The organism is Sagittula salina (assembly GCF_017813235.1).
In the GTDB taxonomy this organism is placed as follows: domain Bacteria; phylum Pseudomonadota; class Alphaproteobacteria; order Rhodobacterales; family Rhodobacteraceae; genus Sagittula; species Sagittula salina.
In genome coordinates, this window is record NZ_JAGISH010000004.1 from 271,814 (window position 1) to 328,860 (window position 57,047).

The 57,047-nt window shown below is 65.9% G+C and carries 48 protein-coding genes and 1 tRNA gene (2 of these 49 running past the window's edge); 33 read left to right on the plus strand and 16 right to left on the minus strand.

The window, feature by feature from the left end:
- Positions 1-552 carry the start of a bifunctional phosphopantothenoylcysteine decarboxylase/phosphopantothenate--cysteine ligase CoaBC gene (coaBC, locus tag J5474_RS09525; protein ID WP_209360738.1) on the minus strand. Its footprint begins 654 nt before the window's first position, so 552 of the gene's 1,206 nt are visible here — the first part of the coding sequence; it begins with the start codon at positions 550-552; the stop codon falls past the left edge of the window.
- Positions 553-672: 120 nt separating this feature from the next.
- On the opposite strand from coaBC, the gene J5474_RS09530 reads away from it, so the two are divergent.
- Positions 673-1,200 (plus strand): putative metalloprotease CJM1_0395 family protein, encoded by a 528-nt coding sequence (locus J5474_RS09530; protein WP_209360668.1) that lies wholly within the window; start codon positions 673-675, stop codon positions 1,198-1,200.
- Positions 1,201-1,995: 795 nt separating this feature from the next.
- Entirely contained in the window at positions 1,996-2,634 is a 639-nt protein-coding gene (locus J5474_RS09535; RefSeq protein ID WP_209360669.1) for a zinc ribbon domain-containing protein, read from the plus strand.
- Between the two features lie 35 nt (positions 2,635-2,669).
- Here J5474_RS09535 and J5474_RS09540 read toward each other — a convergent pair whose 3' ends face one another.
- From J5474_RS09540 to argE, 3 genes are all read right to left on the minus strand, one after another.
- Positions 2,670-3,485 (minus strand): ChaN family lipoprotein, encoded by an 816-nt coding sequence (locus J5474_RS09540; RefSeq protein WP_209360670.1) that lies wholly within the window; start codon positions 3,483-3,485, stop codon positions 2,670-2,672.
- Positions 3,482-4,360 carry an RNA polymerase factor sigma-32 gene (locus J5474_RS09545; RefSeq protein WP_209360671.1) on the minus strand — a complete coding sequence of 293 codons (879 nt, stop codon included), beginning with the start codon at positions 4,358-4,360 and terminating at the stop codon, positions 3,482-3,484. Before J5474_RS09545 ends, J5474_RS09540 begins: the two co-directional genes overlap by 4 nt.
- Before the next feature lie 426 nt (positions 4,361-4,786).
- On the minus strand, positions 4,787-5,941 hold the full coding sequence (gene argE / locus J5474_RS09550) for an acetylornithine deacetylase (RefSeq protein WP_209360672.1): 1,155 nt from the start codon (positions 5,939-5,941) through the stop codon (positions 4,787-4,789).
- 262 nt (positions 5,942-6,203) lie between these two features.
- On the opposite strand from argE, the gene J5474_RS09555 reads away from it, so the two are divergent.
- Both J5474_RS09555 and J5474_RS09560 read left to right on the plus strand, forming a co-directional pair.
- A complete protein-coding gene (locus tag J5474_RS09555) occupies positions 6,204-7,574 on the plus strand; it encodes an aspartate aminotransferase family protein (RefSeq protein WP_209360673.1) in 1,371 nt (456 codons plus the stop codon).
- A gap of 331 nt (positions 7,575-7,905) precedes the next feature.
- Positions 7,906-10,179 carry a DEAD/DEAH box helicase gene (locus tag J5474_RS09560; protein WP_209360674.1) on the plus strand — a complete coding sequence of 758 codons (2,274 nt, stop codon included), beginning with the start codon at positions 7,906-7,908 and terminating at the stop codon, positions 10,177-10,179.
- Positions 10,180-10,228: 49 nt separating this feature from the next.
- Here the strand turns inward: J5474_RS09560 and J5474_RS09565 are convergent, their stop codons facing one another.
- Together J5474_RS09565 and J5474_RS09570 are read right to left on the minus strand one after the other, a co-directional pair.
- On the minus strand, positions 10,229-11,539 hold the full coding sequence (locus J5474_RS09565; RefSeq protein WP_209360675.1) for a surface lipoprotein assembly modifier: 1,311 nt from the start codon (positions 11,537-11,539) through the stop codon (positions 10,229-10,231).
- 41 nt (positions 11,540-11,580) lie between these two features.
- Positions 11,581-12,711 (minus strand): HupA family protein, encoded by a 1,131-nt coding sequence (locus tag J5474_RS09570; protein WP_209360676.1) that lies wholly within the window; start codon positions 12,709-12,711, stop codon positions 11,581-11,583.
- Between the two features lie 169 nt (positions 12,712-12,880).
- On the opposite strand from J5474_RS09570, the gene J5474_RS09575 reads away from it, so the two are divergent.
- From J5474_RS09575 to J5474_RS09595, 5 genes are all read left to right on the plus strand, one after another.
- Positions 12,881-14,953 (plus strand): sensor histidine kinase, encoded by a 2,073-nt coding sequence (locus J5474_RS09575; RefSeq protein WP_209360677.1) that lies wholly within the window; start codon positions 12,881-12,883, stop codon positions 14,951-14,953.
- A complete protein-coding gene (locus J5474_RS09580; protein ID WP_209360678.1) occupies positions 14,953-15,594 on the plus strand; it encodes a response regulator transcription factor in 642 nt (213 codons plus the stop codon). The genes J5474_RS09575 and J5474_RS09580 overlap by 1 nt, the downstream gene beginning before the upstream one ends.
- Before the next feature lie 113 nt (positions 15,595-15,707).
- The gene (locus J5474_RS09585) at positions 15,708-16,445 is read left to right on the plus strand and encodes a hypothetical protein (RefSeq protein ID WP_245216365.1); all 738 of its coding nucleotides are present in this window, start codon (positions 15,708-15,710) and stop codon (positions 16,443-16,445) included.
- A 2-nt stretch (positions 16,446-16,447) separates the two neighbouring features.
- The gene (locus J5474_RS09590; protein WP_209360679.1) at positions 16,448-17,488 is read left to right on the plus strand and encodes a hypothetical protein; all 1,041 of its coding nucleotides are present in this window, start codon (positions 16,448-16,450) and stop codon (positions 17,486-17,488) included.
- Positions 17,485-19,197 carry a Dyp-type peroxidase gene (locus J5474_RS09595; protein WP_209360680.1) on the plus strand — a complete coding sequence of 571 codons (1,713 nt, stop codon included), beginning with the start codon at positions 17,485-17,487 and terminating at the stop codon, positions 19,195-19,197. Before J5474_RS09590 ends, J5474_RS09595 begins: the two co-directional genes overlap by 4 nt.
- Positions 19,198-19,623: 426 nt before the next feature.
- Here J5474_RS09595 and panC read toward each other — a convergent pair whose 3' ends face one another.
- The 3 genes from panC to J5474_RS09610 all read right to left on the minus strand — a co-directional run bounded on the left by panC (position 19,624) and on the right by J5474_RS09610 (position 22,804).
- Positions 19,624-20,469: a pantoate--beta-alanine ligase gene (gene panC, locus J5474_RS09600; RefSeq protein ID WP_209360681.1), complete on the minus strand. Its 846-nt coding sequence runs from the start codon at positions 20,467-20,469 to the stop codon at positions 19,624-19,626.
- Positions 20,466-21,293, minus strand: a complete 828-nt coding sequence (gene panB / locus J5474_RS09605) for a 3-methyl-2-oxobutanoate hydroxymethyltransferase (RefSeq protein ID WP_209360682.1) — start codon at positions 21,291-21,293, stop codon at positions 20,466-20,468. Before panB ends, panC begins: the two co-directional genes overlap by 4 nt.
- 206 nt (positions 21,294-21,499) lie before the next feature.
- Positions 21,500-22,804: a hypothetical protein gene (locus tag J5474_RS09610; protein WP_209360683.1), complete on the minus strand. Its 1,305-nt coding sequence runs from the start codon at positions 22,802-22,804 to the stop codon at positions 21,500-21,502.
- A gap of 324 nt (positions 22,805-23,128) precedes the next feature.
- Here J5474_RS09610 and J5474_RS09615 point away from each other — a divergent pair, with 324 nt between their 5' ends.
- Together J5474_RS09615 and J5474_RS09620 are read left to right on the plus strand one after the other, a co-directional pair.
- Complete coding sequence (locus J5474_RS09615; RefSeq protein ID WP_209360684.1) at positions 23,129-24,610, plus strand: ABC transporter substrate-binding protein; 1,482 nt, start codon at positions 23,129-23,131, stop codon at positions 24,608-24,610.
- A gap of 34 nt (positions 24,611-24,644) precedes the next feature.
- Positions 24,645-25,520, plus strand: coding sequence for an alpha/beta fold hydrolase (locus tag J5474_RS09620; RefSeq protein ID WP_209360685.1), 876 nt, complete (start codon positions 24,645-24,647; stop codon positions 25,518-25,520).
- Between the two features lie 17 nt (positions 25,521-25,537).
- On the opposite strand, the gene J5474_RS09625 is transcribed toward J5474_RS09620, so the two are convergent.
- Complete coding sequence (locus tag J5474_RS09625) at positions 25,538-26,449, minus strand: hypothetical protein (RefSeq protein ID WP_209360686.1); 912 nt, start codon at positions 26,447-26,449, stop codon at positions 25,538-25,540.
- 158 nt (positions 26,450-26,607) lie between these two features.
- On the opposite strand from J5474_RS09625, the gene J5474_RS09630 reads away from it, so the two are divergent.
- From J5474_RS09630 to J5474_RS09660, 7 genes are all read left to right on the plus strand, one after another.
- Positions 26,608-27,474, plus strand: a complete 867-nt coding sequence (locus tag J5474_RS09630) for a glycosyltransferase family 32 protein (protein ID WP_209360687.1) — start codon at positions 26,608-26,610, stop codon at positions 27,472-27,474.
- Between the two features lie 44 nt (positions 27,475-27,518).
- Positions 27,519-28,460: an ABC transporter permease gene (locus J5474_RS09635; RefSeq protein ID WP_209360688.1), complete on the plus strand. Its 942-nt coding sequence runs from the start codon at positions 27,519-27,521 to the stop codon at positions 28,458-28,460.
- The gene (locus J5474_RS09640; RefSeq protein ID WP_209360689.1) at positions 28,457-29,272 is read left to right on the plus strand and encodes an ABC transporter permease; all 816 of its coding nucleotides are present in this window, start codon (positions 28,457-28,459) and stop codon (positions 29,270-29,272) included. The genes J5474_RS09635 and J5474_RS09640 overlap by 4 nt, the downstream gene beginning before the upstream one ends.
- Positions 29,272-31,029, plus strand: a complete 1,758-nt coding sequence (locus J5474_RS09645; protein ID WP_209360690.1) for an ABC transporter ATP-binding protein — start codon at positions 29,272-29,274, stop codon at positions 31,027-31,029. The genes J5474_RS09640 and J5474_RS09645 overlap by 1 nt, the downstream gene beginning before the upstream one ends.
- Positions 31,030-31,052: 23 nt before the next feature.
- On the plus strand, positions 31,053-31,778 hold the full coding sequence (locus J5474_RS09650) for an SDR family NAD(P)-dependent oxidoreductase (protein ID WP_209360691.1): 726 nt from the start codon (positions 31,053-31,055) through the stop codon (positions 31,776-31,778).
- Positions 31,779-31,840: 62 nt separating this feature from the next.
- Positions 31,841-32,581 (plus strand): SDR family oxidoreductase, encoded by a 741-nt coding sequence (locus tag J5474_RS09655; protein ID WP_209360692.1) that lies wholly within the window; start codon positions 31,841-31,843, stop codon positions 32,579-32,581.
- Positions 32,582-32,679: 98 nt separating this feature from the next.
- Positions 32,680-33,669: a P1 family peptidase gene (locus tag J5474_RS09660; protein ID WP_209360739.1), complete on the plus strand. Its 990-nt coding sequence runs from the start codon at positions 32,680-32,682 to the stop codon at positions 33,667-33,669.
- Between the two features lie 189 nt (positions 33,670-33,858).
- On the opposite strand, the gene J5474_RS09665 is transcribed toward J5474_RS09660, so the two are convergent.
- On the minus strand, positions 33,859-34,641 hold the full coding sequence (locus tag J5474_RS09665) for an SseB family protein (RefSeq protein ID WP_209360693.1): 783 nt from the start codon (positions 34,639-34,641) through the stop codon (positions 33,859-33,861).
- Positions 34,634-35,230: a uracil-DNA glycosylase family protein gene (locus J5474_RS09670; RefSeq protein ID WP_209360694.1), complete on the minus strand. Its 597-nt coding sequence runs from the start codon at positions 35,228-35,230 to the stop codon at positions 34,634-34,636. Before J5474_RS09670 ends, J5474_RS09665 begins: the two co-directional genes overlap by 8 nt.
- Positions 35,231-35,707: 477 nt before the next feature.
- Between J5474_RS09670 and J5474_RS09675 the strand changes: the two genes are divergently transcribed.
- The 10 genes from J5474_RS09675 (at position 35,708) to J5474_RS09720 (ending at position 50,431) form a co-directional block, all read left to right on the plus strand.
- Complete coding sequence (locus J5474_RS09675) at positions 35,708-36,082, plus strand: ArsR/SmtB family transcription factor (protein WP_209360695.1); 375 nt, start codon at positions 35,708-35,710, stop codon at positions 36,080-36,082.
- The gene (locus tag J5474_RS09680) at positions 36,075-37,163 is read left to right on the plus strand and encodes a permease (protein ID WP_209360696.1); all 1,089 of its coding nucleotides are present in this window, start codon (positions 36,075-36,077) and stop codon (positions 37,161-37,163) included. The genes J5474_RS09675 and J5474_RS09680 overlap by 8 nt, the downstream gene beginning before the upstream one ends.
- Before the next feature lie 105 nt (positions 37,164-37,268).
- Complete coding sequence (locus J5474_RS09685) at positions 37,269-38,552, plus strand: Na+/H+ antiporter NhaA (protein ID WP_209360697.1); 1,284 nt, start codon at positions 37,269-37,271, stop codon at positions 38,550-38,552.
- Positions 38,553-38,754: 202 nt separating this feature from the next.
- Positions 38,755-39,414, plus strand: coding sequence for an ABC transporter ATP-binding protein (locus tag J5474_RS09690; protein WP_209360698.1), 660 nt, complete (start codon positions 38,755-38,757; stop codon positions 39,412-39,414).
- A 412-nt stretch (positions 39,415-39,826) separates the two neighbouring features.
- Positions 39,827-41,500 (plus strand): KpsE/RkpR family capsule polysaccharide export protein, encoded by a 1,674-nt coding sequence (locus J5474_RS09695; RefSeq protein WP_425342876.1) that lies wholly within the window; start codon positions 39,827-39,829, stop codon positions 41,498-41,500.
- Positions 41,501-41,642: 142 nt separating this feature from the next.
- Positions 41,643-41,732, plus strand: a tRNA-Ser gene (locus J5474_RS09700).
- A 348-nt stretch (positions 41,733-42,080) separates the two neighbouring features.
- Positions 42,081-42,269 (plus strand): type II toxin-antitoxin system Phd/YefM family antitoxin, encoded by a 189-nt coding sequence (locus J5474_RS09705; protein WP_209360699.1) that lies wholly within the window; start codon positions 42,081-42,083, stop codon positions 42,267-42,269.
- A 3-nt stretch (positions 42,270-42,272) separates the two neighbouring features.
- Positions 42,273-43,814, plus strand: a complete 1,542-nt coding sequence (locus J5474_RS09710) for a site-specific DNA-methyltransferase (RefSeq protein WP_209360700.1) — start codon at positions 42,273-42,275, stop codon at positions 43,812-43,814.
- A gap of 11 nt (positions 43,815-43,825) precedes the next feature.
- A complete protein-coding gene (locus J5474_RS09715) occupies positions 43,826-46,462 on the plus strand; it encodes a DEAD/DEAH box helicase (protein WP_209360701.1) in 2,637 nt (878 codons plus the stop codon).
- A gap of 156 nt (positions 46,463-46,618) precedes the next feature.
- The gene (locus J5474_RS09720) at positions 46,619-50,431 is read left to right on the plus strand and encodes a hypothetical protein (protein ID WP_209360702.1); all 3,813 of its coding nucleotides are present in this window, start codon (positions 46,619-46,621) and stop codon (positions 50,429-50,431) included.
- A gap of 125 nt (positions 50,432-50,556) precedes the next feature.
- On the opposite strand, the gene J5474_RS09725 is transcribed toward J5474_RS09720, so the two are convergent.
- Genes J5474_RS09725 through J5474_RS09735 form a run of 3 tightly spaced genes read right to left on the minus strand, consistent with a single transcriptional unit; the run spans position 50,557 to position 52,711 of the window.
- The gene (locus J5474_RS09725) at positions 50,557-50,940 is read right to left on the minus strand and encodes a hypothetical protein (protein WP_209360703.1); all 384 of its coding nucleotides are present in this window, start codon (positions 50,938-50,940) and stop codon (positions 50,557-50,559) included.
- Positions 50,937-52,262, minus strand: coding sequence for a recombinase family protein (locus tag J5474_RS09730; protein ID WP_209360704.1), 1,326 nt, complete (start codon positions 52,260-52,262; stop codon positions 50,937-50,939). The genes J5474_RS09725 and J5474_RS09730 overlap by 4 nt, the downstream gene beginning before the upstream one ends.
- Positions 52,259-52,711 carry a DUF2924 domain-containing protein gene (locus tag J5474_RS09735; RefSeq protein ID WP_209360705.1) on the minus strand — a complete coding sequence of 151 codons (453 nt, stop codon included), beginning with the start codon at positions 52,709-52,711 and terminating at the stop codon, positions 52,259-52,261. Before J5474_RS09735 ends, J5474_RS09730 begins: the two co-directional genes overlap by 4 nt.
- A gap of 441 nt (positions 52,712-53,152) precedes the next feature.
- Between J5474_RS09735 and J5474_RS09740 the strand changes: the two genes are divergently transcribed.
- Together J5474_RS09740 and J5474_RS09745 are read left to right on the plus strand one after the other, a co-directional pair.
- Positions 53,153-53,743: a hypothetical protein gene (locus tag J5474_RS09740; RefSeq protein ID WP_209360706.1), complete on the plus strand. Its 591-nt coding sequence runs from the start codon at positions 53,153-53,155 to the stop codon at positions 53,741-53,743.
- Complete coding sequence (locus J5474_RS09745) at positions 53,743-54,813, plus strand: helix-turn-helix domain-containing protein (protein ID WP_209360707.1); 1,071 nt, start codon at positions 53,743-53,745, stop codon at positions 54,811-54,813. Before J5474_RS09740 ends, J5474_RS09745 begins: the two co-directional genes overlap by 1 nt.
- A gap of 41 nt (positions 54,814-54,854) precedes the next feature.
- Here J5474_RS09745 and J5474_RS09750 read toward each other — a convergent pair whose 3' ends face one another.
- Positions 54,855-55,532: a LexA family transcriptional regulator gene (locus J5474_RS09750; protein ID WP_209360708.1), complete on the minus strand. Its 678-nt coding sequence runs from the start codon at positions 55,530-55,532 to the stop codon at positions 54,855-54,857.
- A gap of 116 nt (positions 55,533-55,648) precedes the next feature.
- On the opposite strand from J5474_RS09750, the gene J5474_RS09755 reads away from it, so the two are divergent.
- The 3 genes from J5474_RS09755 to J5474_RS09765 form a co-directional block, all read left to right on the plus strand.
- Positions 55,649-56,332, plus strand: coding sequence for a hypothetical protein (locus J5474_RS09755; RefSeq protein WP_209360709.1), 684 nt, complete (start codon positions 55,649-55,651; stop codon positions 56,330-56,332).
- 202 nt (positions 56,333-56,534) lie between these two features.
- On the plus strand, positions 56,535-56,801 hold the full coding sequence (locus J5474_RS09760; RefSeq protein ID WP_094022092.1) for a helix-turn-helix transcriptional regulator: 267 nt from the start codon (positions 56,535-56,537) through the stop codon (positions 56,799-56,801).
- Positions 56,795-57,047, plus strand: the 5' portion of a protein-coding gene (locus tag J5474_RS09765) for a hypothetical protein (RefSeq protein WP_093359520.1). 101 nt of this gene lie beyond the right edge of the window; 253 of the gene's 354 nt are visible here — the first part of the coding sequence; its start codon is at positions 56,795-56,797; its stop codon lies beyond the right edge, outside the window. The genes J5474_RS09760 and J5474_RS09765 overlap by 7 nt, the downstream gene beginning before the upstream one ends.

Consider the following 57,047-nt stretch of genomic DNA (forward strand, 5'->3'; position numbering starts at 1 on the left):
CAGAGGCCCTCGCGTCAGGGCACGCTCCACCGCCGCGACGATTTCCAGCGGTTCCGCCATGCGCCCCGGCCCATATTCGCCACAGGCCATGTCACCATCGTTTGGCCCCACCACGGCGACACCATCGCCGCCCAGAACGGCGAGGTTGCGCTGCGACGCGGGATGTTCCCACATCCGCACGTTCATCGCGGGGGCGATCATCACCGGTGTGTCGGTGGCCATCAACAGGGTAGAGGCAAGGTCGTCCGCGTGCCCCCCCGCCATCTTTGCCATCAGGTCGGCGGTCGCGGGCGCCACCACCACCAGATCCGCCACGCGGCTGAGCTGGATATGGCCCATCTCCGCCTCTGCCGTCAGGTCGAAAAGGTCGGAATGCACGGCCTCCCCGGCCAGCGCTGCTACGCTCAACGGCGTGACGAACTGCGACGCGGCCCGCGTCATCACCGGGGTCACCGCCGCGCCCCGCTCGCGCAGGCGCCGGATCAGATCCAGGCATTTATAGGCCGCGATACCGCCGCCGATGATCAACAGAACCCGCTTGTCCGCCAAGATCCCCGCGCTCATCCGACCTCTTCCCGTTCCCGTGACGATCCCCGCGCGCCCAAAGGCGCTGTTAACCCGCGCACACTACCCTTTCCCCGCCGCGAAAGGAAAGCCGTGCGCGAGGGCTCAATGCAGATCCATGACAGCGAACAGAAATCCGGCTGGGCCGCGCTGGCGCCGCTCATGGCCGCCTACCATGCGAAAATCGCGGAAGGGCGCAAGGCAGATGCGCAGGCGCTGGCGAAGCAGACGACTGTCGAGGAGGGCAAGGCCCCGGCACGCCCCGAAGCCGAGACCCGCATGATCGCAAAGCTGAAGACCCGCGACCGCGAGGTCCGCGCACATGAGGCCGCACATGCCTCAATTGGTGGGGCGCACGCGGGCAGCGTCAGCTATACCTACCAGACCGGGCCTGACGGAAAACGCTACGCCATCGGTGGCGAGGTGCCCATCGACGTCAGTCCGGTTGCAGGCGATCCGGAGGCGACGATCACCAAGATGCAGCAGATCAAGGCTGCGGCTCTCGCCCCGGCAGAGCCGTCCTCCGCCGACCGCCGCATCGCCGCCACGGCAGAGGCCGCGCGGGCAAAGGCGCAGGCCGACCTCACCGCTCTGCGCACGCAGGAACGCAGCGGCGACGTCGACGAACTGCATTGAACCGCGGGCACCCAATGCTCACATAAAATCTCGCGGAATTGTCCCGCTGACACGTCACCCGCCAAATCTGGTATTTAAGGCTTCCTGATCAGAGGCTGTGGCCAAGATTGCTCGGGCACGCCTCATCGCCCCGTCAAACGCGCGCCCGACAACATCACCTTCGCCGAGATCGAAAGATCGTGGCGGATGAAGCTGCATGCCGTGCGCTCTTCGAGCGCCCGCGGTTCCCGGACGGCCTCCGATGTACCGGATGTGGTGCCACCGCAGTCTCCGGGCAGCGCTATACCCACCGCCACCCTCCACCGCTCGCGCGCCGGACCCTTCACCTGCGACAGCTGCCGCAGGCAGTTCTCAATGACCTCCGGCACAGAGATGCACGGAACGCGGCGTCCTCTCGGCCTGTGGCTACAGGCTATCTGACGCATAGCCGCACCCAGCATTGGCATATCGGCACGCAAGCTCTCCGAGGTGCTCGGGGACACCTACAAGGTCGCCAGGCATCTCGGTCATCGTATTCGCGCAATGATGACCGATCAGAGCGTGGTGCTCTCCGGCATCGTGGAGATGGATGAGATCTGGACCGGGGCCCCACCGCGCAATCAGCACGGCGGGGGTCCGAGCGGTGTGCGGTCCAGGCGCGGCCCGCGCCGGCTTCTCGTGCTCACGATGGTTGGGCGCGGCGGACCAGTCATCTTCCAACCTCAGAGAGGTCGGCCATAAACGATGCATCGTAGCGGAACTGGCATCGGCCAGCCGACCGCTGACGGTTCGCGCTCTCGTCTGTGGAGATGTCGCGTGAAGCGCTTCGCTTTTGTTGGTTATGGCCAACATCCATTCCATGAAGCGCGGCGACCGCCTTCCGCTCAGCGCTTCCTCAAGATCGAGACCGGCCGGGTGCTGAAGCGGCTAATCCGGATGGCGCGCCCCGCACACATCATCATCGAGAAGCTCGACTTCCGGGCCCCGGGGCTTTCCCGGCGGCTGAACCGCATTCTCGCCCGCTCTGGCCGCAAGGTCATCCGGGAGAAGCTCCGCGATATCGAGGAGCGCTACGGCATCGCCTTCGCGGAGGTGAAGCCGGTCTATTCGAGCCAGACATGCTCGGCCTGTGGACATGTGGCCAAGGACGATTGCAAAATCCAATCAGACTTCTCATGCCGCGCCTGCGGACCCGAGATCAACGCCGACTTGAATGCGGCGCGCAACTGGGGAAACGGGCGTTCCGCTTTCGATCGGGCTGCGCACCACACCAAGGCGCAAAGCCTTCGGCTGACGGTTCTCCACAACCTGGAGCGCAACAGGACCCGGGGTCGGGTGACCTCGGCCCAGGTGCTCGGCAGCCCCTACCACAGGGACGTCGATGCAGCCCTGGACACCCCACTGACACGGAACATCCGACCACCATATGTATTGGCCGATGTGTCAGCGGGATAATCACCAAATCTCGCAGGCACCTTGCGCGTAAAATCCTAACGGAATTCCGCGCAGGGGTCTTCGCGCTCCACGCCCGGCGCGTCATCGACCCGGTCGAAAACGCCCTCCGGCGGCGCGCCGTCCTCGCCCTGCCCCAGCGCCCCGATCCGTAGTTCCGGCATCGCCTGCGCCAGCAACGCCGGTGCGCCCCAATCCTTGCGCGCGTGACCGTTGCCGGTGATCACCACCACCGGCCCACCCGTGACCGCCAGCGCCTCGCGCACCACCGCGGCGATCCGCGCATCCCGCAGCCGCTGAATATCGACCATCACGGGCAGCATCTCGTCGGGCAGGGCATCGCAATGCGCCGCCCGCTGCAGCGCCTCGCGCGCTGCCTGCTGATCGGCGGGCAGTGGCCTGTCCAGCCCGAACAGCGCGGCACTGGACCCAAAGACCTCCGCGACGGGCTCGCCCATTACCGCGCGAGCCTCTCCGCGCGGCAAGGCAGCGCCGAAATGCTGCGCATCGGAGGCTGCGAAAATCGGGTAATACATGCCGAAGTCCGGCCAGCCACTGTCTTCCCAATACAGGAATGGTCCCAGAACCGCCTCGCTCGCCAGCATCTCCGGCGTGATGGCCGAAGCGCGCACTCCGGTCAGCATTTCCCAGACGATGCCGTCGGGCTGCACCTGCGCCACGATCTCCGCCTGGCGTGCGTGATGCGCGGGATTGTCGTGCACCTCGCCCAAAAATACCACATCGTAACCAGAAAAGTCGGAAAAACCCCCGTCGGCCTGCGCCGCGGGGGTCGTGCAGAGGCCCGCAACCAGGACCATCGCAAAGGCCACAAGGCCGGAAAAGCATGTTTTCATGCCAGGAAGTGTGCCACTTCTCCGCTCTGTGCTTCAAGCGCCTTGCGCATCTTGCCGAAGGCGGCGGCCTCCAGCTGTCGCACGCGCTCCTTCGACAGGCCCAGCTCGTTACCGAGGCTTTCCAGGGTACGCGGCTCGTCGCGCAGCTTGCGCTCCCGCACGATAAAGCGTTCGCGTTCGTTCAGTCCCGCCATAGCCTGCACCAACCAGTCCCGCAGACATTCGGTGTCATGTGCGTTTTCAACCAGTTCCGCGCTCTGCGCCGAATCATCCTCCAGCGTATCGATCCATTCGCGGCCCTCGTCTTCCACCGACTGCGTCGCGTTCAGCGAAAAGTCGGAGCCGGAGAGCCGCCCCTCCATCATTTCCACGTCGCGCAGCGGAACGCCGATCTCGGTGGCGATCATGTGGCGCAACTGGTGGCCGTCCAGCTTCTGCCCCGCAGCCTGCGCCTCGCGCTCCAGCCGGGCCTGCACGCGTCGCATGTTGAAGAACAGCGCCTTCTGGGAGGACGTCGACCCCGTGCGCACCATGGACCAGTTGCGCATCACGTAATCCTGGATAGAAGCCTTGATCCACCAGACGGCGTAGGTGGAAAAGCGCACCCCGCGATCAGGATCGAACTTGTCGGCGGCCTTCATAAGGCCCAGCCCAGCTTCCTGAATCAGGTCGTTCATCGGGGCGCCATACCGCTTGAACTTCGCCGCCATGGAGATCGCGAGCCGCATGTAGGCCTGGATCAGCCGGTGCAGCGCCTGTTCGTCGCCGTGGTCACGCCAGGCATAGGCGAGGGCCAATTCGGTTTCGGCGTCCAGAAGCTCGGCCTTCATGGCGCGGCGCGAAAGTGTCTGATCGTTGAAGCCGTCAAGAGCCATGGCAGATCCCCGTACATGCTGGTGGCTCCCCCTTGATCGGGGGTTCGCACGTACTACGCATGAGCATGCGAAAAAGTTCACACCCATGGGCGAAAAAGTTCCACCCGACACGCACACAGGCTGTGCATTCGTGCTGGCCCACGCTCCAGCCCCGAGATTATTTCAAGAACAATCAATACCCTGCGCAACAATGCGGTGTCGTGACGAAGTCAATGCCAAAACTCCGCCCACGGTATGGAAACCGACAGGCACGTTTCAGGCATTTCGCAATGCCCCACGCCGCGAGGACTATTTTCCGAACCGCATGCCGCCTCATGTTGGCGACCGCGCTCCAACTCCGCCGACGCTCATCCGGTTGCGGAGCCGCCTTTGCTGCTTCTTGCTGGAAATACTCAAGGCCGCCCGCGCCGGGGGGGCGGGGCGCCGTCAGATCATGTATCGCTGCATCCCCTGCAGCATATCGAGACAGGCGCGCAACTCGGAGCGGGCGAGATATTCGTCCGCCCGGTGGGCCTGTTCGATTGAACCCGGGCCGCAGACCACGCATTGCGTACCGAGCGACTGGAACAGCCCCGCTTCCGTCCCGAAGGAGACAACTTCGCAGCCGTTCGACCCCGTCAACGCGCAGGCCATCTGCGCCATGCGGTTTCCATCCTCCGGCATCAGCCCCGCCACTTCGCCGACGACTTCGCGCAGGACGTGGGCGCCGGGGTGGACCACCTGCATCTCCGCCATGAGTTCTACCGCATAGCGGTCCATTTCGGCCAGCACCTCCAGCGCGTCGCGCGGCTGGACCGGACGCATCTCCCACTCGATCTCCGCCTGGCCGGCGATCACGTTGCGCGCCGCACCCGCGACCATGCGGCCGATGTTGATCGTGGTCCAGGGCGGCGTGAACGGGCTGGCCTCGGGCGCCTGCCCGCGCAGCCGCGCCTCCACCTCCATCAGGCGGGTGACGTAGCGCGTGGCGTAGACGGCGGCGTTCACGCCGCGGTCGGGGGCGGAACCGTGGCCCTCCAGCCCATGGAAATGCGTGGTGTACTCGCAACAACCCTTGTGGCCGTCGATCACCTTCATCAGCGTGGGTTCACCCAGCAGCGCCATGCCCGGCCGCAACCCCTGCCGCGCCAGCGTATCGACCAGCGCGCGCGCTCCGTAACAGCCGACCTCCTCGTCGTAGGTCAACGCCACGTGCACCGGGCGTTTCAGATCCCAGGCGGCGATCTCCGGCGCCATGCCCAGCACGCAGGCGATGAAACCCTTCATGTCGCAGGTGCCGCGCCCATAGAGCCGGTCGTCGCGTTCCGCCATGACGAAGGGATCGGTGGTCCAGCCCGGCTCCTCCGCCGGAACGACGTCGGTGTGCCCCGACAGCACAAGCCCGTCGTCCACCTCCGGGCCGAAGGTCGCCCAGAGGTTCGCCTTCGCCCCGGTCTCGTCCGCCATGATTTCGCAGCGGGCGCCAAAATGCTCCAGCCAGTCTGCAGCGCGGTCGATCAGCAGGCGGTTGCTGTCCGCCGAAACCGTCGGCAGCGCAATGAGCTCACCCAGCAGAGCCTCGGTCCGCGTCATAACACCCATTTCATCCCTCCTGCCCCTGGTGGGCGCACAATTCCCGTGCACAGGCACCAGCCCTCGCAGCCCGCGCGGCCTTTCGTCAATGCCCCCTGCGGCGCCCTCTGGTCCTGCCGCGACAGATCGGCTACAAAACCGGCAATCCCGACAATAAAGGCATTGCGCGCTGCTGCCGGGACCCGCGGAGCCACAGGCCCCCGACAATGCGCGGACCCCCATGGCTCCTATACCCCCGGCGGCGCGCTGCCGCAGTTCAGGAGGCCTTAGAATGCTGACCAACGACATGCTGTCCCAGTGGGACCGCGACACCTTCTTCCATCCCTCGACGCACCTCGCTCAGCATGCCCGCGGCGAAACCCCGTCGCGCGTGATCGCGGGCGGCAAGGGCTGCCATATCCAGGACCGCGACGGGAACCGGATGCTCGATGCCTTTGCCGGTCTTTACTGCGTGAACGTGGGCTATGGCCGCCCCGAGATCGCCGAGGCCATCGCCGAGCAGGCCCGCGAGCTGGCCTATTACCACGCCTATGTGGGCCACGGCACGGAAGCGTCGATCACGCTGGCGAAAATGGTGCTGGATCGCGCGCCCTCGCATATGTCGAAGGTATACTTCGGCCTCTCCGGGTCCGACGCCAACGAGACCAACGTCAAGCTCGTGTGGTACTACAACAACATTCTCGGACGCCCCGAGAAGAAAAAGATCATCTCCCGCTGGCGCGGCTATCACGGGTCGGGCCTGATGACCGGGTCTCTGACGGGGCTTGAACTGTTTCACAAGAAGTTCGACCTGCCGCTGTCTCAGGTCATCCACACGGAGGCACCGTATTACTACCGCCGCCCGGATACCGCGATGTCGGAGGCGCAGTTCGTTGCGCATTGCGCGGCGGAACTGGAGGCGCTGATCGACCGCGAGGGCGCCGACACCATCGCCGCCTTCATCGGGGAACCGGTTCTGGGTACGGGCGGCATCGTGCCGCCACCCGCCGGATACTGGGAGGCGATCCAGGCGGTGCTGGAAAAGCACGACATCCTGCTGATCGCGGACGAGGTGGTGACGGGCTTCGGCCGTCTCGGATCGATGTTCGGCTCCGATCACTACGGGTTGAAACCCGACCTCATCACCATCGCCAAGGGTCTGACATCCGCCTATGCGCCGCTGTCGGGGTCGATCGTATCGGAGAAGATGTGGAAGGTGCTGGAGCAGGGCACCGACGAAAACGGCCCCATCGGCCACGGCTGGACCTATTCGGCACACCCGATCGGGGCCGCCGCCGGGGTGGCGAACCTCAAGCTGATCGACGATCTTGGCCTGATCGACAACGCGGCCACGGTCGGCGCGCATCTGCGGGCCGGGCTGGTCGCCGCGCTGGGGGAGCACGCGCACGTCGGCGATATTCGCGGCGAAGGGATGCTGGCGGCGCTGGAATTCGTCGAGGACCGCGAAGGCCGCGCTTTCTTTGATCCGGCGCGCAAGGCCGGGCCGCAGATCGCGGCGGCGCTGGCGTCGAAGGGCGTTATCGCGCGGGCCATGCCGCAGGGCGATATCCTCGGTTTCGCCCCGCCCTTCTGCCTGACCAGGGCCGAGGCCGAGGAGATCGCGGAAAAGACCGCTGCCGCGGTGCGCGAGGTGCTGGGCTGAGACGGGTTTCGGGTCGGCCTTGCCGGTCCGACCCATGCGGGCCACGCCTGCACTGAGGCGGGGGAAACAAAGGCGGCGCCAATCCCCCGCCGCCCACATTGTGCTGCCGGATTTCAGGCCACCGGGGCAAAAGTGTTTTCAGAGGCACCCCGGACACGCCTGCCGGGCACCCTTTCCCGGGTCCCCCTTCAGCGCAAAGCCGCCCGGTCTGGTGTCCGGCGCAAATGCCCCGCATTCGCGCATGGACAAAGGCACGCGTCTGCTGTAGGTGCGGACCCTTGCCCCCTTTAGCGTGCGCCGCGCACGCCTGCCCCATGGACCCTGCCCCGACATGCTGACCCCCCTTCACGAAGCGCTCACCGAGCGCGGCTACACCACGCTGACCGACGTTCAAGAAGCCGTCGCCGCGCCCGAACTGGCGGAGCGCGACCTGCTGGTTTCCGCCCGCACCGGATCAGGCAAGACGGTGGGCTTCGGCCTTGCCATCGCGCCGACCCTGCTGAAGGACGGTGCTCTGCCGCCGCCCGCCGCCCCTCTCGCGCTGGTGGTCGCCCCGACACGCGAACTTGCGCTTCAGGTGCAGCGCGAACTGTCGTGGCTTTATGAAAAGACCGGCGCCCTCGTCGTGTCCTGCATCGGTGGCATGGACGCCCGCAGCGAACGCCGCGCACTGGAGCGTGGCGCGCATATTGTCGTCGGCACCCCCGGTCGCCTGCGCGACCACATCGAGCGCGGCGCGCTGGATCTTGCAAGCCTCCGCGCCATCGTTCTGGACGAGGCCGACGAGATGCTCGACCTCGGCTTCAGGGAGGATCTGGAGTTCATGCTCTCCGAATCGCCCGCGACCCGCCGCACGCTGCTGTTCTCCGCCACCGTGCCGCCCGCCATCGCGCGGCTTGCCGAAAGCTACCAGCGCGATGCGGAACGCATCACGACGCAGGTCAAGGGCGAACAGCATACCGATATCGAGTATCAGGCCGTGCAATGCACTCCGCAGGATGTAGAGCACGCCATCATCAACCTGCTGCGGTTCCACGACGCGCCCACGGCTATCGTCTTTGCCAACACCCGCGCCACCGTGGCGCGGCTGACCGCACGACTGGCCAACCGCGGTTTTGCAGTGGTGTCCCTGTCGGGTGAACTGAGCCAGGACGAACGCAGCCACGCATTGCAGGCGTTGCGCGACGGTCGGGCGAAGGTCTGCGTGGCCACCGACGTGGCGGCGCGCGGGATCGATCTGCCGAACCTCGACCTCGTTGTGCACGCCGACCTGCCGTCGAACACCGAGACGCTGACCCACCGCTCGGGCCGGACGGGCCGCGCCGGGCGCAAGGGCATCTCGGCGCTGATCGCATCCGACCGCGACGTGAAGAAGGCGCAGCGCCTGCTGGGCTGGGCCAAGGTCAAGGCGACCTGGACCGTCGCCCCCTCGCCTGAGGAGATCGCCGCGAAGGACGAAGAGCGCCTGCTCGCGTCTCCCGCCTGGACGGAGGCGCTGAGCCCCGAGGAGCAGGGCTTTGCCGAACGCCTGATCACCGCCTACGCACCGGAGCAGATCGCGGCGGCCTGCCTGCGGATGTACCTGTCGCGGCTGTCGGCGCCGGAGGATCTGAACGCGCCGGGCACGAAACCCGACCGGGCGGAGCGCGCGCCCTTCGGGCCCTCGAAATGGGTCGCGCTGTCGGCCGGCCGCGATCAGGGGGCGGAGCCGCGCTGGCTCCTGCCGCTGATCCTGCGGGCGGGCAATCTCGACAAGGCGCAGATCGGGCGCATCCGGGTCGAGGACACCGAAAGTTTTGTCGAAGTGGCGGAGGCGGCGCTGCCGTCCCTGCTGGCGGCGGTCGACGGGAATGGCATCCTGGAAAAGGACATCACCCTGCGCGCGGTGGCGGGCGAACCGTCGTTCGCCAGCCGCCCCCGCGACGGGCGTCCCGCCGGCAAGCCCGGGGGAAAACCGGGGGGCAAGCGCTTTGACAAGCGTGACGACCGCCCGCGTCCCGAACGCGCGGAGCGATCCGAACGTCCGGCGCGTCCCGACCGGGATGAAGCCCCGCGCAAGGACGATCGCCCCCGCTCCGAAGGCTTCAGACCGCAGGGCGGCAAGCCCCGGTCGGAGGGTTTCAAATCACACAGGAGCGACAAGCCCCGGTCCGAAGGTTTCAAGTCCCGCGACGGTGGCGGCAAACCGAAATCCGAAGGCTTCAAATCCCATGGCGGCGCGGGCAAGCCGCGCTCCGAAGGCTTCAAGTCGCACGGCACAGGGGACGACAAACCCCGGTCGGACAAACCCCGGCCTGACAAACCCCGGTCCGACAAACCCCGGTCTGACAAACCCCGGTCCGACGCCCCTGCCGACAAACGCCCGCGTGGCGCGATGGACCCGTCGAAGCCGCTGGGCAAACGCGCGGGCTCTGGCGGACCGGGCAAATCCTTTGGCAAGCCGGGAGCGAAACCGGCGGGCAAGCCCTTTGGCAAACCGGGCGGCAAGCCCGGCTTCAAGGGCAAGGCCGGTGATGGCGGCGAAGGCAGCGGTTTCAAGCCGCGGTTCAACGCCAAGGCAAAGGGCGGCGACGCCACCCCGCGCCGCAAGCCCGGCAAGTCCTGAGCACCCCCGACACGACCACGAAAGGCCCCCACCTGGGGCCTTTCCCGTTTCAGAAATCCCGCGTGAAGCGGATATCGAGCGCGTGCTTCGTGGTGTCGTGGAAGGCCGCGTTCGACCGGTTGCGCTTCGACGTCAGCGAAACCTGCGGCGCAAAGCCCATCACCACGAGGTCGCGCTTCGTCAGCGTCAGCCCCAATTGCAAACGCTCGTCCCGGCGTGGATCGGGGATGCCGGGATAGGGTGCGTGGTAGGTGCGACGGGCGGCGATTCCTTCGGCATAGGCGGAAACGCCCTTGGGAAACTCGCGGTAGTAGCCCAGCCCGATCCGCCCCTCGTCAAAGGAAAACCGATCCTGCGCCTTGCGCCCAAAGGAGCCGCCCGCGATGAACCGTACAAAGCTTTCGGGTCCGGTGAAGCGGTCCAGCTGCACCGGAATATCGAGGTAATCGCCATTGTCTCCGGGGGCGGCGTCGAACTGCTCGTAGCGGTATTCCGCCCCGGTGCGTAGCCGCCATGCGGCGCCCAGCCGCTGGTCGGTTTCGACGCCCAGCCCCTGATATCGGTAGGTGCGCTGCCCGTCGACCATGGCGCCGCCCTGAAACACCCGCGCCAGAACGGTTCCGCGCGCGGTCCGCGCCTCTACACCGACCGAACCCTGCCCCGTCAGGTTGCGGCGGGCGATCTCGGGAAAATTTTCCAGCCGCGCCTCCAGCGCGCCTATGGCGGCAAAGCGCGGGCTGACCTGCTGGCGAAACGCCAGCTGCGCGCCCGATGCGTAGCCCAGCCCCGACATGCGCTGCTGGTTCTTCGGAATCACCCCCGTCACCGGCCCCAGCGCCACGCTGGAACGGTTGGTGCCATTGTTGATGTTGCTCGACGGCAGCAGCGAGACATAGCCGCGAAAGCTCAGCGGGCGTTCGGCGTCCAGCGTCCGCAGCAGCGAGGACAACTGTCCGTCCAGCCGGTCATCGACGCCCGAGGCGATCAGGCGTTCGGCCTGCGCCTTTGCCCCGTCGTGCATTCCCAGGCGCCCCAGCGCCCCGGTCAGCTGCACCCTGACGAGGTCCAGATCGGGCCTCTGCGCGAGGATCATACGGTAGAGGCGCACCGCTTCCATGTCGTTGCCCTGCGCCTGCGCGACCAACGCGTCGGTATAGGCCATGCGCACGGCGTGGTCGGGGTGACCGGGCTCATATGCGCGGGCAAGGCGGCGCGCATCGTCGAAAAGCCCGGCGGCGATCAGGCGACGGACAGCAAGCTGAAGGTCGGCGGCGCTGGCGATCTCGACGACCTGCCCGGTGGAGATCCGCGCGGACAGCGCCTGCGCCTGGCCAGTCACCAGGCACAGGGCAGCAGACAACAGGATCCCGATCCAACGAAACCGGGGTCCGGCACACTCGCTCATGGCTGTTTGTCACCGATGAAGACCGCTGTGGTGGCCGCCTGTTCGCCCTGGATGCGTCCCGTGATCAGCGCGGTTCCCGCGGCCGCCTGCTGGTTCGCCCCCATGAAGGAGCCGAAGAAATTCGACTGGGCTCCCGATTCGTAGATCGCGGCGCCGGTGTTGTTGACCAGGCTCGCCGTGCCGCCGTTGAAGTCGCCGCCGGAGATGCTGGCCCCGGAAAGCACGACCGCGGAATTTCCATCGACGAAATCCGCGCCACCGGTGCGGCCGGCCCCGGAGATCCGGCCATTGACCTGCCCGGTGTCGAAATTCGCCGTAAGTTCGACATCGCCACGCACGCGGGCATCGTAATCCTGGTTGGTGGTGGCCGAATTGCTCACCCCACGCACGGTGGACACCAGCGCCCCGCCGGTCCGCCGGTAGGTCGCGGTTCCCGATGCCTGTACCGCACTGGTGGGCGTGAAGGTGCCGCCGTAGAAGACCCCCGTGGTCGACTGCCCGCCGAAGGCGTTCAACGTGCCGACGCCCAGCTCGACGATAAAGAAGTCGTCGTCACCGTCATTGTCGAGGTCGTCGGTGATCAGCGAAAAACTGTCCCCCGCAGTGGAGGCGCTGCCGGGCGCTGCGCCGAACTGCGCGATACCGAAGCCGCTGGTACCGGAGCCATTGGCCACACCGGGCTTGCCGCTGACATTTAGCGACCCGGTGCCCGTCGCACTGACCGGCAGGCCGCCCGCTATGGACGTCAGGGTGACATTTTGCAGATCGACCACGGCGGTCGTCGCCGTGGTGGACTGGTTCGCCCCGGTGTGCAGATAGGCGTAGGTCGCCGTCTCATGAATCGCGGGTGCGCCCGGTACGGGCAGCGCGGATTGCACCACCTTGTCGTTCTGGATCACGACGCCCTTGAGGCTGGCGGTGCCGGTAAAGCCCGCCCCCGCCGTGGTGCCACCGCCGCTGGTGGTGCTGGAGGCGACGGTCGGCGGCGTGCTACCGGAACTGCCGCCCGACGAGACGACTCCCGAAGTACCACCGCCGGACCCGCCGCCCCCGCTGGACAATTGCAATAGATCGCACCCGGCCAGCGCGAGCCCACTCACGATCAGAAGCGTGCTGGAAACTTTCATCTTTTCAATCCCCGATGGTAAAGTAAGCGCCGTTCGCGGTGGCGCGCCGATCAACCCGGCCCTCAAATGCCTACGCCTTTCCGGGGGGATAGCTATCCCCTGTTCAAGGGGGGTCACAGGCGGGGCGGGACATGGTAGATTTCAGTCAATTGATTTTCAGGATCCATCCATGACTCCGCGCCGCGTGTTGTTTCTGTCGGTGGCGATCGCGCTGGCCATGTGCTGGTCGGCCATGTCTGCCCTGCTTGGGCGCCCCTATGCGCCCCTGCCGCCCGGTGCTGTCCCGGTGGCGGTCAGCGCCGATTCACTGCGGCTCGATATCAACGCGCCCATCGATCTTGTGGAGGAACCGGACAAGCTGCCGGACTATCCCGCCTTCAACACGTTCCTCGATCGCCAGCAGGCCCTGTCGGAGGCGCTCGGCCACCCTTCGGCGCGGGTGGCATGGTTGCGAGGCGACGAGGCGGGCGTGGCAGAGGTGCAGCCGCGTGGGCTGACTGACCTGCCACCGGTGTTCCACTTCCAGCTTTTGGTGGGTGTCTTCGGCCTGATGGTCGGCGGCTGGCTCGTGGCGCTCAGGCCGCGCGACCCGGCGGTGCTGCTGTTTGGCGTGACCGGTATCAGCCTCGCGCTCGCCAGTACGACGGCGGCGGTCTATTCCGGGCGCCAGATCGCCCTGCCCGCAGAGACCTTCCGGCTCCTGTCGGGCTTGAACCACATCGGGGCGACGTGGTTCGGGGTGGGGCTGATCGGCATGTTCCTGCTTTACCCGAAACGGCTGGTCCGCCCGGCCTGGATCCTTTTGCCGGCCGTGCTGGTGGCGCTCGGCAACCTCCTGCACCTGAACCAGTTCACGCCGCTGCCGCTGGCCAACCCGATGGTCGCGGTGGAGGCGCTGGTGGCCCTCGCGCTGGCGGTCGCACAGTGGCGCCTGTCGCGCCGGATGCCGCTGGACAGGGCGGGGCTGAAGTACCTGCTGATGGCGACGCTGATCGGGGTGGCGGGCTTTGTCGGGCTGTCGGTGATGCCCACGCTAATGGGCAGTTTCGCACCGGTGAGCCAAGGCTACGCTTTCGGCGCCTTCCTCGCCATGTACGCGGGCATCGCGCTGGGGCTGGCGCGCTACCGGCTGTTCGACCTCGACCGCTATGCCTTCCGGGTGTGGCTCTGGCTCGGGGCGGGGCTGATGATCGTGGCGCTTGACGCGGCGCTCCTGCTGGTGCTGCGCGATCAGCCTCTGAGTTCCTTCGGGCTGGCGCTCCTGCTCGGCAGTTTCCTTTACTTCCCGCTGCGGCAGGCTCTGGTCACGCGCGTGATGTCCTCGCGGCAGGTGACGCTGCAGGGGCAGATGCCCGACATCCTCGCCGCCGCGCTGGAGCGTGACGATGCCCGTCGTGCGCGCGCATGGGACGCGCTGCTGCGGCGGCTCTGGGCGCCGCTGACCATCGCCCCGGGGGACACCGTGGACGGGCCGCGCCTGCTCGACCACGGGATGGCTCTGGCGCTGCCCGACGCCTGCGGCTGCGGCACACGCCGGCTGGGCCATGCCAGCGCCGGGCGGAGGCTGTTCAACGCCGACGATGTGGCGGTGGCGGCGACGCTCTGCGACCTGGTGGCCATGATCCGGCAAAGCTCGGAAGCCTTCGAGCAGGGCGTCACCACCGAGCGCGACCGCATCGCTCGCGACGTTCATGACAATATCGGCGCCCAGCTCCTGAGTGCGCTGCATGCCCGCGAGGCGGAGCGCAAGAACGAACTCCTGCGGGAGGCGCTGACCGACCTGCGTGGCATCATCGACGCCGATTTCACCGGCACATTCGTGCTGGCCGACCTGATGGCCGACCTGCGCGGCGAGACACTGGACCGGCTGGCCAACTCCGGCATTGCGCTGACCTGGCCGCCGATGGCGCTCCCGGAGGAGGAGGTGTCTCTTCAACTTGCCACCACGATCCGCGCCATCGTGCGCGAAGCGGTGAGCAATGCCATCCGTCACTCCGGCTGCCGCATGGTCACGATATCCCCGCGGGCGGATCGCGGTACGCTGCGGCTGACACTGTCGGACGATGGCCGCGCAACGGGCAGCGGGCGGGCAGGCAACGGGCTGGAGAACATGCGCACCCGCGTGCGCGCGTTGAAGGGCACGCTGCTGGTGCGCACCGGGGGCGAGAGCCGGGACGACAGCGGCGTTACCATAGAGGTGGCTCTCCCCTTGATCGAGACTGCTGACGGAAAGGCCGCCTGATGCGCTCAGTCCTGATTCTCGAGGACAACGCGGAGACGCGGCTCTGGATGGAGGAAATCGTGGCGCGGGTCTTCCCGCAGGCCACCGTGGCCACCGCCGCGCTGGTCGCCGACGCCAAGGCGCTGGCCCGCACGCAGGTCTTCGACCTTGCGCTGGTCGATCTCAGCCTGCCCGACGGTGAGGGGCTGGAACTGATCCGCCTGCTTTCGAAGGACAGCCCCGAGACGCAGGCGGTGGTGACGACAATCATGGGTTCGGACGCGGCCGTGGTCTCCGCGCTTTCGGCGGGCGCCGCCGGTTACCTGCTGAAGACCGAGGACGCCGAGGCTGTCGCCCGCCACCTGTCGCAGGTGGCCTACGGCATTCCGGCGCTGTCGCCGGCGATCGCCCGGCGAATCATGAAGCACTTCAGCTACACCGGACCGGTGGCGGACGCCCCCGAAGGGTTGACCCAGCGCGAAACGGAAGCGCTTCGGCTGATCGCGCAGGGCCTGCGCGTCTCGGAAGTGGCAAGCGAGATGGGCATCGCGGAATCCACCGTCTCGACCTACATCAAGTCGATCTATCGCAAACTCGGTATTTCCAACCGAGCGGAGGCGACCTTTGAAGCGACGCGGCTGGGGCTGATGGGCCGGGAGTGACGCCGCCGCCAGAAGACCCAAAGTCCTTGGGCGCCCGACGAAATCAACTATTGCGCGAACCCGGACCCGTGTTAACCTTACGGTAATTTATTTTAGCAGGTGAGGGATTTCCGATGTCGAACATCGCGGGCAAGGCCTATGCCATGAACGTGATAACCCCCAGCCACACGCGCCTCACGTGGATCAACCGCCTGCTCTTCATGGCGGCGCGGGGACTGCCGGAAAAACTGCAGGGGTTGTTGGGACTGTCGCTCATCCACTTTGCCCGCTGGGTCATTGTCAAGCAGGACCAGTGGCCCGATCTCGGACAGGGCGCGCAGCACCAGTTGCAGAACGATTACGTCCTCTTCCTGTCGAACTTCAACGGCACCTGGGACCAGTATATCGATGCATTTTCCGATGGCATTCCCGACGGGCTGGACCTGTTCTGGTACACGGCGACGAAATACCCGCATTCGATCCCGATCACGCCGTTCAAAACCTACATCACCCACAACCAGATCTATACCGACCACTACTACAGCGCCACGCCAGGCAGCGCCCAGCGCGATGTGAAGGCGGCGCTGACGGTCTATGACACCGTGCTCACGCTTGAGAAGGCCCACGCCACCCAGACACCGGAGGAATTCGCCGCGACCTGGCGTGACGCGATGTTCACCGCTCAGGGCAACCTCGGTGAGCCAGGGTTCGGCCCGGTGGCGAGCCTCGACACCGAACGGGCAGACCGCAACCGGAAGGCATTCGTCCAGCGGGCGCAGGAGGGCTACGCCAGCGGCGCCGCGGCCGAGAGCGTGCCGGACCGGGCGGTGGATGCGGTTCTGGACTTGGCACCGGACAGGCGGGAGCAGTAGACATGCCGGATCTCGACACAGGCCATATCTTTCTCACCACTCTGGCACCGATAAAGGACGGCACCTGCCTCGATGACGGTTATCGGCTGTCCTGGCGGCAGAAGGTGCGCAACGCGCTGGTGACTTTGCCCGTAGCGCAGCAATCGCCCGCAACGGTGAACAGCGGCCTCAACAGCCCCTTCGCCCGGAACAGGCGAACGCATCTGGCGCGTATGTTCGTGCTGGACGATGTGGTCTACAACGGGCGCGAGCCCACCAACGCGGTGGCGGGCGCGCTTAAGGGGCTGGCAACCGGCAACGACGCGGAGTCGAACCCGGCACTGCCGCAGCACACCGATTACCTGAACTGTGCCTACCTCGTTTTCTGTGCCGATATCGACGCGGTGACGGAAACGGGCATCGCCCTGCCCACCACCCTGTCCAAGGCGGATCAGGAAAGGGTGCGGCGCTCCTATGCCGAAGAGCTGTGGACCACCATGGGGGAGGAGCTGAAGGCGATCTACTCCGCCTGCGTGGGTTTCGAGAAGGTCAGGGATGCCAAGGGCTTTGCAGACTACCTGGAGGCCTGCCACGTCGAAACGACCATGCCCTTCCACGACTACTACATCGGCGACATCACGGGGGCCTTCCACCGCCTCCCCGTGAAGGCACTGGGCGCGGCGGTAGTGGTGCCGCTCATCGTGACGGTTCTGGCCTTCCTTGCCGCCCTCTTCACGCAATGGAGCCTGTGGGGCATCAACCCGGTCTGGATCATGCTGGTCGCCGGGGCGCTGACCGGCCTCGCCTTCTGGATGGCGGTCCGCTTTGCCATCCGCAACGGTGAAAAACCCCTGCCCCCCGGCCCCTACGACGATCTGCCCAGCGTTCTGAAGGCGCTATATGTCCAGCAGCGTTTCTCCGACCTCGCCATCGACCTGCAGGGCGCACCGCCGGAGGATATCCACACCCGCTTTGGCCAGTGGCTGGAGGTCAACCGCCCCGCCGACCGCTCCGGCCCGACGCAGGCGCCGGGGGTGATCCGTTCCCCGAAAGGTGCGATATGAGTTACCGCCTCGACCTTGACGACATTCAGGGCAACGTCGTGCGCGCCTATGGCCGCTACAGCTTCCCTTTTGCGCGGTACATGTTCTTCAACATCCGCGAACCGGCGGCCGGGCGGAAGTTCGTCAACCAGTTGCTGGGGCACGTCACCACCGCGGCGCGCTGGACCAACGGGAATCAGAAACCCAGCTGTACGCTGAACTGCGGCTTCACCTTCCTCGGGCTGTATATGCTGGAACTGTCTCAGCGGGTGTTGCAGGGGATGCCCGAGGAGTTCATCGCCGGCATGAAGGACCGCGCCTTTTTGTTGGGCGACCGCGACCAGACAAAGCCGGAGCCCGAACTGGGGGACTGGGCCCATCATTGGGACAGGATATGGCGCGAGAACCGGGCCTTTGCCATGCACGAACACAAGGACGTGCACATCTGGGTGTCGCTGAACGCCCAGCGCAAGCGGACGCCGGGCTACGCCACGGACGACCTCAGCGACCCGGCGTTGAAAGTGATCGAACCGGTGCCGGATCTGGGTCAACTGACGGACCGGTTGCGCAGCTATGTGTCGGATAGCAAAGGCGGTGTGGCCCTTCTGTCTACCAACGGCCGCAACGGCGCCGATCCGTGGATGGACGCGCAGGCGGTGTTCCGCGACTTCGACGGGATAAAGTTGCCCACGGCGAAGGAGCATTTCGGGTTCACCGACGGGGTGGGCGATCCGGTCTTTGCCGGGCAACTGCCACAGGAGCAGGAGCGCATCCGCGTGCGCGGGCGCGGCAAGCGTATGGGGACCACGACGGAGAACGACGGCTGGGAGCCGCTGGCGCCGGGTGAATTCATCCTCGGGCACCCGGACGAGGCACAGGAATTGCCGCCCAGCGCGCGCCCGCCGGAGTTCACGCGCAATGGCACCTTCATGGCCTACCGCAAGCTGCACGAGATGGTCGATACCTTCCGCCGCAGCGTCCGCGCGGAGGCGGAGCGTTACGCCCGTGTTCAGGGCATCGATCAGGCGGAGGCAGAGGTCACGCTACGCGCCAAGATGTGTGGCCGCTGGCCCGACGGCATTCCGCTGGCGCACGCACCGACCCATGCCGAATGGCAGGCGAAGCGGCAGGTGGAGGGCTTTGAGGATCCCTCGGCCCTGAAGGCGTTCCTGGCGGAAATCGCCTACCTCGACAAACCCGAGTCTTCGGATTTCCGGTTTGCCGACGACATGAAGGGCTATCGCACCCCTCCCGGCGCGCATATGCGGCGGGTGAACACGCGCGATTACCTCGACCCGATGAATGCGCCGGAGGGCGACAATCCCAACGCCACCACGGCCCTGAACAAGCGCCGCCGCATCATGCGGCGCGGGCTGCCCTACGGCACGTTGCCCGCGGAAGAACAGACAGACGAGACCGAACAGGGCGTTCTGATGATGGTGCTCTGCGCCTCGCTCTTCCGGCAGTTCGAATTCATTCAGCAACAGTGGATCGAATACGGGCTGGATTTCCATCAGGGCAACGACACCTGCCCCCTGCTGGGGCGGCACGACACGCACCGCCGCATGGCGATCCCTGCTGATCCGGGCAAATCCGGCAAGGGCGGCGCCTGCCCCTACACCATTAGCGGGCTGGACACGGTGGTGGAATGTCGCGGCGGCGACTACTTCTTCATCCCGTCGATCACCGCGCTCAGGGCGCTGGCCATGGGGGTGGTCGACCCCACCTGAACCCTGCCGACGTCCCGCCACGTGGATCAGGCCGGACGAGCGGTCGGCCTTGATGAAGCGCTTTATCCGGCGATTTCCTCGGCGCCAACCGCCCATCTGGCCCACGTGGGGGGGTCGACGCAATCGGATTTGCGCTTCGGCCTGCCACTGGCGTCGCTGCAGGGGCCGCGGGTGTTGCCCCCATATGGCGGCAGACGGCTCTGCCTTCGCCAGCGTCCGGATCGTGGACACCGATCAGGGGACTCCGGTTGTTTTTCCAACGCCCTACGGCGGCGGCAAGGAGAAGAGCCCAGAATTGGCCGATGCCGCCATACCGGTGCCGGAGGCACCTGCTGCTGCCCACGCTGGAGGTCTGCGACCACGTCCTCGCAAACGGGCTGACCGACGAGGGCGCGAGGGCTCTGGAAATTCGAATCTCTGCGCGGATCAGGCTGGTATGTTGTCGATCAGGCGCACGTCGCCCAGCCAGGCGGCGACGAACACACGCGCCGGTCCCGTCAGACGGTCGCGCAGGTCCAGATTCTCCGCCCCGCGCAGGTCGAAGTACTCGACCCGCTCGAAACCCTCCGCCAACAGGCGCGCCTCTGCCTCTGCCCGCAGGTCCGATATCGCACGCCCGGCGTGCAGTCCCTGCACCATCGCGCGCATCTCGCGGTGCAAGGCGGGCGCAGTGGTCCGCGCTTCGGGCGACAGACGCAGGTTGCGTGACGACATGGCGAGGCCGTCAGCCTCCCGCACGGTTTCACAGCCGATCACGGCGATGGGCAGATCGAGGTCGGTGGCCATGCGGCGCACCACCTGCAATTGCTGGTAGTCCTTTTCACCGAAATACGCGCGGTCGGCGCCGGTCTGGGTGAAGAGTTTCGTCACAATGGTGGCGACGCCGTCGAAATGCCCCGGTCGGTGCGCGCCGCACAGCACGTCGGTCAGCCCCGCCACAGAAACGGTCGTGGCGAAGCCCGCCGGGTACATCTGGTCCACCCCGGGCGCGTAGAGCACGTCGACGTCCAAGGGCGCGAGCTTCACGGCGTCGCTGTCCTCCGTACGCGGGTACTTCTCGAGGTCGGAGGGGTTGTTGAACTGCTTCGGATTGACGAAAAGCGTCACGATCACCCGATCGCATTCAGCCTTCGCTCGTGCCACCAGCGCGAGGTGGCCGTCGTGCAGCGCCCCCATGGTCGGAACGACGCCCACGGTCTGGCCCGCCGCGCGCCAAGACGCGACCCGCGCGCGCAGGGCGTCGCGGGTCCGTTCGATCACCGGTCGGTTCACGCAGCGGGTTCCACGTCCGAGAAGACGTGCTCGGGCGCCGGGAACTTGCGCGCCCGGACGTCTTCGGCGTAGGCGGCGATGGCGGCGCGGCCGTCCTCACCAAGGGTGCCGTAACGTTTCACGAACTTCGGTTTGAAGGCCGTAAAGAGGCCCAGCATGTCGTCCACAACGAGGATCTGCCCGTCGCACCCCGCCGAGGCGCCGATGCCGATGGTGGGGATCTTTACCTGCGCGGTCACCGCATCGGCCAGCCCCTGCGGGATCTTCTCCAACACAACGGCGAAGGCGCCCGCCTCCTCAACCGCGCGGGCATCGGCCAGCAGCTTGCCCGCCGCCGCACCCCGGCCCTGCACCTTGTAGCCACCCAGCGTGTGCACCGACTGCGGCGTGAGACCGATATGCGCCATCACCGGGATGCCGCGCGCGGTCAAGAAGGCGATGGTCTCCTTCATCTCCACCCCGCCCTCGAGTTTTACGGCGGGGGCACCGGTCTCGCGCAGGACGCGGGCGGCGTTGCGGAAGGCCTGCTCCCTCGATTCCTCGTAGGAGCCAAAGGGCATATCCACGACCATCATGGCCTTCTTCAGGCCGCGACGCACCGCCTGCCCGTGCAGGATCATCATCTCCATCGTAACGCCAAGCGTCGAGTCGAGCCCGTGCAGCACCATGCCGACGGAATCGCCGACAAGCACAAAATCAACGTGATCGTCCATCATCTCCGCCATGGGCGTGGTGTAGGCAGTCAGGCTGACCAGCGGCGCCCCGCCCTTGGCGTTGCGAATATCCTCGGGCGTCTTGGCCCGGATGTGTCCAGTGGTGCTCATGGCAGCTCCTCCTTCCAGAACGACGACCCCGCTTGGGTCACGATATGTCGTGATCTCCGCGCATTCCGTCATAAAGTTGCGCCGCCCTATCACATGCCGCGCCGCAGCGCTACATATCATTTGGGAAGCGATCGGGGAAGCCGTGAGGGGGAAAAGCCGGTATCCGGGAACCCTGCGTCAAGCAGTTTCAGGGGCTATCGAGGCCGTCAGGGCCGCGACCATGCCGCATAGCACTGCGCAAAGGCGTCCAGCCGGGCCCGCGCGACGGTCACGGCACGTTCTTCCTCACCCATGCGCGACAGGCGCGCGCCCTCCGGCCCTGCCTCGAGGACAAAGACCGCGTCACCCTCGAGCATCACAAGGTTCAGGCGGTCGGCCCGTGCCACCGGCCCGTCAATGAGAACCGTCGGCACGAGACTGCCGTCACGGCCCACGCGATCCGTCAGGCAGCAAAGTGCCGCCGCCACCTTCAGCCGCCGGATCAGGGCGGCGGCGGCGCGGATCTCGGGTTCGGACACGTCGATGGTGGGGCGAGCGAAGGGCGTGACCCTGCCCTGCACGTCCTCCACCACGCGTGACAGTGCCATGCCCCAGCCGGGCGCGAGCGCCGCCATACGCGCGCCAAAAAGCCCCTGCACCCGGCAAAGCGTTCCACCCCGCCCGGCAGCAGGCCTCGCGCTTTCGCGCCCGAGAGAGAGCACCAGTTCCGGCCGGCTCAGCCGCCCACAAGCCAATCCGATACCAAGCCGCATATCGTCGGACAGCACCTCCGTCACACCGGCCAGCCGCAGTTCCATCGCGCGGCGCAGCCGGTCGCGGTTGCCCTCACAGAGCCGCTGCACCGTATCGGTACAGGCTGCATCGTCGACCACGCTCACCTCCGGCCGTGCTGCCACCCAGCGCGCCAACGCCAGCAGGAGCGGCGCCCGCCGATCAAGCAGCGTGAAGGCGTGATCAAGGCGCGCCAGGTCCGGCGCCTTGCCCCGCCCGTTCAGTCCGTGCCCATTTAGTCCAGGCCCGTTTAGTCCAGGCCCGTTCAGCCATGGCCGCAACGCCCCCGCAATCACGGCGTAGCGTTCGGCCCCCATGGCCCGCAGTGCGGTGACGAGGTCCGAGAGCGCGCGGGCGGGGAGGTCCTCGGCGGCAAGGTTGCGCAACACACCCGCGTGCCCTGCCTCGCGCACGTCGGCGGCATAAGCCCGCACGGTGCAGGCCCGGTGAAGAAGCGGAGGCATGGCGGCGGGCGGGAACCGGCCCGCAGAGCCGAGGACATCGCGGAAATCGGACAGAGCGTCGATCAGAAGCTCCGGCGTACGATCCAGCGCGGCAAAGGCGCTGCCAGGAACCACGATCCGATCGACGTACCCGGCCTCCTGCGTACCGTATCCCGTTTCAAAGCCCGCCTTGCGCATGAATGCCACCACGCTGCTTCCGAGCTGCCCCACCGGGGCGCGATCAGCCCCGGAGACAAGGGTACGGGCAGTGGAATCGGGCGGCTGTGCGTGTAACATGGCAAACTCCGAACAGAGACCGCCCAGAAATTTGGCGGCCACGGTCTGGCCGGTCGGTGCAACCACTGCATCCGCCCGCCGGGATGTGGACCGGGCACGGCGAAACAGGTGCGACGCGAGTGAATGGGTCCCGTGCAGCGGGAGGGGACAGACTCGTCAGACCACCCTCAGTGTGCGCCAACGACCGCCATCCAAGCAAGGGGCTTTGCCGCCGTTGCTGCATTTCCCGGTCGCCGCCCCGAACCGTTGCCCATCGCAGCGCGCTTGCAGCGCGGTCACGAAACCCGCATCAATGGGTCCGAACAGACACCGGGAGAGACCCGCATGACCGCTCCATTTCGCACGCTGCCCGCCGCCGCCCTCCTTGCACTGATCGCAGGCACAGCGGCCGCCGAACGCACGGATCTGACCATCGCACTGCAACTGGAACCGCCGCACCTCGACCCGACTTCGGCCGCCGCCGGGGCGATAGACAGCGTGCTCTATGCCAATGTCTTCGAAGGGTTGACCCGCTTCACCGAGAGCGGCGCCATCGTCCCGGCGCTGGCCCGGTCCTGGGAAACAGCCGACGACGGACTCGCCTGGACCTTCCATCTGGCACAGGGGGTGACCTTCCACGACGGCACCGCCTTCGACGCGGAGGACGTGAAGTTCACGCTGGACCGCGCGCGGAGCGAGGGTTCGGTCAACGCGCAGAAAGCGCTTTTCGAAGGGATCGAGTCGGTGGAGGTCGTGAATCCGCAGACTGTCGTGCTGCACCTCGCGCAGCCAGACGGCAATCTGCTGTTCAACCTCGCATGGGGCGACGCGGTCATGGTGGCGCCCGAAACGGTGGCCGGGATCAAGACCGCGCCGGTGGGGACCGGGCCCTTCCGGTTCTCCGACTGGCGCCAGGGCGACAGCATCGTGCTGGAAGCCTATGACTCCTACTGGGGCGAAGCACCCGCCCTGAACCGGGCCACCTTTCGCTTCATCTCGGACCCGACGGCGGCCTTTGCGGCCGTCATGGCGCAGGACGTGGACGCCTTTGCCGGTTTCCCCGCGCCGGAGACCCTGCCCCAGTTCGAGGCCGACCCTCGGTTCCAGGTGCTGGTGGGTACCACCGAGGGCGAAACGATCCTCGCGATGAACAACGCGCGCGCGCCCTTCGACGACGTGCGCGTGCGCGAGGCGGTGGCCCATGCCATCGACCGTCAGGCCGTAATCGACGGCGCGATGGAGGGGCTTGGCATCCCCATCGGAACGCATTTCGCACCACACAACCCCGATTATGAGGATCTCACCGCGCTCTCCATCTACGATCCGGAGCGGTCCAAGGCGCTCCTGGCCGAGGCGGGGCTGGCGGAGGGCTTCACCACCACTCTGAAGCTGCCGCCGCCCTCCTACGCGCGCCGTGGCGGGGAAATCATCGCCGCCCAGCTGCGTGCGGTGGGGATCGAAACCGAGGTGCAGAACATCGAGTGGGCACAGTGGCTGGAGGAAGTGTTTCGGGGCAAGGATTTCGGCCTGACCATCGTCAGCCACACGGAGCCCTTCGACATCGGCATCTACGGGCGCGAGGATTACTACTTCGGTTACGGCAAACCCGAATTCCGTGACCTGATGGACCGGCTGGCCGCCACCGCCGATCCCTCCGACCGTACCGCCCTGCTGCACGAGGCGCAGGAGATGATCGCGCATGATTTCGTCAACGGTTACCTGTTCCAGCTTGCCTATCCGACAGTGGCGGACGCGCGACTGCGCGGGCTGTGGACCAACGCTCCGACGCAGGCCACCGATCTCACCGGCGTCACCTGGTCGGAGTGATCCGGCAGCCCGAGGAACCGCGACGGGGGGAGGCATGGCAGAGCTGCGCAACGACATTCCGGGATTCACCCCGCATAGGGTAACACCGGGCGGGCAGCGGATCGTCTGGGAACAGGGCGGCAACGGACCGCCGCTGGTGCTGCTGCACGGCTTTCCCCAGACGCGCGCCATGTGGGCCGGGCTCGCCCCCGCGCTGGCGGAACGCTTCACTGTCGTGGCCCCCGACCTGCGCGGCTACGGAGAAAGCGGCAAACCGCCGGGCGTGGAGAACTACAGTTTCCGCGCCATGGCCGCGGATGTGCTGTCCCTGATGGACCATCTCGGACACAGGGATTTCCACCTTGTGGGCCACGACCGGGGTGCCCGTTGCGCGCACCGGCTGGCTTTGGATGCGCCTGAACGGGTGCGCACGCTGACGCTCATGGACATCGTGCCGACGCATCTTCTGTTGGACCAACTGACGCAGGCGGTGGCGCGGGCCTATTACCACTGGTTCTATCTCAGCCAGCCGCACCCGTTCCCGGAAAACATGATCGCCGCCGACCCCGATGCCTATTACCAAAGCTGTCTGCTGGGCTGGGGTGGTGCGCGGCTGTCGGACTTTCCGCAGCTGGCTGCCTATCGCGCCGCCTGGGCCAACCCGGAGTGCCGCCGCGCCATGTGCGACGACTACCGCGCCGCCATCGACGTGGATTTCTCACTGGACGCCGCAGACCTGCACCGCCGCCTGTCCTGCCCGGCTTTGGTGCTTTATGGGGCGGAGGGTGCCATGGCGCGCGCTTTCGACGTGCCCGCAACTTGGGCGGCCCGGCTGTCGGATATGCGCGCCGCAGCGATCCCCGGCGGGCATTTCTTTGTCGAGCAGTCGCCGCAGGAGACGCTGAACGCGCTCGCTGGATTCCTGCCCTGAGACACCGAGGCGACAGCCTAGAGCCCGACGCTCCCCGGCGGTGCGTTGGCCTCGATCTTCTGGCCGAGGTATTTCTTGCGCGGCGCGGGCGGCAGCGCCAGCACATCCCCCCCCCAACCCTGCGCCAGAAAGTCGAACGCCAGCTGGCAATCGATGCCACAGCTTAGGATGTCATCGTACCAAGTTTCGTTCATTGCGTTCACCCGCGGATGCGTCATGTCGCGCGCGATGAAGGCGGTGTTGAACAGGTGTCTTGCCTGCAACGACTTGCCCGCCTCCAGCTGTTCCAGCGTGTAGTTCAGCATCTGGTGGGCCTGCTGCATGTAGCGCGGCTGGTGCAGGCTGTCGGTGAATTCCCACAGGACGTTGTCCTTGATGTGGCTGCTTTCCTGCAGGGCCATGGCGGCCCCGCTGTCGCGCAGTCGCTCCACGATGGCGGGGTACTTGTCGTATTTCACTGATTTCTTGTCATCGGTGTACAGCAAGAAGCGATGCTGCCGCAGGTCAGGGAACAGATGCGGCAGTGCCTTTGCCACCTTTGCCTGATGCGCGGATTCGATCGGGTTGCCGCTCAGGGGGAGGTCGAGGAAGATCGGCTTCCAGCCCAGCGCCCGCGCCATCTTCAGAACGGAACGGTTGTTCGAGACGAAGTAATGCGGGTAGTCGCGGGCACGGTTCTTGCGGTCCAGCGTCAGGTTGCGCAGCGTGCCGCAATAGGTCGAGTAGACCGCCACTTCGCCCACCGTGTCCGGATGCCGCGCCGTCGCGTCGATCCGCGCCGCCAGCGCCGCCCGCTCCAGCGGGGCACGGTCGAAGTCGTTCGACATCGGTTCCAGCCATGCGGTCAGCGCCCGCAGCCGGTCACGCCGCCAGCGCAGCAGTTTCCGCAGGCGGCCGACCAGCCTCAGCTTCACAAGGTCCATCTGCATTGCGGGCCCTCCTCCGTTTCCCGCCCCCTTCTAATGCCCCCGTCGTGGGGCGCAATGCCCGTGCAGGTTCCGGGCAGGCTCCGGGCAGGTTCCGGGCTGACCCCCGTACTGGCTCCGTGCCACTTGCAACCCCACGGCACTTGGCTGAAAAGTCGGTCATGGATCATAGACGCATCATCTTCTACTGGGCGCAGGGCGCCGATGCCGCGCCAGACGTGGTGCGCCGCGCCTGGCGCGCGTGGGAACGGCTCAATCCCGGTTGGGAGATCGCGATCTTTGACGCCGGCGATGCGGCGCGGGCCTTTGATGAACGTGGCATTCCGCACCCGCCCGCCACCTTCCAGGGGCAGGCCGACATCTTTCGAATGCACGAACTGGAGGCCCGCGGCGGTGTCTACGTCGATGCCGCCACCGTGCCAGTGCGTCCGCTCGACGACTGGCTGGGGCCACTGGCGGCGGAGGGCTTTTTTGCCTTCCACGAACCCTATCGCCGTCGCCCGATAGAGAACTGGTTTATCATCGGCACCCCCGGCCATCCGATCCTGACCGCGTGGATGGAGGAAACGGTGCGCTACTGGCAGACGCCCCGCCGTCAGCAGGTCAGCCGCCGCGAGTTGAACCGCGGCACGAAAGGTGCGCTGTCCCTGCGCCTGACCGCGCTCAGGCTGGCGCTGACCGGCGTGCCCAAGGCAAAGCAGGTGCTGGAACCGAAGGACCGCGCATGGTCCGTGGCTCCCGACGGCGGCGCCGCGCGACCCGTGCATCCTTATTTCTGGCCGCATTACCTGTTCGACCACATGCTGCGGACCCGGCCGGACATCCGCGCGCTCTGGGCGAAGATGCCAAAGGAAGCCTCCTACAAGGACCTGATGCTGCGCCACTGGAAACGCGACTACGTCACAATGACCGCCGACGATCTGCGGACGCTGACGGCAGGTTCGCGAATGCAGAAGCTGGCGCTGAACCGCCTGCCACCCGAACCCTTTCTCGAGGCCCTGCTGCAGGGCCGCGCCATTTCATCCTAGGTCGGGCCCTCCCCGACCTGTCCCGCCCGAACCGGACCGAGGCCATGCCGCTTTCCCTCCTCCGCCGCCTTTTCACGCTGGCCCTCAGCCTGATCGCCGCCTCGCTGGCGATCTTTCTCGCGGTGGAAGTCATCCCCGGCGACCCCGCCAGCACCATGCTTGGACTGGAGGCGCGCCCCGAAACGCTGGCTGCCCTGCGCGCCGAACTTGGCCTCGATCAGCCCCCGGTGCAGCGCTATCTGGGATGGGTCGCGGGGATGCTGCGGGGCGATTTCGGCATTTCCTATACCTACCGCGTGCCAGTGTCGGAGCTTATCGCCGACCGGCTGGCGGTCTCGCTGCCTCTGGCCGGGCTGGCGCTGGTACTGGCTGTGGCATTGGCGCTGCCCGCCGGACTGGCGGCCGCCGCCTGGCGCGGGCGCCTTCCCGATCTGGCGGTCAGCGGCGGGGCGCAACTGGGCATCGCCGTTCCAAACTTCTGGCTCGCCATGTTGCTGGTCACGCTCTTCGCGCTGCGCTGGCGGTTCTTTCCTTCCGGCGGTTTCCCCGGCTGGGATACGCCGCTGCAAGCCCTCCGTGCGCTGATCCTGCCCGCCGTCGCGCTGGCCCTGCCTCAGGCGGCGATCCTCACGCGGGTGCTCCGCTCCGCCCTCATCGACGCGCAGGGCGAGGACTTCATCCGCACCGCCCGTGCCAAGGGACTGTCGCGCGGCCAGGCCCTGCGCCACCACGGGCTGAGGAACGCCGCCCTGCCGGTGCTGACACTGATCGGGTTGCAGTTTTCCTTTCTTCTGGCGGGCGCGATCATCATTGAACAGGTCTTCTACCTGCCGGGACTCGGCCAGCTGATCTTCAAGGCGATCACCCAGCGGGACCTGATCACGGTGGAATCGGTGACGATGCTGCTGGTCTGCGCCGTGATCGCCGTCACCTTCCTGACCGATGTGGCCCATGCGCTCGCCGATCCGAGGCTCAGGCGGCGATGAAACGGTCCCTGATCCTCGGCGCGGCACTCACCGGACTCATGGCGGCGGCGGCGCTTCTGGCCTTCGCCTGGGTACCCTACGACGTCGCCGCCGTCGACATCCCGTCCAAACTCCAGCCGCCCTCGACCGCCCACCTCCTCGGGACCGAACGCTACGGGCGCGACATCCTGTCGATGCTCATGCTCGGCGCGCAGACCTCGCTGGCGGTAGCGCTGGTGGCGGTGGGGATCGGCATGGGCGCGGGCGTTCCGCTGGGCCTCGCCGCCGCCGCCACCCGTGGCAGCCTGCTGGACGAAGCACTCTCCCGCACGTCCGACCTGATCTTCGCCTTCCCCAGCCTCGTGACGGCGATCCTCATCACCGCGACCTTCGGCCCCTCCGCACTGAACGCGATCCTCGCCATCGGCCTCTTCAACGTGCCGGTCTTCGCCAAACTGACCCGGGGCGCGGCCCTGGCACTCTGGCAGCGAGAATTCATCCTCGCCGCACGTACCTTCGGAAAATCGCGCCCCCGCATCAGCCTCGAACATATCCTGCCCAACCTCGCGAGCCTCCTGATCGTGCAGGGCACCATCCAGTTCTCGCTGGGCATCCTTGCCGAAGCCGGCCTGAGCTACGTCGGCCTCGGCGCCCAGTCGCCAACCCCCAGCTGGGGCCGGATGCTGGCTGATGCGCAGACCCTGGTCGGCATCGCGCCGCACACCGCACTCTTCCCCGGCCTCGCAATCGTCGCTGCGGTGATGGGCTTCAACCTGTTGGGGGACGGGCTGCGCGACGCACTCGACCCCCGGCTCAAGGCGGGGCGTACCTGATGGATCGATCCCGACCACCAAGGCCCGAAGCCCCCGCCCCCTCCGCCGCTGGCCCCATCGCCAGAGGCGCCGGCCCGCTCCCCCACTTCTTTGGTTCAAAAATACCGCGGGGGGGCCGCTCCGAAGGAGCGGCGGGGGCGGAGCCCCCGGGCGGTCGGATTGCCGCGGGCGATCCGAAACCGCTCCTGACACTCGACACCCTCTCGGTCGCCATCGAGGGCCAGACGCTGCTGCACGGGGTCTCCCTGCGGCTCCAGCCCGGAGAAACACTGGCCCTGACCGGCGAATCCGGTTCGGGAAAATCGCTTACCGCACTGGCGGTGATGGGACTCCTGCCCCGCGCGGCCACAATCTCCGGCACCCTGACCTTCGACGACACGGACCTCGACCGCATCGCCCCCCGCCGCCGCGACCTGCTGCGCGGGGCTCAGATGGCCATGGTCTTTCAGGAGCCGATGACCGCGCTCAACCCGCTTATGACCATAGGCGCGCAGATCGCAGAGGTCTTTTCCATTCACCGCCGCCCGGCACCCGACCTCCGGGCGCTGCTGGATCGTGTCGGTCTCGACGTTCCGCCAACGCGCTACCCGCACGAATTGTCCGGCGGTCAGCGCCAGCGCGTCGTGATCGCGATCGCCATCGCACTGCGTCCGAAGCTGCTGATCGCCGACGAACCGACCACCGCGCTGGATGTGACGACCCAAGCGCAGATCCTGTCGCTGCTCAGGGATCTCACACGCGAGGACGGCATGGCGCTGCTGATGATCACCCATGACCTCGCCGTTGTGGCGCAGATGGCGCAGCGCATCGCGGTTCTGAAGGACGGGCGTCTGGTCGAATGCGCCGCCACGGCAGAGGTGCTGTCCACGCCCCGCCACCCCTATACCCGCGAACTTGTCGCGGCCTCCGGCCACCGCGCCCGCCTGCCGACCGCCTCAGTCGGAGAGGTCCTGCTGCGGGCACGCGATGTCTCTGTCGCGTATCCGGGGCGGCGGCGGCACCTGCTGGAGAGGCCGCTCCCCTTCACCGCAGTGCAGGGCGTCAGCTTTGACCTCAGGCGCGGCGAACGGCTGGGCCTCGTGGGCGAGAGCGGCTGCGGCAAGTCGACCCTGACGCGCACCCTGCTTGGACTGGAACCGCGCGCGACGGGACGCATAACACTCGACGGGCAGGCGGTGGACCCGCACCGCCCGGATTCTGCGGTGCAGCGGCGTATCCAGGTGGTATTTCAGGACCCCTACGGCAGTTTCGACCCGCGCCACCGCGTCGCGCGCCTGCTGGCGGAACCGTATCACCTGCTGGGACACGCGCCCCCGCCGGGCGCCATCGACCGGGCACTGGCGGAGGTCGGCCTTTCGCCCAGGGACGCGCGGCGGCACATCCACGCGTTTTCGGGCGGGCAGCGACAGAGGCTCGCCATCGCCCGCGCACTGATCATACGGCCGGAGGTGATCGTGCTGGACGAGGCCGTCTCGGCGCTCGACGTGCGCGTGCGGGCGCAGATCCTCGACCTGCTGGCTCAACTGTCACAACGGCACCGGCTGACGTGGATCTTCATCAGCCATGACCTGTCGGTGGTGCGGCAGGTGACGGACCGCGTGCTGGTCATGTGCCAGGGCAAGATCGTGGAGGATGCGCCGACCGAGACGCTCTTTGCCGCGCCGCGCCATCCCTATACCCGCGCCCTGCTGGAGGCCGCGCCGAAACTGCCTGACAACACCGCGACTGCTGGACCCCGCCGCGCGCCTCCGGCATGACTTCGCCCAAGGGAGGAACAATCATGCGCTTTGAGAACCATAACGCCATCGTCACCGGGGGAGCTTCCGGCATCGGGCTGGGCATCGCCACGCGGCTTGCGTCCGAGGGTGCGACGGTAACGGTCTGGGATATTTCGGAGGAGAATCTGCGCGCTTTGCCCGAGGGGCTGCGCGCGCGGCGCATCGACGTCACCGACCCACAGGCCGTGCAGGCCGCCATGACAGAGGACAAGGACGCCATGGGCGGGCTGGAGGTTCTGGTGTGCTCTGCCGGGATCACCGGGCCGAACACGACGGTGATCGACTATCCGCTGGAGGACTGGCACCGGGTGATGGACCTGAACCTGCACGGGGTCTTTCACTGCAACCAGGCGGCGGCCCGGCTGATGCGGCCCGAGGGACGCGGGCGGATCGTCAATATGGCCTCTGTCGCGGGCAAGGAGGGCAATCCGAATGCCTCGGCCTATTCCACATCCAAGGCGGCGGTGATCGGCCTGACGAAATCGCTGGGCAAGGAACTGGCGGATACGGCCATCACGGTGAACGCGGTGGCCCCCGCGGCGGTGGAGACGGCGATTTTCGCCCAGATGACGCCGGAGTTCACCGCTTACATGAAGTCGAAGATCCCCATGGGCCGTTTCGGCACCATCGACGAGGTGGCAGCCATGGTCTGCTGGCTCTGCTCGCCCGAGGCGTCGTTCTGCACGGGCGCGGTGTTCGATCAGTCCGGCGGGCGGGCAACCTACTGACTTGACCGGAAAAGCGCATGGCGCGAGGCTGCGCAGGGGGCGTGCACACGGGAGGGCGGGCTATGCGGTTGCAGGACAAGGTGGCGCTGGTCACGGGGGCTGCCTCGGGCTTTGGTGAGGGGATCGCGACACGCTTCGCACGCGAAGGCGCACGGGTGGTGGTCGCCGACATCGACCGGGACGGCGCCGAGCGTGTGGCGGCCGAGACCGGCGGACTGGCGGCGCATGTGGACGTCTCGGACGGCGACAGCGTGACCGCCATGCTGGAATGGGTTCAGGCAGAACTGGGCGTGCCCGATGTCCTTGTGAACAACGCCGGCATCACCCATCTGCCCGCGCTGATGGAGGAGGTCAGCGAGGCGGATTTCGACCGGGTCTTTGCCGTCAACTGCAAGTCCGTTTATCTGACCGCGCGGGCCATGGTCCCGAAGCTCAAGGCAAAGGGCGGCGGAGCGATCCTGAACATCGCCTCCACCGCTGGCGTTTCGCCGCGGCCGCGGCTGAACTGGTACAACGCGTCAAAGGGCTGGATGATCACCGCGACAAAGGCCATGGCGGTCGAACTGGCGCCCTACGGCATCCGCGTCAACGCACTGAACCCGGTGGCCGGAGAGACTCCTCTGCTGAAAAGCTTCCTCGGGGAGGACACACCGGAAATGCGGGCGAAGTTCCTTGCCACGATCCCGCTGGGGCGGTTTTCCACGCCTGAGGATCTGGCCAACGCCGCGCTCTACCTATGCTCCGACGAAGCGAGCATGGTGACTGGCGTCTGCATGGAGGTGGACGGCGGGCGCTGCATCTGAGGGTTCTTGCCCCGGCGGCGCCGGGACGGCCCGCGCGCCATTCGGCGCGGGCGGGCGGGGGGCAGGGTGGAGAAGGGAAGAAGGGAAAGCGGATGGAGATGCGACCGGGGCCGAGAAACCTGATCACCGACGTGGCGGGGCTGCGCGTGGGCAACGCGCAGGACGACGGGCTGCGCAGTGGCGTGACGGTGGTGACGGGGGATGCGCCCTTCGTCGCCTCGGTCGCGGTGCATGGCGGCGCGCCCGGCACGCGGGAGACGGATCTTCTGGCGCCCGACAAGAGCGCGCCGGGGGTCGACGCGCTGGTGCTCTCTGGCGGCAGCGCCTTTGGGCTTGCGGCGGCGCAGGGGGTGATGGAGGCGCTGCACGAAGCCGGGCGCGGCTTCGAGGTCTTCTCCGCCCGGGTGCCGTTGGTGCCTGCGGCGATCCTTTTTGACCTGCTGAACGGCGGTGAAAAGGGTTGGACCGAGAACCCCTACCCTGCCTTGGGGCGGGCTGCGCTGGCAGAAGCGTCGGCGGCCATCGCGCTGGGGACGGCCGGTGCCGGGACCGGGGCGCAAACGGCGCACCACAAGGGCGGGCTGGGGTCGGCCTCTCTGGTGATTGCGGGCGTCACGGTGGGCGCACTGGTGGCGGTGAACCCGGTGGGCAGCGTGACCACGCCCTCGGGGCGGCATTTCAATGCCGGGCCCTTGGAGATCGGCGGCGAATTCGGCGGGCTGGGGGTAGACCCCGCCCCCGCATGGAAGTTGCTGCCCAGCCGCAAGGCGCAGACCATGGCGGCGCAGGGCAACACCACCATCGCCGTGGTCGCCACCGACGCGCGGCTGGACAAGGCGCAGTGCCACCGGATGGCGGTGGCAGCACACGACGGCATTGCGCGGGCGATCCTGCCAGCGCATACCCCGATGGACGGAGATTTGGTCTTTGGGGCCGCGACCGGACGGGTTGAGCCGGACGAGATGACGCTGGCCATGCTGGGCCACGCGGCGAGCCTGTGCCTGTCGCGGGCCATCGCGCGCGCTGTCTGGGAGGCAGTGCCCGCACCGGGGGATACGTTGCCGACGCTGCGCGAGACATTGGCATAAGCGAAGCGTGGCGTGTACCTGCGGGCTGAACGCGAGTTCGCACCGCGGGGAGAGACCGGAGACCTCATGCGCGCTGGCTGTGTGACAGTGACCAGCATGTTGTTCGCGGCGATGCTGGCGATCGCAGGCCGGCCATGGGCAAGCTGATAGCGCCGCGGATCGCCTCGAAAACTCGCCAGCCCGGCCGGTTCAGCGCAGGATCGGCGGCTTGTCGGGGTTTGATCCGGGCGCGGGTCGATCAATTTTCATCTGAGGTTCAGGTGGTTGCGGCAGGTCGATGCGCAAGCCGTGACGGGCCAGCCGCGCAGTCAGAGCATCGTGCGGCGCGAGAAAGAGGACGTCGAGCGCCCCGGCCTCCAGCCCGGAGAAGGTGAGCGCCTGCTGCACGGCACCGGCGAGGGCGTGCTCGGCCTCTTCGGGCGCGCCGACAAGGGCGATGAGGTGGGAGCGCACGCCGCCCTCATAGGCGACCTGCGCGAGAAAGGCGCAATCCGCGAGACCCGCGGCCGAAGCCAGCTTTGCGTCGAGAGAAGTCAGGAGCGCATCGGGCAACCCCTTCGGAGCGCTCAGGTTTTCAATGCGACCTTCGGTGGCCTGCGGCCCCTGGGCGAGCGTGTCGGCAAGCCACGAAAGCGATTCCGGCGGGAGCAGGGTCTCCGTGCCGGTGCCGAGGTTCAGCGCCAGCCCGATGCCCTGCCCGGCCAGCATCCCGGCCAGTGCACGCCCCGAAAGCGCGACATAAGGTACCGGGCGCGCTGCGAAATCCGACAGGCGGTCCTCCCTGTCAAAGGTCAGGACAAAGCGGGCATCGGCGACGTCAAAGAGGTCGGGGGTGATATTGTCGCCCTGCGGTTCCTCGGCGAGGAGCAGGAACAATTCGGTGGAGGCAAGACGATCGTAGAAGGCCAGCCGCGCGGCGTCACTCGACTCCATTTCCTCGAGCGCCTGATCCAAGGGGGTTCTTTCAGCCATCCGGTTCGCCATCGAGGGCCTCCCTGACGCGGGTTCGGAGCACCGGAAGGAGGTCGGTGTCGAACCACGGGTTGCGTTTCAGCCATGCCGTATTGCGCCACGACGGATGGGGCAAGGGGATTGCACCGGGCAAGTGGTCGCGCCATGCGGCGACGGTCTGGGTCACGCCGGTCTTCACGCCCAGATGCCACTTCTGCGCGATGCCGCCGACGGGCAGGACAAGGCGCAGGTGGGGCAGTTCCGCCATCAGGCGCGCGCGCCACGTCCGGGCGCACAGCGCGGGCGGCGGCAGGTCCGCACCCTTGCGGTAGCCCGGAAAGCAGAATCCCATGGGCAGGATTGCGATACGGGTTTCATCGTAGAATTCATCCGGCTGCAGGCCAAGCCAGTCGCGCAATCTGTCGCCGGAGGCATCGGTGAAGGGCTGCCCTGAGGCATGCACGCGGGTCCCCGGAGCCTGACCGGCGATAAGCAGGCGAGCGCTTGGGCGCGCGCGCACCACGGGGCGCGGGGCGTGGCCGGTTTCGGTCTGCGCGAACCGTTGGGCGCAGAGCGTACAAGCCCGGATTTCGGAGAGAAGGCTGTCCATCGCGGGAAAGATGGGTGGCGCCGGTAGTCAAGACAAGGCCCGTCGGCGTGGCCTGAACGGCTCCCCAGCGGGGGCAGGTTACTGGATGCCTGTCTGACAACGCGCGCCTCAGCGTCCGACCGCGACACATGCCGCCGACCGGGGAAGGTCAAGAAGGTTAACGTTTGTTACCGCCCTGGAGGGAATGGATTGGCAGGTTCAGGGAAGGTGAATCCCTGCCAGCTGTTGACCCCTGCATCTGGCCGGTCGGGACCAAGCCGCCGCGCCCAATTGCGCGGGTCTCTCCCTGTAAGCTGGCAGCACTTTCGGTGCGGCTTTTGTCGAAGCTGGGCGTGAGAGCGAGACGAACTGTCAGCCGCGAGCGGGCAAAAGGACCGAAGGCAAACGCGACTTAATTTCGACGCCTCCCGAAATATGGCTTGCGCGACTCGCCACTCTTCGACATTTCTAGACTTATGAAAATAAGAGCGGCATGGTATGATAGGCGATACAAGACTGACAAACGGTACCGGCACGACAGCCTACACGGGACTGTCCCCGGAAACGGCGGCGGCGCAGTTTGCGGCGCTGGGATCGGAGCAACGGCTCGCAGTCCTGCGCGCTCTGGTGCGGGCGGGGACCGGCGGGCTGACCATCGGCCTGCTGGGCGAACGCTGCGGCATCGCCGGGTCGACCCTGACGCATCACCTGAAGATCCTCGCCGCCGCCGGGCTGGTGGCGCAGGAGAAACAAGGCCGCGCCACGGTGTGTGTGGGCGCGGATTATGCCTCTGTCAGCCGTTTGGCCGACTACCTGCTGGAACATTGCTGCGCAGATTGCACCGCGCCTTCGAAGGGACACGACCATGGCTGAGACGCATTCGCATGAGCACGGAGCGCATGGGAGTCCCCGCGGCAGGGCACTCGGGCCACATTCGCACGGGCCGAAGCTCCGGCTCGGCGCGGTGAAACTGTCCAAAGCCTGGCTGGCCAGCGGGCTGGTCGTGCTGGCTGTGGCGGTCTTCGATTTCCCGGCCCTGCCCGATACGCTGCGGTTCGCGGCACGGGCGCTGTTGGGCACCCTGCCCTTCATCCTGTTTGCTGTCATGGCGGTGGCATGGCTGAAGGCCACTGGGGCGGAGACGCTGCTGGCGCGCGCCTTCGAGGGGCGTGAAACGCGGATGATCGTCCTTGCGGCGCTTCTGGGCGGGCTGTCGCCCTTTTGCAGCTGCGAAGTGATCCCCTTTATCGCGGCGCTGCTGGCGGTGGGGGCGCCCTTGTCGGCGGTGATGGCCTTCTGGCTGGCCTCGCCCCTGATGGACCCGGCGATGTTCACGATCACGGCGGGGGTTCTTGGGGTCGAATTCGCGGCGGCCAAGGCGCTGGCGGCCATTGGCATCGGCCTGCTGGGCGGCGCGGTGGTGATGACAGCGAAAGCCTCGCCGGTCTTTGCCGACCCGCTGCGGGAGCGGCCGCAGGTCGGCGGCTGCTGCGGGGTGAAAAAGCCTTTCTCGGGCAAAGCTGTCTGGCGTTTCTGGCAGGCGCCTGAGCGGCGCGCGGTGTTCCGGGCGACAGCGCTGGACAACGCCGGTTTCCTGCTGAAGTGGCTGACGCTGGCCTACCTTCTGGAGGCGGTCATGATGCGCTATGTCCCCGCCGAGGCGGTGGGGTCCGTGCTGGGCGGGACAGGGGTCATGCCGGTGCTTCTGGGGGCGCTGGTGGGGATGCCTGCCTACCTCAATGGCTATGCCGCCGTGCCGCTGGTCGATCAGCTGATGACCATGGGCATGGCGCCAGGGGCGGCGATGAGCTTTGTCCTTGCCGGTGGGGTCAGCTGCATTCCGGCGGCCATCGCGGTCTGGGCACTGGTAAAACCGCGCGTCTTTGCCGCCTACCTCGGCATCGCGCTGGCCGGCTCTGTGTTGGCGGGACTGGCCTGGGGCGCGCTTGCTTAAGGGGGCCAACCGCAGGGAATGCGCCGCCGTTGACGCACGACGCGTTGCCCTGCGGGTCACAATCCGGTAATTCCGCGCGAAACGGATGGGACGAGAGGGGAGCCTATGTATCGCGTCTGGAATTTTCTGACGAGCTATTCACTATTGTTGATCATCGGGGCGGTGGTCGCGCTGATCTGGGCGAACCTCGACGTGATCGTGCCTGTTGCGGGCAATCCGCACCACTGGGCCGAGACCTACCACCACTTTGTCGAGTTCGTGATCTGGGACAACGCCCCCATCGGGCACCTGCACGACGGCCACCGGACGCTGACGCTGCACTACCTCGTGAACGACGTGCTGATGGCGCTGTTCTTTGCCATCGCGGCCAAGGAAGTCTGGGAGGCGGTGATCCTCGAGGAAGGGTCCCTGCGCGGCAAAAAGGCGGCGACGCCGCTCTTTGCCACGCTGGGGGGGATGCTGGGTCCGATCTCGGTCTATCTTGGCCTCGCCATGATCATGGGATCAGAGACATATTCCGCCGTGGCGAACGGCTGGGCGATCCCGACGGCGACCGATATCGCGTTTTCCTACCTCGTGGGGCGCGTGGTATTCGGCGCGGGGCACCCGGCGGTGCGCTTCCTTCTGCTGCTGGCGATCGCCGATGACGCAGCCGGTCTGATCATCCTCGCGATCTTCTATCCGTCGGGCGATCTGGCGCCGATCTGGCTGCTCCTGTCGGCAGGCGCGGCACTGTTCGTGTTCTTCGCCTTCAACTCGGTGCCGCGCAAGCTGGACGTGGGCAAGCAGGACCGGCCGAATTCCACTTGGGTGCGGGAAAAGCTCAGCTTCTGGCCCTATGCGATCGCGGGCTGCATTTCGTGGTACGGCTTCATGAAATCGGGCCTGCACCCGGCGCTGGGGCTTTTGCCCATCGTGCCGACGATCCCGCACGCGGACCGCGGTTTCGGCATCTTCTCCGCCGCCGAAGAATATCTGCACGACCTGCTGAACGCCATGGAACACGCGCTTAAGTACCCGGTGGAGATCATCCTGTTCTTCTTCGGCCTGCTGAATGCCGGGGTCGAGTTCTCCTCCATGGGGGCGGCGACCTGGCTGGTTCTCGCGGGTCTCCTGATTGGCAAGCCGGTGGGGATCTTCCTCTTTGGCTGGATTGCCGCGGTGCCGCTGAGACTGGGCATCCCGGAGGGGATGCGACTCATCGATCTCGTGGTAATCGGCTGTGTGGCGGCAATCGGCTTTACCGTGTCGCTCTTTGTGGCCTCGGTGGCCTTCGACGCAGGGCCGGTGCAGGACGCGGCCAAGATGGGGGCGCTGTTCAGCTTTGCCGGTGCCATCGTGTCCATCGTCGCGGGCAAACTCACGCGGGTGGAGAAGCAGGAGCTCTGAGCCTTTTCGCGATCAGGTGCGGCGGCCGTCGGGGGAACCCGGCGGCCGTTTGACTTTGGCGGGTTGTTTCCGCGCGGGGACATGATCGCACCCCGCGTTGTCATTGTTTCGCAGGAGCGACATAATGTGGCCCAAATCCCTTTTTAATAAAATGCAAACCCCGAGTGGGGGATAACAGGCAAAAGCGGGGAGCCTCCCTCGAATGCTCGAATTCGACATGGTATCGAAGTCCTTCTGGACCGGGACCCAGCGCAAGGTGATCCTTGACCGGGCGTCCTTCCGTGTCGATCTTGGCGATTCACTGGGTATCCTCGCACCGAACGGCACCGGCAAGACAACGCTGATCCGCATGATGGCAGGGCTGGAGAAACCCGACGAGGGCGAAATCCGGCGCGGCTGCCGGATCAGTTTTCCACTGGGATTCATGGGCGGCGTGGTGTCCAAGATCTCGGCGAAGGAAAACGCCCGCTTCATCGCAAAGATGTACGGGCTGGATCCCGACTATGTCGAAAGTTTCTGCCGCTGGCTCTGCGATCTGAAGGAATACTTCGACCAGCCGGTTGGGGTATACTCCTCGGGAATGCGCGCGCGGTTCACGTTTGCGCTGATGCTGGCGCTGGACTTCGACATGTACCTGATCGACGAGGGGATGCCGAATTCCACCGACAGCGCCTTCAACGAGAAGGCCGGGGATCTTCTGGCCGAACGGCTTAGGACGACGACGATCATCATCGTCAGCCACCAACCAAAGATCCTCGAGAAGTTCGCGAAGAAGGCCGCCGTGCTGATGGACGGCAAATTGCACATGTTCGAAACCTTGGAAGAAGCGAAACAGCTCTATGACTACGAAACCCAAGGCTAAGAAATTCAGGATCCGGCGCAGCCCGGCGGCGGGCAGCGAGACGGCATCCGTCGCAGCACCCACAGGGGCTAAGAATCCTGCCGATGGCCCCGCACCTGCGGCGACAAGCGCGGTCCCTGCCCGTCTGCCCCATGCCGGCACGTCAGGCACCAGCGTGTCGGGTGGCAGTGCTTCGGGTGCCAGTGCTTCGGGTGGCAGTGCATCCCCCGGTGCCTCAAGGGACGCCGCCTCCACGGTGCGCCAGCCCACAGCCCAGACCCCAACAACCGCGCAGGCAGGTAGCCCCCACCCGACGACGCGATCCGCCCCCTCCCCCTCGCACCGCACTGCCGCGGACACCCCGCGCCCCGCTACCGGAGAAGCTCCAGCCCGTTCGGCGCCGACCGCCGGCGTGCCGCGTCCCGACGCAAGGATGACCCAGCACCCAGACGCTACGCGCGCGCATCCCGGCACGGCGGCGGGCACGCCCCGGACGGCCACCCCCGGCGCCCCGCGCCCGGGCACGCAGCCGAGCGCCTCTGGCCCGAACCGGAGCGCTGGGCCCGGGACGGAAGGCATGCCTCAGGCAGGCCAACAGCCCCCCGACGCCCCACATGCCACCCAGCACGCCGGAGTGGCGCGCAGTGGGCAGGTCGCCTCTGCCGCGCAGGCTGCCGGAGAAACCGATTTGGAGGCAATCCGACAGGAGGGCCTGACCGGACGCCAGCTACGCATGGCGCGGCGTGTGGCCCAAAAGCACGGACTGGAACCGACCTCCGATCTGGATGCCGTACGCCTGCTGCGCGTCCGTGGCATCGACCCGTTCCAGCGCTCCAACATGCTGGAACTGGTTAAGCCCGCCACGACCGAGATCGCTCCGGATGCCCGCGTGCAACTGCCGCAGACGGTGCAGGTGGAAAAGCCGAAACTCCCCTCCACCGACACAATGAGTCCAGCCGAGCGCCGTGCAGTGGAAATCGCCCGCATCCAGAAGGAGTTGGCCTCCCGCCGCCGCAAGAAGACATTGCTGCTGATGGCTCGGCTGGCGGTCTTCGTGCTGCTGCCGACCTTCGTGATGGGGTATTATTATTACAACGTCGCCACGCCGATGTATTCGACGAAGTCCGAATTCCTGATCCTGAAGAACGACGGCGCCGGTGCGGCCGTGCCCTCGCTGCTGCGCGGGTCGGCCTTCGACACGGCCCAGGACGCCATTGCCACGCAAAGCTACCTGCAGTCGAAGGAAGTGATGATGCGCCTCGATACCGACGAAGGTTTCAAATCGCATTTTCAGGCGCCACTGATCGATCCGATCCAGCGGCTTGACGGGGACGCCTCGGCAGAAGACGCCTACAAGCTGTACAAGAAGAACGTTCAGATCAGCTTTGATCCGACCGAAGGGGTGATCCGCATGGAGGTCACCGCCGCCGAACCGCAGACAGCCGCACAATTCAGCCGCGCCCTGATCGGCTACGCCGAAGAGCGCATCGACAACCTGACCGCCCGCAAGCGCAACGATTCGGTGCGCGCGGCTGAAATGAACCTCGAAAAAGCGGAGAACGATCGCCGCGCCGCCCAGGAGAAGCTGGTGCGGATGCAGCAGGAGGGCAATATCGTCGATCCCGAAGGCCGGATCGGCGCGCTGCGCGCCCAGATCAATACGCGCGAACTCGAACTGCAGGAAAAGAAACTGCAGGTGCAGGCGCTTCTGGACAATCCCCGCCCCAACCGGGCCAAGGTGGACGGCACGCAGGGCGACATCGGGCGGCTGGAAGATCTGCTGGACACGCTGAACGCGGAGATGACGCAGGCCACGACCGGAGAACAGTCGCTGGCGGAGATGGCGGTCCAGCTGAAGCTCGCGGAGGCCGATCTGGCGACCCGCGATCTGATGCTGCAGTCGGCTCTGGAGCGGCTGGAAAGCGCGCGGCGCGAGGCGGACAATCAGGCACGCTACATGACGACCTCGGTGATTCCGGTGGCCTCGGAGGACCCGAGTTACCCGCGCAAGTTCGAGAATACGATCCTCGCCTTCCTGATCTTCTCGGGCATCTACCTGATGCTCTCTCTGACCGCATCGATCCTGCGCGAGCAGGTCGCAAGCTGACGCCGCTGCCGGGGACCACCCCCCGCCACGGCCCCAGGCTTTCGCCCGAAAAGCCGCCTGCCGCTAGGTCGCTTCATCAAACTGACAAAAAGGCAGGAAATCTGCTTGCACCCCCCTGCCCAGCTTTGCTAGACGCGGCCTCGGAGAGGTGGCCGAGTGGTCGAAGGCGCACGCCTGGAAAGTGTGTAGGCGGGGAACCGTCTCGAGGGTTCGAATCCCTTCCTCTCCGCCACTTGCCCCCGCGAAAGAGTTCTCCCGATCCGGCTGCCGCCGGATTTTCTCGTTGTTTTCGAGGGTTATGCGGGTGGGGCTGTTCACCAGCTCCGGTGCGAAGAGGGCCCAAAGCGTTCTCTCGGGGCCGATATTCTCCGGACCTGTTGACTGCGCCAATCTGGTGAAAAGCTTACAAGCATCGGTTCTGTAACCTATTTTTTCCGGCGTCCACGCGGACTCCGATCCCGGTTTCATTTGGTTGATATGCCACTGGCGTCGAACTCCCGATCTGACCGTGGCGCTCTCGCGGGTCGTTGACCTGCCGCCTTCATTGTGACCATTCTGACCACAAATCAGGGAGGGGCCAATGAAGGCCGTGTCTGCCCGCGAGGCCAAGTATCACTTTGGCCAGCTGATCGACGACGCTCGCGCCGAGCCGGTCGTTGTCGAGAAGCATGGACGGCCCGTAGTCGTTGTCATGGCGGTCGAGGAATATCAGCGGCTGACAGGACAGGCCGTGGAACCCTCCAACAAGAAACGAGAGGACGAGCGGTAGCGCATGCCGATATTGAACTGGCTGACACGGGACGAGGACATCCGCACGGCACAGCACGTGCCCTATCGCCTGCTGGAAGAGGTCCCGGACTTGTCGGCGGGCGACGTTGGCGCGGGCAATATGCTGATCCAGGGCGACAACCTGGAGGCGCTGAAGGCGCTGCTCCCCTTCTATGCCGGTCGGGTGAAATGCATCTATATCGACCCGCCCTACAATACGCGCTCCGCCTTCGAGCACTACGACGACAACCTCGAGCACACGCAGTGGCTGGCCATGATGTGGCCGCGACTGGAACTGCTCCGCGATCTTTTGGCCGAGGATGGCTCGATCTGGGTGTCTATAGACGACAACGAGGGGCATTATCTCAAAGTCATCATGGACGAAGTGTTCGGGCGACGAAACTTTATCGCCAATACCCTCTGGCAAAAAGTATTTTCGCCGAAGAACACCGCGCGTCATTTTTCAGATGATCACGACCATATTCTCGTTTTCGCCCGCAATGCCGATAAGTGGGTGCCAAACCCAATGCCGCGTTCAGATCGAATGAACAAAGGTTACAAGAACCCGGACAATGATCCCCGCGGCCTTTGGACTTCTGGTGACGTTTCCGCACGAAACTTCTACGGTGCGGGCCGATATGCAATCACGTGCCCCAGCGGCCGTGTAATCGCCGGCCCACCGAATGGCATGTATTGGCGCGTGTCGGAGGAACGGTTCTGGGAGATGGATCGCGACGGGAGGATCTGGTGGGGCAAAGACGGCAACAACACTCCTCGGATCAAGCGGTTCCTCACGGAAGTGAAGCAGGGCGTCGTTCCACAGACCTTGTGGATGAACACGGAGGTTGGAAACACTCAAGAGGCGAAGAAAGAAGTAGTCGCCCTCTTCGGTGAGGTTAACTTCATGACGCCGAAGCCCGAGCGCCTGATTCAACGCATCATCAACATTGCAACTGATCCGAACGACCTTGTGCTCGACTCCTTCCTTGGCTCCGGCACCACCGCCGCGGTCGCTCACAAGATGAACCGCCGCTACATCGGAATCGAGATGGGCGAGCATGCCCACACCCACTGCGCGCCGCGCCTGCAGAAGGTCATCGACGGCGAACAGGGAGGCATTTCGGAGAGCGCCGGCTGGAAGGGCGGCGGCGGTTTCCGCTTCTATCGGCTCGGCCCGCCCGTCTTCGACGAAGAGGGCCACATCCGGCAGGACATTCGCTTTCCAGTGCTGGCCGCGCATGTCTGGTTCTCGGAGACGGACAGGCCGTGGGATCGCAACGGCGACAGCCCACTGCTCGGCATCCAGGACGGCCGCGCCCATGCGTTGCTCTACAACGGCATCCTTGGCGACAAGCGGCCCGGTGGCGGCAACGTGCTGACCCGTGCGACCCTCGCCCTGATCCGGGAGGATATCGCCAAGCTGGCGCCAGAGTTCGACGGCCCGCTGACCGTCTATGGCGAGCAATCCCGGCTGACGCCCGCGACGCTCGACCGCGAGCGCATCACTTTCAAGCAGACGCCCTACGACGTCAAAGCGCGGGCCTGAGGGGGCATCTGATGAAACTGAAGCAATACCAGACCGATACTCTCTCCGTTCTCCGCCGGTTCTTCGAGGAGGCGCGCGTGGCGGGCCCGAAGGGCGCGTACGAGGCGATCACCAGGGAACCGGACCAGGCCAAGCGGCTCGGCCGGTACGGCGGCACCTACACGCCGCTCGCCGAGCTGCCGGCCGTTCCCTATGTCTGCCTGCGCCTGCCCACCGGGGGCGGCAAGACTATCCTCGGTGCCCACTCCATCGGCATCGCGCGCGACGCCTGGGTGGAGAAGGACTATCCGATGGTCCTGTGGCTGGTGCCGTCGAACACGATCCGACTTCAGACGGCCGAGGCGCTGAAGAACGCCCGCCACCCCTATCGGCAGGCGCTGGACGAGGCCTTCGACGGCCGGGTGCGCGTGTTTGACATCGCGGACTTCACGCATATCCGCCCGCACGACATCCGCGACTATTGCTGCATCGTCGTGGGCACGATCCAGACGCTGCGGGTCTCGAACACCGAGGGTCGGAAGGTCTATTCCCACAACGAGAACATGGAGCCGCACTTCACGGCGCTGCCCAAGACCCTGCCGGGGCTGGAAACGCTCGAAGGCGGCGGCGTGAAGTTCTCCTTCGCCAATCTGATGCATGTTCATCGGCCGTTGATGATCGTGGACGAGGCGCACAACGCGGTCACCGGCCTGACGCGCGAAATGCAGGCGCGGGTCAATCCGTCGGCGATCATCGAGTTCACGGCGACGCCGCGGCTCAACTCGAACATCCTGCACAGCGTAACGGCGCAGGAGCTGAAGCTCGAGGAGATGATCAAGCTGCCGATCATGCTGTCCGAGCACGACACCTGGCAGAACGCTGTGAACGGGGCGATTGCGTCACGGGCGTCGCTGGCTGAGGAAGCCGAGAAGGACACGGCGTACATCCGACCCATCGTCCTGTTCCAGGCGCAGCCCAAGAACCAGGAGGTGACGGTCGAGGTGCTGAAGAAGCACCTGATGGAGGTCGAGCAGATCCCCGAACACAAGATCGCCGTGGCTACCGGCGATCAGCGCGAATTGGATGGCATCAACCTGTTCGATCCGAAATGCCCGATCGAATACGTCATCACCGTCGAGGCGCTGAAGGAGGGCTGGGATTGTTCCTTCGCCTATGCGTTCTGCTCGGTCTCCCGGATCCAGAGCGCGGTGGACGTCGAGCAGTTGCTGGGGCGCGTCCTGCGGATGCCTTATGCCAAGCGCCGCAAGGCCGAGGATCTGAACCGCGCCTATGCGTTCCTGTCGGAGCCGTCGTTCGGCGAGGCGGCGCGGTCGCTGGCCGACAAGCTGGTGGCCATGGGTTTCGAGGAGGATGAGGCGCTCGACAACATCGAACCGGCGCAGACGTCGCTCGATGCCGATACCGGCCTGTTCGGCCCGCGCGACAAGCCGAAGCCGACTTTCAAGCACACGGTGACGGCGACACCTGAGGTGGTTGCCGAACTGAAGAAGCGCGAAGGGGTGAGCGTTCGCGAAACCGACGATGGGAAGGTCGAGATCGCCGTCACGGGGCGTGTTGACGGAGGCCTCGAAAAGGCAATCGCCGAGGCCCTCCCCGAGACCGAACGAACTGGGTTCTCGGCGGCCGTCACCAAGTATCGCGTCGAAGTGAAGGACCAGCTATCGCCTGCAGAACAGGGCGAGGCGTTCGAGGTCCCGCGCCTGGTGTCCGAGATCCAGGGCGAGTTCGAGTTCGCTGACACCGACGTGTTCATGGAATTCCACGACTGGTCGCTGCTCGACCACTCGTCGAAACTGGGTGAAGGCGAATTCGCAATCCGCGAGACGGCGCGCAGCTTCGAAATCGACCTCGACGGCAGCCGCATCACGTACCAGTTCGCCGACGAAGAAGAGCAGCTGGCGCTCGACGTCGACGTCGAAGGGTGGACACCGGAGGCGCTGGTGCTCTGGCTCGACCGGCAGGTGCGGCAGCCGGACATCCATCAGAGCGAACTGCTCCGCTGGCTACGCGACCTGGTCGGCCACCTGATCACCATACGCGGCATGCACATCGCGGCGCTGATGCGGTGCAAGTTCATCCTCGCCCGCAAGGTCCGCGAGAAGCTCGCCGCCATCCGTCAGCAGGAACGCGATGGCGTCTACCAGCGGTATCTTTTCGCCCCGGAGGCCAAGGTCGACGTGTCCTTCGACCAAGCTTTTTCGTTCAAGGACGGGATGTACTGGGATCAGCGCCGGTATCGTGGGCGCTGGAAACCTCGTAAGCATTTCCTTGGGCCGGACCATGTACCTGCTTTCGACGGGGCCGAGAACGGCGAAGAATTCCAATGCGCGCAAGCCATCGACAGCTTGCCGGGCCTCAATTTCTGGATCCGCAACGTGGCCCGCCACCCCAACTCGTTCTGGTTGCCGACGGCCGCGGACAAGTTCTATCCGGATTTCGTGGCTCAGTTGGAGGACGGCCGACTGCTCGTTGTGGAGTACAAGGGCGCCCACATCGCCGATGGCCCCGACACCGCCGAAAAGCGGACCATCGGTCAGCTATGGGAGAGGACAAGTAGTGAGAGGGGCCTGTTCATTGTGGTCGAGAGAACCGTCGATGGACTGGGCATGCGTGATCAGATCATCGGGAAACTCAGCGCCCACATCTAAAGGACGTAATCGCGAAGGTAGACAAGTCATGCGTGCTAAGCGGTCAATCCGGAAATGCTGTAACCCTATCAAGTCACCGCTATTCGAGCTCGATAATCACCACGGAAGGGACCTAGCCACTCGCAACCCTAGCGAGTGGGACCTATTCCTGATGACATGACAGGCCCCGCCTCACACGACCGACATGGCTCCAACGCCGGGCGCGGCTTCCGCTTCCAAGACGCGGTTGCCGCCTTGCTGGCTGTGCGTGTCTGGGCGGGGATCGATGCGCCGGCGACGATTATCCCCGAGGGCAACGACGACATCGAGCGGAGAGGATCCAATCGTACATGGCTGGTCCAGGTGAAAAGCCGACGCGAGCACATGGGCGAGACACCCCTCGCCACTGCCCGCGACTATGTGAAGGACCTGTGGACCCGCCATGAAAAGTTTACGCCGGCTCCCGGAACGCTCGAACTGATCCTGGAGAGACCGATCGTCGACCATCCGCCCCAGGCCGACAACACGATTGCCCCGAACGCCCGCCTCAGGTCTAGGCTTCCTGGTGGCGCGCTTGGCAAAGCCCTGCTCGCCAAGACGATCATCCAGCACGTCCCGGAACCGCACGAGGTGGCTATAGCAACGATCGTCGCGAAGACGGGCTGCAGCCCGCTGACTGCACAAATCTGCTTCGCGCAGTTGCTCGTCGAGATCGGGAACCTATCCAACCAGAACGGCCGTCTGCAGTCAGCGGACTATCGGGGGCTTTCCGCGAGCGACACGGATTCTGTCATCACCACCACGCTCGAGGCGGTCGACATCGATGCGATCGAGCAGGCGATATTGGATGGCGCTTGCGAGCCCGTCGACTTCCTGACGCCTCTCGACGACCCCGAGTTCTACCTCGGCGTTGATGTCCAGGCCGGCCACGTGGCCGCAGGACTAGTCGTCCCGCGAGCCGAACCCGAGGCGGGACTGGCACATGGGCTTGAGCTCCGCCGCGCCGCGCTCGTAGTCGGACCGTCGGGTGCTGGCAAGTCAGCCATCATGTGGCAGACCGCCCATGGTCTTCGGCACACGGTGCGATGGTATCGGCTACTTCGCATCGAGCAGCGCGATCTACCTAACTTGCGTCGGCTGCTCCGAGCGCTGCGCGCCAGTGCCGACGCGCCAGTTGGGTTTGTCGTGGACGACATCGGCCGGCGCGGCGCCGAGGGATGGGATGCGCTCACCCGCGAACTCAACACGATCCCGGGCGCCTTGTTGCTCGGCTCAATCCGCGAGGAGGACCTCTTCCTACTCGAAGGTCGCTCGCGTGCAGCAGAGATCCGGGCCGAGCCAGACAACGACCTAGCGAAGCGCATCTTCGACGAGCTCAATCGGAGTGGGAAGACCCAGTGGGGCGGGTGGCGCGAGCCCTGGGCGCTGAGCAATGGCCTCGTCCTCGAATACACACACATCCTGAGCGCCGGGGAGCGCTTCGAGCAAACGCTGAGCGAGCAGGTTGACGCTCGGCTGCGTGACCAGGAGCGCACAACCGAGCTCGCGACGTTGCGGATTGTGTCACTTGCCGCCGCCTCCGGCGCGGCCGTCGACCCGCGGCAACTTCCGCAGGTTTTGGAGTTCTCGGCGGACAGCATCGCGCGTGGACTGCGGCGCCTGGTTGAGGAACATCTTGTGCGCGACGGTGGGGACAGCCTCCTCACAGGCCTACACCAGCTTCGCTCCGCCGAACTCGTCCGTCTTACGCACCGGAATGTGCCCCCCTTCATTGGTGACACCTTTGCACAGGCGGTGCGCTCGGTGCCCGCCGTGAACGTCGAGCAACTGATCGCTGACTCCGTGCGCCACCGGGGCGTATCGACGGCAGACGCTGTGGGGATTGTTGCCGAGCACATTCGGCAGAGCCCTGGCATTGCTACCCTTTCGGCCGCCTTGCGCGGGTTCGGAACCGTTCGGATCGCGACAGCGGTCGATCAGTGGCTCGAGACTCCCGAGGTTCGGGCGCTTCCGGCAACGCAGATCGGTACCGCGATGATGCTGAGCTTCGCTGGCACCTCGCCTTCCGGCATTAACGAGAATCTAGCGCGCGCGACGGAGGCTGGAGCTCGGCTCGCCGAGCTACGCGAGGAGTATGTCAACGATCCGCGCACGGCTTTGCTTGAAGCGCTGCCCCAAAGCACCTTGGCCGCCGTGATCACGCCCGTGGCCGATGTCGTAGGACTGGATCAGTTGCTGTCGGCCCTGATGGGCTTGCCTCTCCACCCCAAACTCGCTGACGCGCTGACATCCAGGCCTGCGGACCTTCTCGGGGCACCGTTCGATCCGGTAGTGCGATTGCTAGGCTCGCTGGCGGCCATCGATCGCGAACGGGCAGTCGCCTGGGTCGACGCCGCCGGCGCAGAAGCGTTGATCGCCCGCATACCCTCTGAGATCCCTTGGGCGGTCCAGCCCTTGTTGGAGAATGCACCTGAAGGAAGCTTAATACGAGTCGACCACTACCACCTCGGCATCCCCGGCGCCGACAACGCCCACGACGAGGTCGTGCGGCTCTGCGAAGCGGCGCTTGCCCTGTCCCCTCGATCCGACGTTGCCGCCTCGTCGGCGATTCTTCCTAACGGAGAGCTCGCAAGTTTCGCAGGCCATAACCTTGCCGAGAAACGGATACCCCGCGCCAACCTACCTCCGGCAGCGCTGCCGGCGTGGAACCGTCTCTGGGGCGAGACCATCGGAGCACGCATCGCGACGACGAGCCAGACGGCTTATCTCGCGGCTGCCTCCCAGCTACTCGACCGACTGGTCCCGGCACTACAGCGCATCATCAACACGATCCTGATCGGCAAGAGCGTGGTAGACGCCCAGCTCACCGCCGCGAATGCCGTTCACGATGCCGCGCGCGAACTCACTCCGCCGAACGTGGTAGCCGTCGGCGCAGAAAAGGACACGCAGGGGGTTCACGTCACGCCGCTTCAGAACGTTCTTTTCTCGGCGAGCACCGACGTAATTCGCCGCTTCCATCAACTGCCGAACGGAGCACCGGCCTTCATTGGCTGGATGGCCTCGTTGATAGACAACGTCGACAACGCCTATGCGAACGAGCCTTGGCATCTGATCGGTGGCCCCCCAGCGTCGCTCGGTAGGTTGCGGGAGATGCTCGTGGCGATCAGGAACATTGCCGGCGATGTAGCTGGCGGGACCTACCCTCCTTCGTTGAAGCACCGCGCCTTGATTGGTCAGGCGCGGCCGAACAACGCGCTGCGCCTCATCGGCACCCGCGTCGCTGCTGCAATGGGCGCCGGTCGCACTCGTTTCGCGAACGAGCTGAGGGATGCTCTCGCCGACCAAGGTATCACGGCGCAGGTCCGAGCGCTCGAGGCAACGGACGCGATCGTTCCCTGGCCGCCGAGCGAGATGGCCGTGCTGATCCCGATCGACAGTCTCGAGGAGCTTGAGGTTTTCGACGTCGCGGCTAACGCTGCCCGCGCCGCCGCCCACGAATATATGAACATCACCGCCATTCCGGTGATTGGAGGCCGCCTCGCACCGACCTGGGGCAAGTCGGGCCACAGTCTCATGGTCAACCTCTTCGACCGTGCCGCGGAATGGCCTGCCCGCCTCGGGATGCCGGCCTTCATGCCGATCGCTTCCGCCTTGTTCGACGCCGTCGCGGCATCCGCTGCTTCACTGCAGTCAATGGACCACCTCAGCCTTGGCATCGACGGTCGGCCGAGTGCAGAGATCGATGCGCGTGCAGCGCTTGAAGATCAACTCGCAAGCGGACGCGACGAACTGGCCTCATTGACCGCACCGCTGGGCACCGACCTGGCGGAAGCGGCTGCGAATTGCATTGATGAGATCCGCTTCGGCGAGATGAACTACATTGACGCCTCGCATTCGGCCATGAATGGTCGCGAGGTCGCGGAACTGATGCTGCTGGTCAGCTTGCTACGCATCCGACTCGATCAAGCGGAGATCGATGCGATTGAATAAAACCCGCAGCGCGAGCCGCTGCTCAGAGTGGCCGCTCGACCATCACCTGGTCGATGTCCGCTTCAAGCCAAATTCGGTCGTCCAGCTGGGGTCTGGCGGCTTCAGAAAGCAGGCTGCCACAGCAATCAGGTGAGGTTCTGTAGCTGCTCGATCCACCCCATTGAAAATGGCTCCAACATCCGCGCCAACGTCACCTCTGGCCGCTGCCTGCCGTCCAAGATCGCCTCAACGATGTCGGGCGCGAGCAGGCTCAGGCGCAGGACGCGCGTCATGTAGGAGAGCGCGATGCCTTCGCGATCCGCGAGCTCGGCGATTGTTGCGTACTCACCCGACTCCAACATCCGCTTCCATCGGAACGCGCGCGCCAGAGCCTTGATCAGCGTGTTTTCGGTCCGGCGCGGCTGCACGGCACCGTCCGGCATCTGCATCTCCTTCCGCCCACCGCGCTTCACGACGCGAAATGGGACGTGGAGCGTCACGGTGTCGGTGATCGGTGCGCCGAGTGTCATGCTGCGGCCTCGATATCGCCGGCCAGCAACTCGCGCGTGAGGCCACGAAGGCCGTCCACGCGTAGCCGGACGTTCAAGCCATCCACGCCGATGTCGACGCGCTCGACCAGCAGCGCCACGATGCGGGCCTGCTCGGCGGGGAAGAGTTCGTCCCAAAGTGGGTCGAGTTGCTGCAGGGCTGCGCAGGCGTCGGCCTCGTTGATGTCGTCTTCCAGCGTCCGCGCCGCTCTGAACGTCCCCGCCACGATCTCGGGCTGGCGGAACACGGCGCGGAGCTGGTCGATGACGGCGGCCTCGATCTCGCCAGCCGGCACGCGGCCGACCGGGCAAGACCCGGCGCCATGCTTCAGCACCGTCTGGCTGACGTAGTAGCGGTAGAGCTTGTCGCCCTTGCGGGTGTGGGTCGGCGAGAAAGCCGCGCCATCGGGGCCGAACAGCAACCCCTTCAGCAGCGCAGGCGTGTCGGCGCGGGTGCGCGCGGCACGCTTGCGGGGGCTCTCCTGTAGGATGGTGTGAACCTTATCCCAAGTCTCGCGGTCGATGATCGCGTCGTGCTCGCCGGGGTAGCTCTCGCCCTTGTGCACCGCCTCGCCGATGTAGGCGCGGTTATTGAGCATCCGGTACAGGTACTTCTTGTCTATCCGGTTGCCGCGGGGCGTGCGGATGCCGCGTTTGGCGACCTCCCGCGCCAGTTCCGTACCCGATCCGATCTCATGGAAGCGGGCGAAGATCCAGCGGACGTGCTCAGCGTGCTCTTCGTCGACCACCAGCTTCCGGTTCTCGACGCAATAGCCGTAGGGCGGCACCCCGCCCATCCACATGCCCTTCTTGCGGCTGGCGGCGACCTTGTCGCGGATGCGTTCGGCGGTGACCTCGCGCTCGAACTGGGCGAAGCTGAGCAGGATGTTCAGCGTCAGCCGGCCCATGGAGGTGGTTGTGTTGAAGGACTGGGTCACCGAGACGAAGGTCACACCGTTGCGGTCAAACACCTCGACCAGTTTCGCAAAGTCGGCGAGCGAGCGGCTGAGGCGGTCGATCTTGTAGACGACGACCACGTCGACGAGCCCGTCCTCGATGTCCTCCAGCAGTCGCTTCAGGCCGGTCCGTTCCAGAGTCCCACCCGAGATGCCGCCGTCGTCATATTGATCGCGGACGAGCACCCAGCCCTCGGAGCGCTGGCTGGCGATGTAAGCCTCGCAGGCCTCCCGCTGGGCGTGGAGCGAGTTGAACTCCTGCTCCAGCCCTTCCTCGGACGACTTGCGCGTGTAGATCGCGCAGCGCTGCTTCCGGATAATTCCTGATTTCGCAGGGGCCTTTGTCATGTCCGCGCTCTCCGGTTCTTGAGGCCAAAGAACACCCAGCCATTCCAGCGCGTCCCGGTGATCGCGCGCGCGATGGCGGACAGAGACTTGTAGGGCCGCCCCTGCCATTCGAAGCCGTCCGCGGTGACGGTGACGGCATGCTCGACGCCCTGCCACTCACGGATCAGCCGGGTCCCGGCGATGGGCATGGTGTCGGCGCGGATCCGGCTCTTCTTCCGGTCGCCGCCGTCGAGTTCCTCGCCCAGCCGCTCCAGCCGCCGGATCGTCTCGGGCTTCAGCCCGCCATAGGCGAGTTCCTGGATGCGGTAGGCCAGCCGGCTTTCCAGGTAGCGGCGGTTGAACGGCGGCGGCTCGCTGTCGAACAGGTCGCGCCACTGCGCCCTCAGCTCCGGCGTCGTGGCGGTATTCAGCGCGGCCAGGCGCGCGGGAATTGGATCGTGGGTCGTCATGCGGTTCTCCGGTGAGTTGGAGTTGCATGACGGCATCGGTCAGCCGGAGAGTGTAGGCGAATTTCTCCAGTATCGTCAGAGGGCTCGCCGCGCTCTCGGTGCCGCAGCCGGATCAGCCCGAGGGCCAGCAGGCCGCATAGCTCGGCGCGGCGCTCGGCTGGGGTCATCTGGTCGGACGGCAGCGGGTTTGAGCCCAGCCGCGGATATGTCGGCGCGTTTTGCATGGGGGAAACGCTACCCATGCACCCTCCGAAAACAATAGGAATCAATGGCTTAAGGGGTTTCTGCGTAAGCCCGCGCAGTCGATGGTAAGTGGGTGTGCGGGTCGCTGCGGTACTCAGGGAGCCATCGCCACTTGGCGTGAATGATGGTGTGAATAATTTGTGGTTGTTTCTGTAAATCGACCCGGCTATCCTCCATCAAAACAAGTGAGGCCCGAGCATGCCGATTCCTAACGAAGCCACCGTGCGTCCCGTTCTGGACGAAATCAGCGAGCAAATCGTCTCCGCGATCCGAGAGGCGTGGGAGGACTGGCTGGCCAGCGATCGCAACGGTGTCTGGCGTTACAAACGCAGCCGCGCGAATTTCGTCTGGGAGCAGATCATCGAACGTGCGAACAATGCCCTTCTTGGCGATGATGCCGTCCATGTGATCGACGGCCACGAAACGATGAAGTTCCTCGTGCGGGACACAGTGCTGTTTCGGTTTAAGAAAGCTGATGAGACAGGCCGCTCGTCAAATGTCGCTACGCAACTGGCGCTCGCTTTTCACGATCATGACGAGGACCTGTTCGGCTTGCCGGAGGTCCAACGCGTCGAGGTCGTCTACAAACTCAATCGTCTTGAAACGCAGATCGACGACATCTGCGTGGTCGCCCGCAACGGCGATCAGATCGCGTGGGAATACAGCCTTTTGGATGCGGGCGAGGCCGCGGTTCCGTTGCCGTTGCCCGAGCCGAAACCCGAGCGTCCTGCTGCGTCCATCGTCAAGCTCAAGGGCGCCGCGGACGACCGCAAGAAGCGTCAAGACTGATGCCCGCCGATTTTAATCAGGACCTGCTGCGGATAGCGCGGCAGGCGCGGGGATGGAGTCAGACAGAGCTTTCCGCACGCTCAGGGGTGTCACAGGCAAATCTCTCGAAACTCGAAAACGGGCTGATCGGCCCGACCGAAGACGTGTTGAAGAGCGTCAGCGAAGCCTTGAGTTTCCCCGTCGATTTCTTCTTCCAGAACGACCGGGTCATTGGCCTTCCGATGAGCGTGCAATACCGGAAACGGGCGAGTGTTGGGCAGAAGGCGATCGAGCGCCTGGAAGCCGAACTCAATATCAGGATTCTGCATATTCGAAGACTGCTCGATGCAGCCGAGCTGGAGCCGGAGTTGTCCCTTCCGCGTCTGGATGTCGACGAATACGGTGGCGACCCCGAACGCATCGCGGATCTCATCAGGCGCACCTGGCTCGCACCTTCGGGACCGATCCGTGAACTTGTCGCATGGGTGGAACGAGCAGGCTGCATCGTCGTCCATTGCGACTTCGCCGCGCTCAAGGTGGATGGCTTCACGGTTCAGATACCGGACATGCCACCGTGCATCTTCCTCAACCGCAACATGCCGGCTGATCGGCAGCGGTTCAGCCTCGCGCACGAGCTTGGGCATGTTGTCATGCATCAGGTGCCGTCGCCGGAAATGGAAGACGAGGCGAACGAGTTCGCGTCGGCGCTTCTCATGCCGGCGCGCGATGTTCGTCCCCACCTTTCCGGCCGGCGCCTTACGATCCAGCGGCTCGCCGCATTGAAGCCGGTTTGGCGCGTGTCCATGGCAGCGCTCCTCTACCGGGCAAAAGAGATCGGCGCGATTACCGACAACCAGAGCCAGTATCTCTGGCGGCAGATGAGCTCGATGGGCTACCGCAGAACGGAGCCGCCCGAGCTCGATCTCAAGGTCGAAATTCCCACCGTCCTTCCGGAGATTGTAAGGCTGCATCTCGAGGAACTCGGCTACGGCCTGTCCGATCTCGCGCAAGCGCTCCGCTCAAGCGAAGAAGACCTGCGAGCTCTTCATCCGCTGCCAGGAGCCACACCCCGACTTCGAGTGGTGAAATAGGCCCTATGGAACGGTTGCAGACTTACAGCGCTATGATCGCGTCAAATCTCGCGCGCGAACCAGCGGATACGGCCGACGATGTGGATTTCTCCAGCGCTCCGTTCGTATGGGCTGTAGAGTCTGTTGTCGGATATGATGCGCACGGCGGGCGGATCGCTGTTGGCAATATGCTCGAGCCGCTTGGCCACGAGTCCCATGCCGTCATCGAGCACGAAGATGCCTGGCGGGTTCGGGGCGCGGCGCGTCATGTCCACGAGAACCGCGTCGCCGTCGAGCAGTGTCGGCGCCATGCTGTCGCCCTCGACATGCATGATGCGCAGCTGCGACGGGCTGGCCTTCAGGCTGTTCCGGATCCAGGAGCGCCGGAAGTGGTAGGCGCGGCCGGCGGTGTCGCCATGGTCCTCCACCACGGCCCCGCCGCCCATCGACGGTCTAGGACTGGCATGCGCGATGGACACGAAGGTCTCGTCCGGGTTCTCGATGAAGGGCGGTGTGCCCTCGACATCGCCGATCCCGTGGATCAGCCAGTCGCGATCCACCTTCAGCACGCGCGCGACCTCCGCCAGCTTGTCGATGCCGGGGCGCGTCGAGCGTCCGCGGAGGATGTCGTAGACGAAGGAACGGTTGACGCCGGCCATCTCGGCGACGTGGGCTGGGCTGATGCCGAGCTGGTTGGCCCGGGCCCTGAGCCGGTCTGAAAGCGTGTGGTGCTCGGTCATGTCATCCCCACCCATCTGTGGATGTAATAGGATAAAATCGGATTGATCAGAGCTCGTCAAGCGAATAAGAACAGACGGTAAACATCTTACACGGGAATCGGCGCGGAGGGCAGTGAATGCACATCGACAAATCGTACTTCACGCTCCCCGAGATCCTCGAGCGGTGGCAGATCACCGAGGCCGACCTGATCTACCTCGCGGAAAACGACAAGCTCCGGCTGTCGGTTCGCGTGTTCGGCGTGCCCATGGAGTTCGGCGACTACGAGGAAGGTGCGGACGGCGAACCCTGCCGGGTGCCGTGGGAGCAAAACTACTACAGCGGCCTGCTCGATCTCCATGCCCGTGATGTGTTCCAGCTTTTCCGGTGCGGTGAGGTTCATCTCGCGAGTTTTCGGACGCCGAGGGCCGACTACGCGGAGACCTGGGGCGATGCGTACCCCGTCCTCGTCATGATCGGCGACCTGCTGCTAAGGCGCGATGAACGCGCCCGTTTCGAGGTCGAGACCGGGTTCTCGCCGGGCGGGCAGCCGATGGAGGAGGCCACCTTCATCCACTCGGCCGACTACCTTGAGGTTCGCTGCAACGGCTGCCGGTTCAAGCTGGGCCCGATCCAGGCGGAGGTCGTGCGCGCGCTGCACGAGGCCGCGCAGGCCGGGGCGCCCTGGCAGAACGGCAAGGCGATCCTGTCGCGCGCCGGCTCGAAGAGCCTGCGCATGGCCGACGTCTTCAAGTCGCAGAAGGACTGGCGGCAGCTGATCCGCTCCGACCGGCGCGGCGGATACCGTCTGAATCTCGACTGAGCGCTCCCTGTCCGCCCGGTCCCTGTGGGATCGGGAGGGGGATGGGTGAGGGATGGTGGGGGATGCCGGCGCCCCGCCAACGGCCAAAAGTCAGTCCTGCAAGGACCGACTGATCCCCCTCCGTATCCCCCGCCAGTCCCCACGACATCCCACACCGTAATTGCGCACTGTCTCCTCGACGACGACACGAGAGGAGACACCGATGCTGCAGAGGCATTGCCTGAACCAGAAGGAGCTGGCCCGGCGCTGGGGGATCTCCCACCGGACGCTGGAACGCTGGCGCTACAACGGCCAGGGACCGGCCTTCCTCAAGCTCGGCGGACGCGTGCTCTACCGGCTCGCCGATATCGAAGCCTTCGAGCAGAGCCAGCTGCAGCGTGCCCTGAAAATCAGCGAGGCGGTCGCGCGCGTCGGTCATTCGCCCCGTCGGCTGACCGCGGACCCGGCGCGGGCCGCACGGGTATGCTGATGGTCGCCGCAACCCCGATCGGCGCCCGCGTGGCGACGCCGAAGCTCACCGATGTCGAGCTCTACGCCTGGATCGCACAGGCCGAGGCTGGCGCCCGGATCGAGTATCACCGCGGCTTTCTCGGGATCGACGTCACGCCGGTGATCTCGACCCTGCCGGAGCCCGAGCGCCGCCAGCTCGCCGACCTCGGTCAGGCCGCGCTGGGCGCCTTCGAGAAGGGCCTCGTCCACCTCGTGCAGGAGCGCG

What these genes read in the sequence shown, in the direction of transcription:
- J5474_RS09530 (WP_209360668.1), top strand. Translation starts at nt 673, where the DNA reads ATGCAGATCCATGACAGCGAACAGAAATCCGGCTGGGCCGCGCTGGCG.
- J5474_RS09540 (WP_209360670.1), bottom strand. Translation starts at nt 3,485, where the DNA reads ATGAAAACATGCTTTTCCGGCCTTGTGGCCTTTGCGATGGTCCTGGTT.
- J5474_RS09545 (WP_209360671.1), bottom strand. Translation starts at nt 4,360, where the DNA reads ATGGCTCTTGACGGCTTCAACGATCAGACACTTTCGCGCCGCGCCATG.
- argE (WP_209360672.1), bottom strand. Translation starts at nt 5,941, where the DNA reads ATGGGTGTTATGACGCGGACCGAGGCTCTGCTGGGTGAGCTCATTGCG.
- J5474_RS09555 (WP_209360673.1), top strand. Translation starts at nt 6,204, where the DNA reads ATGCTGACCAACGACATGCTGTCCCAGTGGGACCGCGACACCTTCTTC.
- J5474_RS09560 (WP_209360674.1), top strand. Translation starts at nt 7,906, where the DNA reads ATGCTGACCCCCCTTCACGAAGCGCTCACCGAGCGCGGCTACACCACG.
- J5474_RS09570 (WP_209360676.1), bottom strand. Translation starts at nt 12,711, where the DNA reads ATGAAAGTTTCCAGCACGCTTCTGATCGTGAGTGGGCTCGCGCTGGCC.
- J5474_RS09575 (WP_209360677.1), top strand. Translation starts at nt 12,881, where the DNA reads ATGACTCCGCGCCGCGTGTTGTTTCTGTCGGTGGCGATCGCGCTGGCC.
- J5474_RS09580 (WP_209360678.1), top strand. Translation starts at nt 14,953, where the DNA reads ATGCGCTCAGTCCTGATTCTCGAGGACAACGCGGAGACGCGGCTCTGG.
- J5474_RS09585 (WP_245216365.1), top strand. Translation starts at nt 15,708, where the DNA reads ATGTCGAACATCGCGGGCAAGGCCTATGCCATGAACGTGATAACCCCC.
- J5474_RS09590 (WP_209360679.1), top strand. Translation starts at nt 16,448, where the DNA reads ATGCCGGATCTCGACACAGGCCATATCTTTCTCACCACTCTGGCACCG.
- J5474_RS09595 (WP_209360680.1), top strand. Translation starts at nt 17,485, where the DNA reads ATGAGTTACCGCCTCGACCTTGACGACATTCAGGGCAACGTCGTGCGC.
- panB (WP_209360682.1), bottom strand. Translation starts at nt 21,293, where the DNA reads ATGAGCACCACTGGACACATCCGGGCCAAGACGCCCGAGGATATTCGC.
- J5474_RS09610 (WP_209360683.1), bottom strand. Translation starts at nt 22,804, where the DNA reads ATGTTACACGCACAGCCGCCCGATTCCACTGCCCGTACCCTTGTCTCC.
- J5474_RS09615 (WP_209360684.1), top strand. Translation starts at nt 23,129, where the DNA reads ATGACCGCTCCATTTCGCACGCTGCCCGCCGCCGCCCTCCTTGCACTG.
- J5474_RS09620 (WP_209360685.1), top strand. Translation starts at nt 24,645, where the DNA reads ATGGCAGAGCTGCGCAACGACATTCCGGGATTCACCCCGCATAGGGTA.
- J5474_RS09625 (WP_209360686.1), bottom strand. Translation starts at nt 26,449, where the DNA reads ATGCAGATGGACCTTGTGAAGCTGAGGCTGGTCGGCCGCCTGCGGAAA.
- J5474_RS09630 (WP_209360687.1), top strand. Translation starts at nt 26,608, where the DNA reads ATGGATCATAGACGCATCATCTTCTACTGGGCGCAGGGCGCCGATGCC.
- J5474_RS09635 (WP_209360688.1), top strand. Translation starts at nt 27,519, where the DNA reads ATGCCGCTTTCCCTCCTCCGCCGCCTTTTCACGCTGGCCCTCAGCCTG.
- J5474_RS09640 (WP_209360689.1), top strand. Translation starts at nt 28,457, where the DNA reads ATGAAACGGTCCCTGATCCTCGGCGCGGCACTCACCGGACTCATGGCG.
- J5474_RS09645 (WP_209360690.1), top strand. Translation starts at nt 29,272, where the DNA reads ATGGATCGATCCCGACCACCAAGGCCCGAAGCCCCCGCCCCCTCCGCC.
- J5474_RS09650 (WP_209360691.1), top strand. Translation starts at nt 31,053, where the DNA reads ATGCGCTTTGAGAACCATAACGCCATCGTCACCGGGGGAGCTTCCGGC.
- J5474_RS09655 (WP_209360692.1), top strand. Translation starts at nt 31,841, where the DNA reads ATGCGGTTGCAGGACAAGGTGGCGCTGGTCACGGGGGCTGCCTCGGGC.
- J5474_RS09660 (WP_209360739.1), top strand. Translation starts at nt 32,680, where the DNA reads ATGCGACCGGGGCCGAGAAACCTGATCACCGACGTGGCGGGGCTGCGC.
- J5474_RS09665 (WP_209360693.1), bottom strand. Translation starts at nt 34,641, where the DNA reads ATGGCTGAAAGAACCCCCTTGGATCAGGCGCTCGAGGAAATGGAGTCG.
- J5474_RS09670 (WP_209360694.1), bottom strand. Translation starts at nt 35,230, where the DNA reads ATGGACAGCCTTCTCTCCGAAATCCGGGCTTGTACGCTCTGCGCCCAA.
- J5474_RS09675 (WP_209360695.1), top strand. Translation starts at nt 35,708, where the DNA reads ATGATAGGCGATACAAGACTGACAAACGGTACCGGCACGACAGCCTAC.
- J5474_RS09680 (WP_209360696.1), top strand. Translation starts at nt 36,075, where the DNA reads ATGGCTGAGACGCATTCGCATGAGCACGGAGCGCATGGGAGTCCCCGC.
- J5474_RS09685 (WP_209360697.1), top strand. Translation starts at nt 37,269, where the DNA reads ATGTATCGCGTCTGGAATTTTCTGACGAGCTATTCACTATTGTTGATC.
- J5474_RS09690 (WP_209360698.1), top strand. Translation starts at nt 38,755, where the DNA reads ATGCTCGAATTCGACATGGTATCGAAGTCCTTCTGGACCGGGACCCAG.
- J5474_RS09695 (WP_425342876.1), top strand. Translation starts at nt 39,827, where the DNA reads ATGACCCAGCACCCAGACGCTACGCGCGCGCATCCCGGCACGGCGGCG.
- J5474_RS09705 (WP_209360699.1), top strand. Translation starts at nt 42,081, where the DNA reads ATGAAGGCCGTGTCTGCCCGCGAGGCCAAGTATCACTTTGGCCAGCTG.
- J5474_RS09710 (WP_209360700.1), top strand. Translation starts at nt 42,273, where the DNA reads ATGCCGATATTGAACTGGCTGACACGGGACGAGGACATCCGCACGGCA.
- J5474_RS09715 (WP_209360701.1), top strand. Translation starts at nt 43,826, where the DNA reads ATGAAACTGAAGCAATACCAGACCGATACTCTCTCCGTTCTCCGCCGG.
- J5474_RS09720 (WP_209360702.1), top strand. Translation starts at nt 46,619, where the DNA reads ATGACAGGCCCCGCCTCACACGACCGACATGGCTCCAACGCCGGGCGC.
- J5474_RS09725 (WP_209360703.1), bottom strand. Translation starts at nt 50,940, where the DNA reads ATGACACTCGGCGCACCGATCACCGACACCGTGACGCTCCACGTCCCA.
- J5474_RS09730 (WP_209360704.1), bottom strand. Translation starts at nt 52,262, where the DNA reads ATGACAAAGGCCCCTGCGAAATCAGGAATTATCCGGAAGCAGCGCTGC.
- J5474_RS09735 (WP_209360705.1), bottom strand. Translation starts at nt 52,711, where the DNA reads ATGACGACCCACGATCCAATTCCCGCGCGCCTGGCCGCGCTGAATACC.
- J5474_RS09740 (WP_209360706.1), top strand. Translation starts at nt 53,153, where the DNA reads ATGCCGATTCCTAACGAAGCCACCGTGCGTCCCGTTCTGGACGAAATC.
- J5474_RS09745 (WP_209360707.1), top strand. Translation starts at nt 53,743, where the DNA reads ATGCCCGCCGATTTTAATCAGGACCTGCTGCGGATAGCGCGGCAGGCG.
- J5474_RS09750 (WP_209360708.1), bottom strand. Translation starts at nt 55,532, where the DNA reads ATGACCGAGCACCACACGCTTTCAGACCGGCTCAGGGCCCGGGCCAAC.
- J5474_RS09755 (WP_209360709.1), top strand. Translation starts at nt 55,649, where the DNA reads ATGCACATCGACAAATCGTACTTCACGCTCCCCGAGATCCTCGAGCGG.
- J5474_RS09760 (WP_094022092.1), top strand. Translation starts at nt 56,535, where the DNA reads ATGCTGCAGAGGCATTGCCTGAACCAGAAGGAGCTGGCCCGGCGCTGG.